The 54756-nt window shown below is 62.4% G+C and carries 57 protein-coding genes and 3 pseudogenes (2 of these 60 only partly in view); 33 read left to right on the forward strand and 27 right to left on the reverse strand.

Annotated elements, in window-relative coordinates; translation table 11 throughout:
- The 10 genes from tolB to folD form a co-directional block, all read left to right on the forward strand.
- On the forward strand, positions 1 to 1014 hold the 3' portion of the coding sequence (gene tolB, locus ACFQ3C_RS04900; protein WP_380789350.1) for a Tol-Pal system beta propeller repeat protein TolB. 309 nt of this gene lie to the left of the window's left edge; 1014 of the gene's 1323 nt are visible here — the last part of the coding sequence; its start codon lies beyond the left edge, outside the window; its stop codon occupies positions 1012 to 1014.
- Positions 1015 to 1117: 103 nt separating this feature from the next.
- Entirely contained in the window at positions 1118 to 1633 is a 516-nt protein-coding gene (gene pal / locus ACFQ3C_RS04905) for a peptidoglycan-associated lipoprotein Pal (protein ID WP_380789351.1), read from the forward strand.
- An 85-nt stretch (positions 1634 to 1718) separates the two neighbouring features.
- Positions 1719 to 2549, forward strand: a complete 831-nt coding sequence (gene ybgF / locus ACFQ3C_RS04910) for a tol-pal system protein YbgF (protein WP_380789809.1) — start codon at positions 1719 to 1721, stop codon at positions 2547 to 2549.
- Entirely contained in the window at positions 2540 to 3802 is a 1263-nt protein-coding gene (gene tilS / locus ACFQ3C_RS04915; protein ID WP_380789352.1) for a tRNA lysidine(34) synthetase TilS, read from the forward strand. Before ybgF ends, tilS begins: the two co-directional genes overlap by 10 nt.
- Positions 3803 to 3882: 80 nt before the next feature.
- Complete coding sequence (gene ftsH / locus ACFQ3C_RS04920) at positions 3883 to 5793, forward strand: ATP-dependent zinc metalloprotease FtsH (protein WP_380789353.1); 1911 nt, start codon at positions 3883 to 3885, stop codon at positions 5791 to 5793.
- A gap of 74 nt (positions 5794 to 5867) precedes the next feature.
- On the forward strand, positions 5868 to 6572 hold the full coding sequence (locus tag ACFQ3C_RS04925; protein WP_380789354.1) for a methyltransferase domain-containing protein: 705 nt from the start codon (positions 5868 to 5870) through the stop codon (positions 6570 to 6572).
- A 79-nt stretch (positions 6573 to 6651) separates the two neighbouring features.
- A complete protein-coding gene (locus ACFQ3C_RS04930) occupies positions 6652 to 7677 on the forward strand; it encodes a magnesium transporter CorA family protein (RefSeq protein WP_380789355.1) in 1026 nt (341 codons plus the stop codon).
- A gap of 64 nt (positions 7678 to 7741) precedes the next feature.
- Entirely contained in the window at positions 7742 to 8344 is a 603-nt protein-coding gene (locus ACFQ3C_RS04935) for an MOSC domain-containing protein (protein ID WP_380789356.1), read from the forward strand.
- A gap of 152 nt (positions 8345 to 8496) precedes the next feature.
- On the forward strand, positions 8497 to 10173 hold the full coding sequence (locus tag ACFQ3C_RS04940) for a formate--tetrahydrofolate ligase (RefSeq protein ID WP_380789357.1): 1677 nt from the start codon (positions 8497 to 8499) through the stop codon (positions 10171 to 10173).
- 64 nt (positions 10174 to 10237) lie between these two features.
- Positions 10238 to 11131 carry a bifunctional methylenetetrahydrofolate dehydrogenase/methenyltetrahydrofolate cyclohydrolase FolD gene (gene folD / locus ACFQ3C_RS04945; protein ID WP_380789358.1) on the forward strand — a complete coding sequence of 298 codons (894 nt, stop codon included), beginning with the start codon at positions 10238 to 10240 and terminating at the stop codon, positions 11129 to 11131.
- Positions 11132 to 11164: 33 nt separating this feature from the next.
- Here folD and ACFQ3C_RS04950 read toward each other — a convergent pair whose 3' ends face one another.
- From ACFQ3C_RS04950 to ACFQ3C_RS04965, 4 genes are all read right to left on the reverse strand, one after another.
- Complete coding sequence (locus ACFQ3C_RS04950) at positions 11165 to 11590, reverse strand: PaaI family thioesterase (RefSeq protein ID WP_380789360.1); 426 nt, start codon at positions 11588 to 11590, stop codon at positions 11165 to 11167.
- Between the two features lie 149 nt (positions 11591 to 11739).
- The gene (gene pdeM / locus ACFQ3C_RS04955; protein ID WP_380789362.1) at positions 11740 to 12402 is read right to left on the reverse strand and encodes a ligase-associated DNA damage response endonuclease PdeM; all 663 of its coding nucleotides are present in this window, start codon (positions 12400 to 12402) and stop codon (positions 11740 to 11742) included.
- A 40-nt stretch (positions 12403 to 12442) separates the two neighbouring features.
- On the reverse strand, positions 12443 to 14854 hold the full coding sequence (locus tag ACFQ3C_RS04960; protein ID WP_380789364.1) for a ligase-associated DNA damage response DEXH box helicase: 2412 nt from the start codon (positions 14852 to 14854) through the stop codon (positions 12443 to 12445).
- Positions 14855 to 15053: 199 nt separating this feature from the next.
- Positions 15054 to 15995: a DUF6792 domain-containing protein gene (locus tag ACFQ3C_RS04965; RefSeq protein WP_380789366.1), complete on the reverse strand. Its 942-nt coding sequence runs from the start codon at positions 15993 to 15995 to the stop codon at positions 15054 to 15056.
- 139 nt (positions 15996 to 16134) lie between these two features.
- Here ACFQ3C_RS04965 and ACFQ3C_RS04970 point away from each other — a divergent pair, with 139 nt between their 5' ends.
- On the forward strand, positions 16135 to 16341 hold the full coding sequence (locus tag ACFQ3C_RS04970; protein WP_380789368.1) for a hypothetical protein: 207 nt from the start codon (positions 16135 to 16137) through the stop codon (positions 16339 to 16341).
- Positions 16338 to 17738 (forward strand): MATE family efflux transporter, encoded by a 1401-nt coding sequence (locus ACFQ3C_RS04975; RefSeq protein WP_380789370.1) that lies wholly within the window; start codon positions 16338 to 16340, stop codon positions 17736 to 17738. The genes ACFQ3C_RS04970 and ACFQ3C_RS04975 overlap by 4 nt, the downstream gene beginning before the upstream one ends.
- Positions 17739 to 17762: 24 nt before the next feature.
- Here the strand turns inward: ACFQ3C_RS04975 and ACFQ3C_RS04980 are convergent, their stop codons facing one another.
- Both ACFQ3C_RS04980 and ACFQ3C_RS04985 read right to left on the reverse strand, forming a co-directional pair.
- Complete coding sequence (locus ACFQ3C_RS04980) at positions 17763 to 18167, reverse strand: hypothetical protein (RefSeq protein WP_380789372.1); 405 nt, start codon at positions 18165 to 18167, stop codon at positions 17763 to 17765.
- A 20-nt stretch (positions 18168 to 18187) separates the two neighbouring features.
- Positions 18188 to 19390, reverse strand: a complete 1203-nt coding sequence (locus tag ACFQ3C_RS04985; protein ID WP_380789374.1) for a pyridoxal phosphate-dependent aminotransferase — start codon at positions 19388 to 19390, stop codon at positions 18188 to 18190.
- Between the two features lie 89 nt (positions 19391 to 19479).
- On the opposite strand from ACFQ3C_RS04985, the gene ACFQ3C_RS04990 reads away from it, so the two are divergent.
- The 5 genes and pseudogenes from ACFQ3C_RS04990 (at position 19480) to ACFQ3C_RS05010 (ending at position 23196) form a co-directional block, all read left to right on the forward strand.
- Positions 19480 to 19911, forward strand: coding sequence for a helix-turn-helix domain-containing protein (locus ACFQ3C_RS04990; RefSeq protein ID WP_380789376.1), 432 nt, complete (start codon positions 19480 to 19482; stop codon positions 19909 to 19911).
- Between the two features lies 1 nt (position 19912).
- A complete protein-coding gene (locus tag ACFQ3C_RS04995) occupies positions 19913 to 20212 on the forward strand; it encodes a succinate dehydrogenase assembly factor 2 (RefSeq protein WP_380789378.1) in 300 nt (99 codons plus the stop codon).
- Between the two features lie 120 nt (positions 20213 to 20332).
- Positions 20333 to 20590: pseudogene (locus ACFQ3C_RS05000) on the forward strand (MarR family transcriptional regulator); the annotation flags it as partial.
- 773 nt (positions 20591 to 21363) lie between these two features.
- The gene (locus ACFQ3C_RS05005; protein ID WP_380789380.1) at positions 21364 to 22134 is read left to right on the forward strand and encodes a hypothetical protein; all 771 of its coding nucleotides are present in this window, start codon (positions 21364 to 21366) and stop codon (positions 22132 to 22134) included.
- A 9-nt stretch (positions 22135 to 22143) separates the two neighbouring features.
- Complete coding sequence (locus ACFQ3C_RS05010; protein ID WP_380789382.1) at positions 22144 to 23196, forward strand: hypothetical protein; 1053 nt, start codon at positions 22144 to 22146, stop codon at positions 23194 to 23196.
- 26 nt (positions 23197 to 23222) lie between these two features.
- Here ACFQ3C_RS05010 and ACFQ3C_RS05015 read toward each other — a convergent pair.
- Positions 23223 to 23663, reverse strand: a pseudogene (locus tag ACFQ3C_RS05015) (IS5 family transposase); the annotation flags it as partial.
- Positions 23664 to 23822: 159 nt separating this feature from the next.
- Positions 23823 to 23984, reverse strand: coding sequence for a transposase (locus tag ACFQ3C_RS05020; RefSeq protein ID WP_380789384.1), 162 nt, complete (start codon positions 23982 to 23984; stop codon positions 23823 to 23825).
- A gap of 224 nt (positions 23985 to 24208) precedes the next feature.
- On the opposite strand from ACFQ3C_RS05020, the gene ACFQ3C_RS05025 reads away from it, so the two are divergent.
- Positions 24209 to 24580 carry a PEGA domain-containing protein gene (locus tag ACFQ3C_RS05025; protein ID WP_380789386.1) on the forward strand — a complete coding sequence of 124 codons (372 nt, stop codon included), beginning with the start codon at positions 24209 to 24211 and terminating at the stop codon, positions 24578 to 24580.
- Positions 24581 to 24804: 224 nt separating this feature from the next.
- Here ACFQ3C_RS05025 and ACFQ3C_RS05030 read toward each other — a convergent pair whose 3' ends face one another.
- The 5 genes from ACFQ3C_RS05030 to ACFQ3C_RS05050 all read right to left on the reverse strand — a co-directional run bounded on the left by ACFQ3C_RS05030 (position 24805) and on the right by ACFQ3C_RS05050 (position 30491).
- A complete protein-coding gene (locus tag ACFQ3C_RS05030) occupies positions 24805 to 25125 on the reverse strand; it encodes a hypothetical protein (protein WP_380789387.1) in 321 nt (106 codons plus the stop codon).
- Positions 25126 to 25431: 306 nt separating this feature from the next.
- Complete coding sequence (locus tag ACFQ3C_RS05035) at positions 25432 to 26283, reverse strand: hypothetical protein (RefSeq protein ID WP_380789388.1); 852 nt, start codon at positions 26281 to 26283, stop codon at positions 25432 to 25434.
- 184 nt (positions 26284 to 26467) lie between these two features.
- A complete protein-coding gene (locus ACFQ3C_RS05040; protein ID WP_380789389.1) occupies positions 26468 to 27508 on the reverse strand; it encodes a hypothetical protein in 1041 nt (346 codons plus the stop codon).
- Between the two features lie 10 nt (positions 27509 to 27518).
- Entirely contained in the window at positions 27519 to 28100 is a 582-nt protein-coding gene (locus ACFQ3C_RS05045; RefSeq protein ID WP_380789390.1) for a hypothetical protein, read from the reverse strand.
- 852 nt (positions 28101 to 28952) lie between these two features.
- Positions 28953 to 30491 (reverse strand): recombinase family protein, encoded by a 1539-nt coding sequence (locus ACFQ3C_RS05050; RefSeq protein WP_380789391.1) that lies wholly within the window; start codon positions 30489 to 30491, stop codon positions 28953 to 28955.
- Between the two features lie 59 nt (positions 30492 to 30550).
- On the opposite strand from ACFQ3C_RS05050, the pseudogene ACFQ3C_RS05055 reads away from it, so the two are divergent.
- Positions 30551 to 30796, forward strand: a pseudogene (locus ACFQ3C_RS05055) (winged helix DNA-binding protein); the annotation flags it as partial.
- Between the two features lie 108 nt (positions 30797 to 30904).
- Here ACFQ3C_RS05055 and ACFQ3C_RS05060 read toward each other — a convergent pair.
- From ACFQ3C_RS05060 to ACFQ3C_RS05075, 4 genes are read right to left on the reverse strand one after another with little or no spacing between them, the layout of a single operon-like run.
- On the reverse strand, positions 30905 to 31642 hold the full coding sequence (locus tag ACFQ3C_RS05060; protein ID WP_380789392.1) for a DUF1194 domain-containing protein: 738 nt from the start codon (positions 31640 to 31642) through the stop codon (positions 30905 to 30907).
- A 15-nt stretch (positions 31643 to 31657) separates the two neighbouring features.
- Entirely contained in the window at positions 31658 to 32086 is a 429-nt protein-coding gene (locus tag ACFQ3C_RS05065) for a VOC family protein (RefSeq protein ID WP_380789393.1), read from the reverse strand.
- A 46-nt stretch (positions 32087 to 32132) separates the two neighbouring features.
- The gene (locus tag ACFQ3C_RS05070; protein WP_380789394.1) at positions 32133 to 33572 is read right to left on the reverse strand and encodes a surface lipoprotein assembly modifier; all 1440 of its coding nucleotides are present in this window, start codon (positions 33570 to 33572) and stop codon (positions 32133 to 32135) included.
- Positions 33562 to 34527 carry a thymidylate synthase gene (locus ACFQ3C_RS05075; RefSeq protein ID WP_380789395.1) on the reverse strand — a complete coding sequence of 322 codons (966 nt, stop codon included), beginning with the start codon at positions 34525 to 34527 and terminating at the stop codon, positions 33562 to 33564. Before ACFQ3C_RS05075 ends, ACFQ3C_RS05070 begins: the two co-directional genes overlap by 11 nt.
- A gap of 220 nt (positions 34528 to 34747) precedes the next feature.
- Here ACFQ3C_RS05075 and thyX point away from each other — a divergent pair, with 220 nt between their 5' ends.
- Together thyX and ACFQ3C_RS05085 are read left to right on the forward strand one after the other, a co-directional pair.
- Complete coding sequence (gene thyX / locus ACFQ3C_RS05080) at positions 34748 to 35653, forward strand: FAD-dependent thymidylate synthase (protein WP_380789396.1); 906 nt, start codon at positions 34748 to 34750, stop codon at positions 35651 to 35653.
- Between the two features lie 271 nt (positions 35654 to 35924).
- Positions 35925 to 36323 (forward strand): DUF2177 family protein, encoded by a 399-nt coding sequence (locus ACFQ3C_RS05085; protein WP_380789397.1) that lies wholly within the window; start codon positions 35925 to 35927, stop codon positions 36321 to 36323.
- A gap of 50 nt (positions 36324 to 36373) precedes the next feature.
- Here the strand turns inward: ACFQ3C_RS05085 and ACFQ3C_RS05090 are convergent, their stop codons facing one another.
- The gene (locus tag ACFQ3C_RS05090) at positions 36374 to 36580 is read right to left on the reverse strand and encodes a cold-shock protein (RefSeq protein ID WP_380789398.1); all 207 of its coding nucleotides are present in this window, start codon (positions 36578 to 36580) and stop codon (positions 36374 to 36376) included.
- Here ACFQ3C_RS05090 and ACFQ3C_RS05095 point away from each other — a divergent pair.
- From ACFQ3C_RS05095 to ACFQ3C_RS05105, 3 genes are read left to right on the forward strand one after another with little or no spacing between them, the layout of a single operon-like run.
- Positions 36579 to 36719, forward strand: coding sequence for a hypothetical protein (locus ACFQ3C_RS05095; protein WP_380789399.1), 141 nt, complete (start codon positions 36579 to 36581; stop codon positions 36717 to 36719). The two genes, ACFQ3C_RS05090 and ACFQ3C_RS05095, sit on opposite strands and share 2 nt — an antisense overlap.
- A gap of 28 nt (positions 36720 to 36747) precedes the next feature.
- On the forward strand, positions 36748 to 37065 hold the full coding sequence (locus tag ACFQ3C_RS05100; RefSeq protein ID WP_380789400.1) for an arsenate reductase family protein: 318 nt from the start codon (positions 36748 to 36750) through the stop codon (positions 37063 to 37065).
- 24 nt (positions 37066 to 37089) lie between these two features.
- The gene (locus tag ACFQ3C_RS05105) at positions 37090 to 37458 is read left to right on the forward strand and encodes a hypothetical protein (protein WP_380789401.1); all 369 of its coding nucleotides are present in this window, start codon (positions 37090 to 37092) and stop codon (positions 37456 to 37458) included.
- Here the strand turns inward: ACFQ3C_RS05105 and ACFQ3C_RS05110 are convergent, their stop codons facing one another.
- From ACFQ3C_RS05110 to thrS, 5 genes are all read right to left on the reverse strand, one after another.
- On the reverse strand, positions 37459 to 38001 hold the full coding sequence (locus ACFQ3C_RS05110) for a DoxX family protein (RefSeq protein ID WP_380789402.1): 543 nt from the start codon (positions 37999 to 38001) through the stop codon (positions 37459 to 37461). It abuts the gene before it with no gap.
- Between the two features lie 4 nt (positions 38002 to 38005).
- Positions 38006 to 38758, reverse strand: a complete 753-nt coding sequence (locus tag ACFQ3C_RS05115) for an HvfC/BufC family peptide modification chaperone (RefSeq protein ID WP_380789403.1) — start codon at positions 38756 to 38758, stop codon at positions 38006 to 38008.
- Positions 38755 to 39636, reverse strand: coding sequence for an MNIO family bufferin maturase (gene bufB / locus ACFQ3C_RS05120; RefSeq protein ID WP_380789404.1), 882 nt, complete (start codon positions 39634 to 39636; stop codon positions 38755 to 38757). Before bufB ends, ACFQ3C_RS05115 begins: the two co-directional genes overlap by 4 nt.
- A gap of 92 nt (positions 39637 to 39728) precedes the next feature.
- Positions 39729 to 40019, reverse strand: coding sequence for a BufA1 family periplasmic bufferin-type metallophore (locus tag ACFQ3C_RS05125; protein ID WP_380789405.1), 291 nt, complete (start codon positions 40017 to 40019; stop codon positions 39729 to 39731).
- A 217-nt stretch (positions 40020 to 40236) separates the two neighbouring features.
- Positions 40237 to 42183 (reverse strand): threonine--tRNA ligase, encoded by a 1947-nt coding sequence (gene thrS / locus ACFQ3C_RS05130; RefSeq protein WP_380789407.1) that lies wholly within the window; start codon positions 42181 to 42183, stop codon positions 40237 to 40239.
- A 184-nt stretch (positions 42184 to 42367) separates the two neighbouring features.
- Between thrS and ACFQ3C_RS05135 the strand changes: the two genes are divergently transcribed.
- The 5 genes from ACFQ3C_RS05135 to ACFQ3C_RS05155 all read left to right on the forward strand — a co-directional run bounded on the left by ACFQ3C_RS05135 (position 42368) and on the right by ACFQ3C_RS05155 (position 46138).
- Positions 42368 to 43120, forward strand: coding sequence for an alpha/beta hydrolase (locus tag ACFQ3C_RS05135; protein ID WP_380789408.1), 753 nt, complete (start codon positions 42368 to 42370; stop codon positions 43118 to 43120).
- 12 nt (positions 43121 to 43132) lie between these two features.
- A complete protein-coding gene (locus ACFQ3C_RS05140; protein ID WP_380789409.1) occupies positions 43133 to 43591 on the forward strand; it encodes a VOC family protein in 459 nt (152 codons plus the stop codon).
- 63 nt (positions 43592 to 43654) lie between these two features.
- Positions 43655 to 44365 carry an alpha/beta fold hydrolase gene (locus tag ACFQ3C_RS05145; protein WP_380789410.1) on the forward strand — a complete coding sequence of 237 codons (711 nt, stop codon included), beginning with the start codon at positions 43655 to 43657 and terminating at the stop codon, positions 44363 to 44365.
- A complete protein-coding gene (citF, locus tag ACFQ3C_RS05150) occupies positions 44362 to 45876 on the forward strand; it encodes a citrate lyase subunit alpha (protein ID WP_380789411.1) in 1515 nt (504 codons plus the stop codon). The genes ACFQ3C_RS05145 and citF overlap by 4 nt, the downstream gene beginning before the upstream one ends.
- Positions 45877 to 45883: 7 nt before the next feature.
- Positions 45884 to 46138, forward strand: coding sequence for a hypothetical protein (locus tag ACFQ3C_RS05155; RefSeq protein WP_380789412.1), 255 nt, complete (start codon positions 45884 to 45886; stop codon positions 46136 to 46138).
- A gap of 89 nt (positions 46139 to 46227) precedes the next feature.
- Here the strand turns inward: ACFQ3C_RS05155 and phaZ are convergent, their stop codons facing one another.
- Complete coding sequence (gene phaZ / locus ACFQ3C_RS05160; RefSeq protein WP_380789413.1) at positions 46228 to 47508, reverse strand: polyhydroxyalkanoate depolymerase; 1281 nt, start codon at positions 47506 to 47508, stop codon at positions 46228 to 46230.
- 109 nt (positions 47509 to 47617) lie between these two features.
- Here phaZ and ACFQ3C_RS05165 point away from each other — a divergent pair, with 109 nt between their 5' ends.
- The 4 genes from ACFQ3C_RS05165 to ACFQ3C_RS05180 all read left to right on the forward strand — a co-directional run bounded on the left by ACFQ3C_RS05165 (position 47618) and on the right by ACFQ3C_RS05180 (position 51673).
- Positions 47618 to 49411 carry a PHA/PHB synthase family protein gene (locus tag ACFQ3C_RS05165; protein WP_380789414.1) on the forward strand — a complete coding sequence of 598 codons (1794 nt, stop codon included), beginning with the start codon at positions 47618 to 47620 and terminating at the stop codon, positions 49409 to 49411.
- A 128-nt stretch (positions 49412 to 49539) separates the two neighbouring features.
- On the forward strand, positions 49540 to 49983 hold the full coding sequence (locus ACFQ3C_RS05170; RefSeq protein ID WP_380789415.1) for a phasin family protein: 444 nt from the start codon (positions 49540 to 49542) through the stop codon (positions 49981 to 49983).
- Between the two features lie 147 nt (positions 49984 to 50130).
- A complete protein-coding gene (gene phaR / locus ACFQ3C_RS05175; RefSeq protein ID WP_380789417.1) occupies positions 50131 to 50700 on the forward strand; it encodes a polyhydroxyalkanoate synthesis repressor PhaR in 570 nt (189 codons plus the stop codon).
- 7 nt (positions 50701 to 50707) lie between these two features.
- Positions 50708 to 51673 (forward strand): LysR family transcriptional regulator, encoded by a 966-nt coding sequence (locus ACFQ3C_RS05180; protein ID WP_380789418.1) that lies wholly within the window; start codon positions 50708 to 50710, stop codon positions 51671 to 51673.
- A gap of 166 nt (positions 51674 to 51839) precedes the next feature.
- On the opposite strand, the gene ACFQ3C_RS05185 is transcribed toward ACFQ3C_RS05180, so the two are convergent.
- The 3 genes from ACFQ3C_RS05185 to ACFQ3C_RS05195 form a co-directional block, all read right to left on the reverse strand.
- A complete protein-coding gene (locus tag ACFQ3C_RS05185) occupies positions 51840 to 53072 on the reverse strand; it encodes a DegT/DnrJ/EryC1/StrS family aminotransferase (protein ID WP_380789419.1) in 1233 nt (410 codons plus the stop codon).
- A 102-nt stretch (positions 53073 to 53174) separates the two neighbouring features.
- Positions 53175 to 54479, reverse strand: coding sequence for an NAD(P)/FAD-dependent oxidoreductase (locus ACFQ3C_RS05190; RefSeq protein WP_380789420.1), 1305 nt, complete (start codon positions 54477 to 54479; stop codon positions 53175 to 53177).
- A gap of 96 nt (positions 54480 to 54575) precedes the next feature.
- A protein-coding gene (locus ACFQ3C_RS05195) for a glutamine synthetase family protein (protein WP_380789421.1) crosses the window boundary here: on the reverse strand, positions 54576 to 54756 show its end. Its footprint extends 1178 nt past the window's final position; the window shows 181 of its 1359 coding nt (coding positions 1179-1359); the start codon falls outside the window, past its right edge; the stop codon is at positions 54576 to 54578.

The following is a 54756-nucleotide window of genomic DNA, read 5'->3' on the forward strand; positions in this document are numbered from 1 at the left end:
GCGCTGATCTCGGGGGCGGTCAGCGTGGGGGGCGACGGGTCCATCGCGGTCAAGTTCCGCCTTTACGATGTCTTTGCCGGGCAGGAACTGGGCGACGGGCTGCAATTCAACGGGACGCAAGCCGGCTGGCGGCGCATGGCCCACAAGGTGGCCGATGCGGTCTATAGCCGGATCACCGGCGAAGGCGGGTATTTCGACAGCCGCGTTGTCTATGTCGCCGAGACCGGCCCCAAGGACGACCGCCGCAAGCGTCTGGCGATCATGGATTACGATGGCGCCAATGTGCAATATCTGACCGACAGCGCATCCATCGTGCTGGCCCCGCGCTTTTCGCCCTCGGGCGACCGCATCCTGTTCACCAGCTACGAATCCGGTTTCCCGCGCATCTATGTGATGGATGTGGCATCGGTCGGGCGGCGCGCGCTGGCCACGCAGGACGGCACGATGAGCTTTGCGCCCCGCTTTGCCCCCGATGGCAACACGGTGGTCTATTCGCTGACCACGGGCGGCAATACCGACATCTACCGCATGGATATCAATTCGGGCGCGGCCACGCGCCTGACCTCGACCCCCTCGATCGAAACCGCGCCCAGCTTCAGCCCGGACGGCAGCCGGATCGTGTTTGAAAGCGACCGCAGCGGCACCCAGCAGCTTTACATCATGAGCGCGCAAGGCGGAGAGCCGCAGCGCATCAGCTTCGGACAGGGTCGTTACGGCACACCCGTCTGGTCGCCGCGCGGTGACCTGATCGCCTTTACCAAGCAGTCGAAAGGCCGCTTCCACATCGGCGTCATGCGGACCGACGGTTCCGAGGAACGGCTGCTGACCGCCTCGTTCCTCGACGAGGGGCCGACCTGGTCGCCCAATGGTCGGGTGATCATGTTCACCCGTGAGACGCAGGGCGAGGCAGGGTCCGCCTCGCTTTATTCGGTGGATATTTCGGGGCGTAATCTCAAGCAGATCAGGACCGAAGGCGGCGCATCGGATCCGGCCTGGTCACCGCTTCAAAGATAAGCCGGTCGCGCGGGCGTCGATTCCCTTGCCCGCGCGAATGTGTTAAGAACGAAAAAGACAGGTGGCAATCCTGATGACACACAACAAAAACGAGGCATCTCACATGGCACTTCTTTCGCGCGGCATCATCCTGGCATCGGTTCTCGCACTGGCCGCTTGCACCAATCCTGACCGTTTCGACAGCGCTGGCGGTGCCGGTGGCGCCGGCGGTATCGGTGGTATCGGCGCGCCGGGCAGCGCATCGGACCCGCGTTCGCCGCTCTATTTCCAGCAGACGATCGGTGATCGCGTGCTGTTCGCGGTCGACCAGTCCTCGATCACGCCTGAATTCCAGGCGGTTCTTGACGGGCAGGCACAATGGCTGATGACCAATACGGATTACGTCGCCATCATCGAAGGCCATGCCGACGAGCAGGGAACGCGGGAATACAACCTGGCCCTTGGCGCGCGCCGCGCCAATGCGGTGCAGGAATACCTGATTTCGCGCGGCGTCGCGCCCAGCCGCCTGCGGGTGATCAGCTATGGCAAGGAACGTCCGCTCGAACTGTGCAGCGTCGAATCCTGCTATTCCCAGAACCGCCGCGCCGTGACCGTCATCTCGGCCGGCCTGTCCGGCTGATCGGAGGGCATTCATGACGCTTTGCCGCGCATCACAGCCGGGTTTGGCCCGGGGGGCTGTTCTGGGGCATCTGCGCCTGCCGCTCATGGCTTTGGCCCTGGGCGCCAGCCTTGTCCTGCCGCAGGCCGCGCCCGCCCAGGACGCCCAGACATTGGCGGATATCCGGCAGGAAATGTCGGTTCTTTTCGTCGAGGTGCAGCGCCTGCGCCGTGAATTGTCCACGACAGGCGGGCCGGGGGTCACCATCCCCGGCGGCAGCGTTCTGGACCGTGTCGGCCTGATGGAAAGCGAATTGCAACGCCTGACCCGCAAGACCGAAGAGCTGGAATTCCGCATCAACGCGATCGTGTCTGACGGCACGACGCGCCTTGGCGATCTGGAATTCCGACTTTGCGAACTGGAACCGGCCTGCGACATCGGCAAACTGGGCCAGACCACGACGCTGGGCGGTGGTGCGGCACCCGCGACGACGGGGCAGATCGCCTCGCCGATCCAGCCGCCCCCCGCGCAGACAGCGCCCACGGCAGAGCTGGCCATCGGCGAGCGCGCTGATTTCGATCGCGCCGCGGCGGCGCTTGCATCCGGTGACTATCGCGGTGCCGCGGATCTCTTTGCGGCGTTCAATCAGACCTATCCGGGCGGACCACTCAGCGCCGAGGCCGATCTGAAACGCGGCCAGGCGCTGGCGCAGTTGGATGATGTGCGCGGTGCGGCCCGCGCCTATCTGTTGGCATTCACCACCGATCAGACCGGCCCGCAGGCGCCCGAGGCCCTGTTTCTTCTGGGCGAGGCGCTGGGTCGTCTGGGGCAGACACAGGAAGCCTGCACAACCTTGCAGGAGGTCGGATTGCGCTTTCCGCAATCGCCCAGCGTCGTTTCGGCACAAGAGGCCCGCGCGCGCCTGGGATGTCTTTGAACCCCAAGCCCGATGACAGTGCAGCGGCCGCGCAAGCGGCCGTTTCCACATCAATCGACCAGGCGGGCGATGGCGCTGTCGCCGTTGCCGTCTCGGGTGGCGGTGATTCCCTTGCCTTGCTGCATCTTGCCTGCCGCGCCCTGGCCGGAACGGGGCGGCCGCTGCGGGCGGTGACGGTCGATCACGGTCTGCGTGCGGAAAGCGCCGCCGAAGCCGCGCGCGTGTCCCGGTTGTGTCAGGCTCTGGGTGTTCCGCATGCCACGCTGGCTTGGGATGGCTGGACGGGGCGCGGCAACCTGCAGGCCCAGGCCCGCGCGGCGCGGTACCAGCTGATGGCCGACTGGGCGCTGGAGCAGGGTATCGGCATGGTGCTTCTGGGCCATACGCGCGATGATCAGGCCGAAACCTTCCTGATGCGGCTTGGCCGCACGGCCGGTGTCGATGGTCTGTCGGGCATGGTGGCGCGGTTTCAGCGCAACGGCGTGACCTGGTGCCGCCCGCTGCTGGAGTTCGACCGCGCCACGCTGCGCGCCTTTCTGCGCGACATCGGTGCGGACTGGATCGAGGATCCGTCAAATGACGACAGGCGCTTCGAGCGGGTGCGCGCGCGCGCCTCGCTTGAGGCTTTGGCCCCCCTTGGCATCGACGCGGCGATCCTGTCGCGCGTCATGCAGCAAATCAGCCAGGCGCGCGAGGCGCTGGACGCCTGTGCCGCCGCACTGGCGCGGGACCTGGTCCGGCAGGAACAGGGCGATCTGGTGCTGGATTGGGCCGGATTGGCGGCGCATCCGCTGGAACTGCGCCGCCGCGTTCTTGTGGCGGCGCTGATGTGGGTCGCCTCGGCCGCTTATCCGCCCCGGCGCGAGGATGTTCTGTCGCTTCTGTCAGATGGCGGTGCCGACGGGCAGCACACGGTTCTGGGATGCGTTCTGCGCCAGAAGGGGCACGCCCTGCGGATCTTTCGCGAATTCAACGCGGTGCGCGATCTGCGCGGCCCGACCGACAGGGTCTGGGACGGCCGATGGCGGCTGGACGGGCCGCATGATCCCGCTCTGTCGATTGCAGCATTGGGCGAGGCGGGCCTGCGGTTTTGCCCCGACTGGCGCGAGACAGGACACCTGCGCGCGGCGCTTCTGGCCTCGCCCGCGATCTGGCGCGGCGATACGCTTGTGGCCGCACCGCTGGCCGGATCGGGGCAGGGCTGGAGCGCGCGGATTGTCGCGGATTTTCACGACAGGGCGCTTTCGCATTGAAGTAAACCATTTGTTGCCTATTTTACCGCTATGGTTCGTAGCATATTGCATCGGGCCGCAAGATTTGTGGGAGACATGCCTTGGGCAACGCGCGAAACATCGCCTTCTGGGTCGTTCTGTTCCTTCTGATACTGGCCCTTTTCAACCTGTTCAGCGGATCCGGAAACACCCTTCAGAGCCAGACCATCGGCTATTCAGAATTTGTCCGGGCTGTTGAGAATGAACAGGTCAGCCGCGCGACGCTGGACGGCGAAAGCATTCGCTACCGCAGCACCGATGGCCGCGACTATGTCACGATCAAGCCCGAAGATGCACAGGTCACCGACCTGCTGATCGCGAACAACGTGCCGGTATCGGCCGAAAGTCAGCAGCAGTCCGGGTTCCAGACTTTCATCCTGTCGCTGTTGCCCTTCCTGCTGCTGATCGGTGTCTGGGTCTATTTCATGAACCGGATGCAGGGTGGCGGCAAAGGTGGCGCCATGGGTTTTGGCAAGTCCAAGGCCAAGCTGCTGACGGAAAAGCATGGGCGCGTGACCTTTGACGACGTGGCCGGCATCGACGAGGCGAAAGAAGAACTCGAAGAGATCGTTGAATTCCTGCGTAATCCGCAGAAATTCAGCCGCCTTGGTGGCAAGATCCCCAAGGGCGCGCTGCTGGTCGGGCCTCCGGGGACCGGCAAGACGCTGCTGGCGCGTGCCATCGCGGGCGAAGCGGGCGTGCCTTTCTTCACCATCTCGGGCTCTGACTTCGTGGAAATGTTCGTGGGTGTCGGCGCAAGCCGCGTCCGCGACATGTTCGAGCAGGCCAAGAAAAACGCACCCTGCATCGTTTTCATCGACGAGATCGACGCCGTGGGCCGCGCCCGTGGCGCAGGTTACGGTGGCGGCAATGACGAACGTGAACAGACCCTCAACCAGCTTCTGGTCGAGATGGACGGTTTCGAAGCGAATGAGGGCGTGATCATCCTGGCCGCCACCAACCGCCGCGACGTGCTTGACCCCGCGCTGCTGCGCCCCGGTCGTTTCGACCGTCAGGTGACTGTGCCCAACCCCGACATCAAGGGCCGTGAAAAGATCCTTGGCGTGCATGCCGCAAAGGTACCGTTGGGCCCTGATGCCGACATGCGGATCATCGCACGCGGCACGCCGGGCTTTTCGGGTGCGGATCTTGCGAACCTGGTGAACGAGGCCGCGCTGATGGCCGCCCGCGTGGGACGGCGATTCGTGACCATGGCCGATTTCGAGAATGCCAAGGACAAGGTCATGATGGGGGCCGAGCGCCGCTCGATGGTGCTGACGCCTGACCAGAAGGAAAAGACCGCCTATCACGAAGCGGGTCATGCCGTCGTGGGGCTGGCGCTGCCGAAATGCGATCCGGTCTACAAGGCCACGATCATTCCGCGCGGTGGTGCCCTTGGCATGGTCGTCTCGCTGCCCGAGATCGACCGCCTGAACTGGCACAAGGCAGAGTGCGAGGAAAAGCTGGCCATGACCATGGCGGGCAAGGCGGCCGAAATCCTCAAATACGGCGAGGAGAACGTGTCGAACGGTCCGGCGGGCGACATCCAGCAGGCCAGCGCGCTGGCCCGTGCGATGATCATGCGCTGGGGCATGTCCGACAAGGTCGGCAATATCGACTACGCCGAGGCACATGAAGGCTATTCGGGCAACACGGCCGGTTTCTCGGTCTCCGCGCACACCAAGGAGCTGATCGAGGAAGAGGTGAAACGCTTCATCCAGGAAGGCTATGAACGTGCGGTCCAGATCCTGACCGAACGCAAGAACGAATGGGAACGGCTGGCCCAGGGTTTGCTGGAATACGAGACCCTGACCGGCGAGGAGATCAAGCGCGTGATGCGTGGCGATCCGCCCAGTGCCAGCGATGACGAGGAAGATAAGTCCGACAAGGGCAACGCCGCCTCTGTCACGGCGATCCCCAAGACCAAGCCCAAGGCAAAGCCCGCCGGCGGTCTGGAGCCAGAGCCGACGTAATGGCCGCATCGCCGGATAATGACTGGAACCCCGGGACCTATAGCAGGTTCCGGGGTTTGCGCTTGCGCCCCGCGATGGATTTGCTGCGTGCCGTGCCGTCGCTTGCCGCGGGGCCGGTCGTTGATCTGGGCTGTGGCAACGGGGCCGCGGCCGTCGCGCTGGCGACATTTGGCAGGCCCTTGTCCGGTATCGACAGCTCGCCCGCCATGCTGGCCGAAGCGAAAGCCCTTGGCATCTATGACAGCCTGCACCAGGCGGATATCGGTCGTTGGGCGCCGGACGGCGCGCCACCCGCGCTGATCTTTTGCAACGCGGTGCTGCACTGGTTGCCGGATCACGCCACCCTGATCCCGCGGCTTGCGGCGATGCTGGCGCCTGGCGGCACCCTGGCCGTGCAGGTGCCACATCAGAACAACGCGCCGTCGCATCGCCTTTGGCTGTCGCTGGCCGAGGAACTGTTTCCCGGCCGGATCGACCCCGATCAAGGCCCCGGCGTGCTGCGCCCGGCCGAATATCACCGGCTGCTGTCCCCGCTGGGAGAGTTGAGCCTGTGGGAAACCGAGTATTACCAGCAGCTTGACGCTTGCGAAGACGGGCACCCGGTGCGCCGCTTTACCGAAACCACCTATGCCCGGCCGATCCTTGCCGCGCTGGATGAAGGCGAACAGGCGCGCCTGATTGCCGCCTATGAAGGCGTGATGGACAAGGTCTATCCCGCCGCACCGGATGGCACCGTTCTCTTTCCCTTCCGGCGCATGTTCTTTACCCTGACACGGTAAGGCGCAGGAGATCGCGCTGGCGAACGCCCGGCCCGCCGCATCGGGCAGGGTGGGCATATGCAGGGAACGGGATTGAACCATGCGACAGGATTACCTTGCCGATCCGGCCACGGACCGGCTGACCCCGGTCAGCACGCCTGCGCCGCAGGCGATCTGGACCGACCTTCTTGATCCGACAGCCGACGAGGAGGCCGCGCTTGAAGCGGAGCTTGGGCTTGATCTGCCCACCCGCGACGATATGCGTGGCATCGAGCCATCGGCGCGCATCTATTCCGAAAACGGGGTCCAGTTCCTGACCGCCAACGTGCTTGCCGGGGCCGATACGCCCGACCCGGTCATGGAGCCCGTGACCTTCGTTCTGACCCGGACCCGGGTGGTCACGATCCGCTATCATCGTCCCTATTCGCTGAGCAATGTGCCGCAACGGGCCGCTGGGATGCAGGCCGATTGCAGCACGCCCATCCGCATGCTGATGACCCTGATGGAGGTGATGGTCGATCGCGGCGGTGACATCCTCGAGGCGGAAAGCCGGAAACTTGACCTGCTCAGCCGGCAGATCTTCCAGCCAGCCGCCAAAGGTGCTGCCGCTCGGCGCAGCGTCGATCTGTCGGCGGTGATCGCGCAGATCGGCCGGCATGGCGAGCTGAATTCGCGGTTGCAGGACAGCCTTGTCACGATCGAGAGGATCGTGAACCACCTGGCCCAGATGCGGTTGTCCGCGCATAAGGACCAGAAAATCACGGAGGAAGGTCACGCAGCGCCCGCGCCGCAACAGCAGGCCCTTGGGCTGAACGGGCGCGACAAGCGTCTGCTGCGGGATATCCGGTCATTGATCGACTATGCCGAGGCGCAATCCGGCAGGGTGACCTTCATGCTGGATGCAACGCTTGGCCTTCTGAACATCCAGCAGAACGGGATCATCAAGATTTTTTCGGTCGCGGCGGTCGTGTTCCTGCCGCCGACCCTGATCGCGTCGATCTACGGGATGAATTTCGCCCGAATGCCCGAACTTGCAGCACCCTATGGCTATCCGCTGGCGCTGGGGGGCATGGTGTTGTCGGCGATCCTGCCCTATCTGTTCTTCAAGCGGAAAGGCTGGCTATAGCGCCGGGCCGCCTTCGTATCCTGTAGTTCTTTCAGACCCGTGACCGGAGAGGGGATCCATCGCCATGCCCGCATTGAAACCGACCGCCTTGCGTGCCCGCGTCATCTGGTTGGGCGTGGTCACTTCCGAGGATCGCAAGGCGCTGCTGGCCGAGCCGCGCGCCGCGCTGGACCTGACTTTCGAGGGGATCGCGGGATCCGTGCATGGCGGGCGTACGCGCGCTTCTTGCTCGCGGGTGACGGCGCAGCATCCCAGGGGTACGACCATCGGCAACGAACGGCAGCTGTCGATCCTGTCGGTCGAGGAAATGGCCGAGATTGCCGCGAAGATGGTGCTGGACAGCATTGATCCCGCGCGGCTGGGGGCCTCGATCGTGATCGAGGGGATCCCGGACCTGAGCCATCTGCCGCCCTCGTCGCGCCTGCAGGCGCCATCGGGCGCGACGCTGGTCGTGGATATGCAGAACCGGCCCTGCACCCTGCCTGCCCGCAGCCTTGAGACGGTGCATCCGGGGCAGGGCATGCGGTTCAAATCTGCGGCCGAAGGGCGGCGCGGCGTGACGGCCTGGGTGCAGCGCGAGGGTCGGATCGCCCTTGGCGATGATGTGCGGCTGCATGTGCCGGATCAGCGCGCCTGGGCCCATCTGGACGCCGCGCGCCGGGGCTGAGCCCCGCAGAGGCCCCGCAAAACGCATACGGCGGCATACAAGGCCGCAAGCCGCAATCCAAATGTCGGAAACACGACCTTTACGAGGGCCCGGCCCCTGTATAGCCAAGGAAGGAAGGGCCGGTCGGACCGGCCGGAGGAGGGAAGAAAGACATGACGTTCAGATCCGATATCGAGATCGCCCGCGACGCCCGCAAGCAACCCATTCAGGACATTGGCGCAAAGCTGGACATTCCATCGGCGCATCTGCTGCCCTATGGCCATGACAAGGCCAAGATCAGCCAGGACTTCATCTCATCCGTGCAGGATCGCCCCAATGGCAAGCTGATTCTGGTGACGGCGATCAACCCGACACCGGCGGGCGAGGGCAAGACCACGACAACCGTGGGGCTGGGCGACGGTCTGAACCGGATCGGCAAGAAAGCGGCCGTATGCATCCGCGAGGCCAGCCTTGGCCCCTGTTTCGGCATGAAGGGCGGGGCCGCGGGGGGCGGCTATGCCCAGGTCGTGCCGATGGAAGAGATGAACCTGCATTTCACCGGTGATTTCCACGCGATCACCTCGGCGCACAACCTGCTGTCGGCGATGATCGACAACCATATCTACTGGGGCAACGAGCTTGAGATCGACGAGCGCCGCATCGTCTGGCGCCGCGTCATGGACATGAACGACCGCGCGCTGCGCGATATCGTGGTCAGCCTGGGCGGTGTCGCCAACGGTTTCCCGCGTCAGACCGGTTTCGACATCACGGTGGCCTCCGAGGTGATGGCGATCCTGTGCCTGGCGACCGATCTGAACGATCTGGAGCGGCGGCTGGGCGATATCGTCGTGGCCTACACGCGCGAGCGCAAGCCGATCTTCGCCCGCGACATCAAGGCCGATGGCGCGATGACCGTGCTGCTCAAGGATGCGATGCAGCCGAACCTGGTGCAGACGCTGGAAAACAACCCCGCCTTCGTGCATGGCGGACCCTTCGCCAATATCGCCCATGGCTGCAACTCGGTCATTGCCACCACGACGGCGCTGAAACTGGCCGATTACGTGGTGACCGAGGCCGGTTTCGGCGCCGACCTTGGCGCCGAGAAGTTCATGAACATCAAGTGCCGCAAGGCCGGAATTGCCCCCGATGCGGTGGTGATCGTGGCGACCGTGCGCGCGATGAAGATGAACGGCGGCGTGGCCAAGGCCGATCTGGGCGCTGAAAACGTGGCCGCCGTGGCCGCAGGCTGTCCGAACCTGGGCCGTCATATCGGCAACGTGAAATCCTTCGGGGTGCCCGTGGTGGTCGCCATCAACCATTTTGCCGGCGATACCGAAGCCGAAGTGCAGGCCGTCAAGGACTACGTGGCCGAGCAGGGCGCCGAGGCGGTGCTGTGCAAGCATTGGGCCGACGGTGGTGCCGGCGCCGAGGATTTGGCGCGCAAGGTCGTGGCCCTGGCCGAAAGCGGCAAGGCGCAGTTCGCGCCGCTTTACCCCGACGACATGCCGCTGTTCGAGAAGATCCAGACCATTGCCAAGCGCATCTATCACGCGGATGAAGTCCTGGCCGACGCCAAGATCCGCGCGCAGCTGCGCGAATGGGAAGAAGCGGGTTACGGCCATCTGCCGGTCTGCATGGCCAAGACGCAATATTCCTTCACCACCGATCCGGGACGGCGCGGCGCGCCCGTGGGCCACTCGGTACCGGTGCGCGAGGTGCGCCTGAGCGCGGGCGCGGGTTTTGTCGTGGTCATCTGCGGTGAGATCATGACCATGCCGGGCCTGCCGCGCGTCCCCAGCGCCGAGGCGATCCGGCTGAACGACGCGGGCCAGATCGAGGGCCTGTTCTGAACACGCCGCCGGGGATGCCTCCGGCGGGGATATTTGCGGCAAGAAGACACGAGGAGTGCGGCGCATGACAGCCAGCATCATCGACGGCAAGGCATTCGCGGCAGGGCTGCGCGACACGGTGGCGGGGCATGTCGCCGCATTGGCGGCGGATCATGGTCTGGTGCCGGGACTGGCGGTGGTGCTGGTGGGCGAAGACCCGGCCAGCCAGGTCTATGTCCGGTCGAAAGGCAAGATGACCGTTGAGGTCGGCATGCGATCCTTCGAACATCGCCTGGCGGCGGATACCGATGAGGCGACGCTGCTGAAGGTGATTCATGATCTGAACAATGACCCGGAAGTGCATGGAATTCTTGTGCAATTGCCGCTGCCGGATCATCTGGACTCAGATCTTGTGATCAATGCGATCGACCCGGCCAAGGATGTGGACGGCTTTCACATTTCGAACGTCGGGTTGCTGGCGACGGGGCAGAAGGCGATGGTGCCCTGCACGCCGCTGGGATGCCTGCTGATGCTGCGCGCCCATCACGGCAACCTGTCGGGAATGGAGGCGGTTGTCATCGGCCGTTCCAACATCGTGGGCAAGCCGATGGCGCAATTGCTGCTGGGCGAAAGCTGCACGGTGACGATCGCGCATTCGCGCACCCGCGATCTGCCCGGCGTGGTGCGGCGCGCCGATATCGTGGTGGCCGCCGTGGGGCGGGCCCAGATGGTGCCGGGTGACTGGATCAAGCCGGGTGCGACCGTGATCGACGTGGGCATCAACCGCATCGACGCGGGCGAGGGCAAGACCCGTCTGGTGGGCGATGTCGATTTCGACAGCGCGGCCGCGGTGGCGGGTGCGATTACCCCGGTGCCGGGCGGGGTGGGGCCGATGACCATTGCCTGTCTGCTGGCCAATACCGTGACCGCCTGCTGCCGGGCCAATGGACTGCCGGAACCCGAAGGGCTGACGGTCTGACACGAACCGCGGCCGGCGCGGCTGTGCCGGCGGTCAGGCGAAACCGTCGACCGGCACCATCGTGCCCTGCAGGATCGCGATCAGCGTCAGCTTGTCCGCCTGTCTTGCGTGCACCTCGGCGCTGACGACCATCAGGCGGCGGCCCGGCTTGATCACCCGTCCGGTGGCGATCAGCAGATCACCCATGGCGGGCGCCAACAGGTTGATCTTGATCTCGGCAGTCAGCACGTCACGATCGGCGGGCATCAGGCTGAGCGCGGCATAGCCCGCGGCGCTGTCCCCCAGCGAAAAGGTCAACCCGGCATGGCCGAAGCCCTGCTGTTGGCGCAGGCCGGGCAGGATCGGGGCTTCGATACGGACCTCGCCGGGGGTGACCGAGGCAAGTCTTGCGCCAAGGGTCTGCATCATGGTCTGCGCGGCAAAGCTGCGCGCGATGCGGTCGGTGATCGTCTGGTCCATGGCTCTGTCCTTGTGCTGCGCGTGATCCGGTCGCGGATGCAATCCGGTATCGCACGGGTCCGATGGCTTGTTTTCCCGTGTTTATCTTCTGGCCGGGCCAAGAGACACTGCCAAATGACGGGCCCGCCCTGACGGCTGCAAGGCTGCGGTCAATGACGCATCGGGACCGGCAAGGCCCGCTGTCCGGTCAGTACCGCGATGGCATCGGGTTCCATCAGCCTATCAAGCACCCTGTCGGTGCTGCGTAACCCGCCTGTATAGGTGCCATAGGCGGGCAGGATCACGCGGCGTGTATCGATCAGGAAAGCCGGCCGGCTGAGGGTGCCGGCGCGTGTCCGCAGGCTGGTCTTGGGGTGGTAATGGCCCGAGATTTCGCCGCTTGCAGCCGGATCCGCGATGTGGCGGAAGAAAAGCGGCGGCAAGCGCACCTCGGAAAGGTGGGTTCCGCCCAGATCGACGGGACCCGGATCGTGATTGCCCTCGGCCCAGATCCAGCGCCGCCCGGCCTGCAACCGCGCGATCCACAGGCGCGCATCATCGGGCAGGCCGTCACCGGCGCGCAGATCGTCGAAACTGTCACCAAGGCAAACCACGGTGGTGGCGCGCGTTCCCTCGAGATCGGCTTGCATCCGGGTCAGCGTTTCCTGTGCCTCGTAGGGGGGCAGGGCCATGCCGCCGCGCCGCACGCGCCGCTCGGATTTGCCGAAATGCAGGTCGGATACGCAGAGCAGGGCTTGGGCAGGCCAGTAAAGCGCGCCCGAGGGCAGGGCATGCAGGGTCTCTCCGGCCAGGGTGAAGGCGTGATGGGTCATGCCTCGCGTGATGGCACCCGGCTGTGGCCAAGGCAAGACCCTAGCCCAGCCCTGCCTCGCGCATCAGCGCGTCCGCCGCTTCGGCCATAAGGCGTTCGCGCGCCATGCCGTCAACGGGCACGCGCCCCGCCTCAAGGAACAGGGGCGCCGCAAAAGGTGTCAGGCGGGTCAGCCGGATCAGGTCGATCCGGTCGCCCACGCGTTCCAGCATCTCGCGCACGCGGCCGAAATCGACAAGGCCGCGCATCGCCTCGGTGCGGGTGATCTTCAAAAGCAGGTGGTCGGGGTCGTATTTCACCAGCGTGTCATAGAGGATGTCGGATGAAAACGTGGCCTGCCGCCCGCTTTTGCGCTGCCCCGCGCTGACGCGGTCGATCAGCCCCGCGATGGTGGCCGAGGCGCGGAAGGTGCGTTTCATCACCGCGTTGCCCCTGAACCAGGCCTCCAGCCCATCTTCCAGCATTTGCGGGTCCAGCAGGGCGCGCGCGTCTGTCAGCGGCTGCAACCCCCAGATCAGCGTGGCGTAATCGGTGGCGACGAAGCCCAACGGATCAAGGCCCATCTCTTCCATCCGCTTGGTCAGCAGCAGGCCCAGCGTCTGCTGCGCGTTGCGGCCTGCGAAACCATAGACGCAGGCATGTTCGCGCCCGTCATGGGGAAAGCTTTCGATCAGCAGGCGTCCGGGTTCCGGCAGGCGGCTGACGCGGCGCTGCAAGGCCAGCCAGTCGGCCGTGTGCGCGGGCAGGTCCGGCCAGTCATCCTGTTGCAACATATGCAGGATACGGGTGCTGAGCTGGGTGGAGGTGGCGAATTTCGTCCCCATGAAAGTGGCGATTTTCGGCTTGCGGCCCGGATCGGGGCTGACCTCGACGGTCATCTCGCGCAGACCCTCGTAGCGCACGATCTGCCCCCCGATCAGGAAGGTGTCGCCGGGGGTGAGGGTGGCGGCAAAGGCCTCCTCGATCTCGCCCAGGGGCTTGCCGCCGCGATTGCGGCGGAAGCGCACCTTTAGCGTATCGGTGTCCTGGATCGTGCCGATATTCATGCGGATCTGGCGCGTGGCGCGCGGGTCGCGCAATTGCCACAGCCCGTCTGGCCGCTGCATCAGGCGCTGCCAGCGGTCATAGGCGCGCAGGGCATAGCCGCCCGTGGCGATGAAATCGAGGCAGGCGTCGAAATCCGCACGGGTCAGCGTGGCATAGGCGCCGGCGGTCGTCACCTCGGCGTAAAGCGCATCGGCGTCGAAGGGACCCGCGCAGGCGGCAATCAGGATCTGCTGGCAAAGCACATCCAGGGGGCCGGATCCGCGCGGCGCGCCATCCAGATCATGCGCGCGCACGGCCTCAAGCGCTGCCAGGCATTCGATCACCTCGAACCGGTTGGCGGGCACCAGCAGCGCCTTTGAGGGGGCGTTATAGCGGTGATTGGCCCGGCCGATGCGCTGCACCAGCCGTTTCACGTTCTTGGGCGCGCCGATCTGGATCACAAGGTCCACATCGCCCCAGTCGATACCCAGATCCAGGCTGCCGGTGCAGACGATGGCGCGCAGCTGGCCTGCGACCATCGCCGCCTCGACCCTTGCGCGCTGCTCGCGGTCAAGGCTGCCGTGATGGATGCCGATGGGCAGCGCATCCTCGTTCGCCAGCCACAGGTTGTGAAAGAAGATTTCGGCCTGCGCGCGGGTGTTGTGGAAGATCAGCGTGGTACGATGCGCCTTGACCTGATCCAGCACGGCAGGGATGGCATAGGCGGCCCCGCCGCCGGACCATGGGGGCGGCTGATCGGTGGTCAGCATCGCGATATCGGGATCGGGGCCGGGATCGGCGATCAGGATCGGGCAGGGATCGGGATGACGGGCGAGGAACCGCGCGATGGCGGCGGGGTCGTCCACCGTGGCCGAGAGGCCGACGCGGCGCAGGTCGGGGCGCAATTGCTGGATGCGGGCAAGGGCCAGCATCAGCTGATCGCCGCGCTTGCTTTCGGCCAGGGCGTGGATTTCATCAACCACGATGCGTTTCAGCCCGGCGAAGATCCGGGGGGCATCCTCGTAACTTGTCATCAGGGCCAGGCTTTCCGGTGTCGTCAGCAGGATATGGGGCGGGTCGGCGCGCTGGCGGCGCTTGACATGGGCCGAGGTGTCGCCGGTGCGATCCTCGATCCTGACGGGCAGGCCCATCTCGGCCACGGGGGTTTGCAGGTTGCGCTTGATATCGGCGGCCAGCGCCTTGAGCGGCGAGACATAGAGAGTGTGCAGACCCTCATGGCCGGAGGTGGCAAGATCGGCCAGCGTCGGCAGGAACCCCGCCAGCGTCTTGCCGCCCCCGGTAGGGGCGATCAGCAGCAGGGCGGGATCATTGCTGCGCGCCAGCATGTCCAGCTGATGCGGATGCGGCGCCCAGCCCTTGGCCTGGAACCAGTCGGTGATGATGGGGGGCAGGGCGGTCGCTGTCATGCCGCCAGAGGTAGGGCAAGCGAGGCCGCGCGGCTAGGGGGAGATGGGCCCGCAAGGGCGCCACCGGGCCTGTCCCTTGATGGGACATTTTGCAGGGTGAGGGATTTCAAGGGGTTACGGGTGCGTGTTGGGGCGATTTTAACGGGTTGTCCAAGCCTTCTGATGATCTTGAGCGCCCGTCCGACGTACTGGGGTGGCGTTATGACCGGTCGGGCTGGCTGATTTCGGTCTTGCGATACGCGGCGCAGAGCGGGCCGTCATAGACATGACGTTTGGCATAGTGCGCCGTGTAGCCATGGGCGTTGTCCTTGCGCCCGCTGTCGGCCAGGATTTTTGCCAGTCCGCAGGCGATGATGTCCATGGCATGACCGCCGATGCGGGATTTCTCCTGTAGCTGGATGCCGATGTCATAGCGGTTGAAGCGGGTTGTCGTGATCGCCGTGGCCGCGTTGCGGATCGGGTCAAGCGCCTCTCCCGTGTGGAAAAGGCGGTAGATCACGGGCCAGTTCTGCGTGATGTCGCCTTTCAGGGCCAGCCATGACCAGTTGGTCACGGGCGAGCTGTTGAAGGCATAGACCGTCTTGATCCGGTCAAAACGGTAGCCCGCCTGCTGGGCCAGACCGCCGCCCAGCGAATGCCCTGCCGCATGGATCGCAGTGCCCTTGTATTGCGGTTTTTCGAATTCCTTGAATACCTTTTCAAGCTCTTGCCGCGCGCGGCGATACTGAACCGGTTCGATCCCGGTCACGTTGGAAAGGTTCGCGCTCCAGTCCCGCAGGCTGGGGCCTTCGGTGCCGCGGAACACGATGATCGCCTCGTGCACCCTGTTGCCTGGGGTGGTGTAGAGGAAGGTTTCGTAGAAAACCCCGCTGGGATCGTCGAGGCAGAAATTGACGCCCGGGATATTCGCGGCGCGGGTCCATTTTCCATGGTCGGTGTCGGGCAGTTTCACCATGCCGGCGTGGTCTGCGGGGGCTTGGCAGGGCCTGTCGTTGACGGCCGGTTCCCGGTAATAGACCATTTCGGACAGCACGGCCATGAAGCCGAAACGGGCGGCAACCTCCTGGATGAATGGGTCCTGTCCGATCACCGGCGGGTTGATCTTGTCCTTGTGGGTCAGATAGGCGACCGGCGTGACCACGGCACCACAGGCGGCCAGCAGAGGGACACAGATCAGAAGGGCGAAAAGGGTTTTCCGGCAAAGTCTTTGGCGCAATGAAACACTCGTACACAGACATCAACATGAAGGCGGCGACCCCGGCAGGCTGACACGCAGGGCCATGCAGATCAAGATTTTTCCCGATGCGGTGGTGCTGCTGGCGGGCCGGGGATGCCTCCGGCGGGGATATTTGCGGCAAGAAGAAACGGACGGCGCGGTGACGGGGGAAGGGCGGGGCGGTTGGGGCGGCGGCGCGGATGCCATGGGCTGTCGTGCCGCGTGGTTCGTCTTGCGCCTGTCACCAAGCGGCGCTAGGGCCAATGCATGACTGACGCGCGCCCCGAGACCCTGACCCCGCAGCCCCTGACCCCGACCGGGCATATGCGCGCGATTGCCGTGCTGGGCCTTCCGCTGATCCTGAGCCATGTGGCGCAATTCTCGATCTCGCTGACCGATGCGCTGATGCTGGGCTGGTATGATGTGACGGCCCTGGCCGCGCAGGTTCTGGCGGGGATGGTGTTCTTCGTGCTGTTCCTCTTCGGATCGGGTTTTGCCTGGGCCGTGATGCCCATGGTGGCCGAGGCGGAATCGGCAGGCCAAAGCCCGCAGGTGCGCCGCGTCACCCGCATGGCCATGTGGCTGTCGATCCTGTTCGGCGCGCTATCGATGCCGCTGATGATCTGGTCCGAACCTGTCCTGCTGGCGCTGGGCCAGACCGAGGAGATCGCGCGCGAGGCCAGCCGCTATCTGATCGTGGCGGGCTGGGGCATTTTTCCGGCCCTGCTGGTGATGGTGCTGAAATCCTACCTGGCCGCGCTGGAGCGCACGCAGGTTGTTCTGTGGGTGACCATCGGGGCCGTGGTGGTCAATGTCATCGTCAATTACGCGCTGATCTTCGGCAATTGGGGCGCGCCCGAACTGGGGATCGTCGGGGCGGCCTGGGCCTCGGTCTCGGTGCATTTTGTGTCGCTGCTGTTGCTGGCCATCTATGCCGCTGTGGTCACGCGGGAACATGCGCTGTTCATCCGGTTCTGGCGCCCCGATTGGGAGGCCTTCGGGCAGGTGTTCCGGCTGGGCTGGCCCATCGGGATCACCACGCTGGCCGAGGTGGGGCTGTTCGCGGCCGCCTCCATCATGATGGGCTGGCTGGGTACGCTGCCGCTGGCGGCGCATGGGATCGCGCTGCAGATCGCGTCACTGGTGTTCATGATCCATCTGGGGCTTGGCAATGTCGCCACGGTTCGCGCGGGCCGCGCGCTGGGGGTGCAGGACTGGGGCGGGCTGCGGCTGGGCGCGCGGGTCGTGGTGATGCTGTCGCTGGGCCTTGCGGCGCTGACGGCGGTTCTGTTCGTGGTGATGCCCGAAGTCCTGATGGGCCTGTTCCTGTCGCCTGACGAGCCGGACCGCGCGACGGTCATCGCCATAGGTATCGTGCTGCTGGCGGCGGCGGCACTGTTCCAGCTGGCCGATGCGGCGCAGGTGATGGCCTTGAGCCTGCTGCGCGGCGTGCAGGACACGCGCGTGCCGATGATCATCGCCACGCTGTCCTATTGGGCGGTGGGGATGCCGGTGGCCTATGTGATGGGCTTTGTCTTCGGCTGGGGCGGTGTTGGCGTCTGGCTGGGGCTGGCCGTGGGGCTTGCGGGCGCCGGCCTGTTCATGATGCTGCGGTTCTGGGCCGTGATCCTGCCCAGACTGACGGCACAGACGCGAGCGGCAAGCTGAAGGCCGTCATCAGCGGGCGGGCGGTCAATTGTCCTTTGTCAGGCGGTCAGCCTTCTTGCGGACCAGAACGGTACGCAGATCATGCATCGCCAGAAGCAGCGTATCGGTGACCGCATCCAGCTGTTCTTCGGTGGCCCGCGTCTGGACCCATTGCGCCGTCAGGTTCAGGTGATCCACCGCGCGCAGGATATCATCCACCTCGCGCGCGGCCAGAAGCGCGGTGCGCCGCGTCATCCAGTCGGTGATGGCGGCCATGTCCGGATCGGACAGGCGGCGGTCGCCATGCGGCTTGACCTCGCCGTTGCGGATGTTGATCGTTGCGATCTGATCCATCTCGATCCGGCGCTGGCGGTTCTCTGTGTCCACGCGGTAGACCAGCGCGCCGTTGTCGCGAACGCGAAAGTAGTAATCGGGAAGCTCGCCTGCCATGTGGTCCCTTCCTTGTTCGCTCAGACCAGGGCCGCGCAGAACCTCTGGATGCGGGCGCAGGCCTCGGCCAGGGCTGCGTCGGAGGTAGCGTAGCTGATGCGGAAGTTCGGCGAAAGACCGAAGGCCGCCCCAAAGACCACGGCCACGCCGGTATCCTCCAGAAGTGCGCGGGCAAAGGTTTCGTCATCCGCGATCACGGTGCCCGCGGGCGTGCGCTTGCCGATCAGCCCGGCGATGGAGGGATAGACGTAGAAGGCGCCTTCGGGCACCGGGCAGGTGACCCCCTCGATCGCGTTCAGCGCCTTGACCACCAGATCGCGACGGCGCGCGAACATCGCGTTGTTGGGCGCGATGAAGTCATGGGTGCCGTTCAGCGCCTCGACAGCGGCCCATTGGCTGATGGTGCAGGGGTTCGATGTACTTTGCGACTGCACCTTGCGCATCGCGTCGATCAGCGGCTTGGGGCCTGCCGCATAGCCGATCCGCCAGCCGGTCATCGCATAGGCCTTGGAGACGCCATTCACGGTCAGGGTGCGGTCATAGAGGGCGGGTTCCACCTGCGCCGGGGTGCAGAAGGCGAAATCGTCATAGGCCAGGTGTTCATACATGTCGTCGGTCAGGACCCAGACATGCGGATGGCGCATCAGAACATCGGTGAGGGCCTTCAGCTCGTCCCAGCCATAGCCCGCGCCGGTCGGGTTGGAGGGCGAGTTGAACAGGAACCATTTGGTCGCGGGGCTGATCGCGGCCTCAAGCTGTTCGGGCGTGATCTTGAAGGCGTTGTCCAGCGTCGCCTCGATGAAGACGGGCGTGCCGCCCGCCAGCAGAACCATATCGGGATAGCTGACCCAATAGGGGGCGGGGATCACCACCTCGTCGCCGGGGTTCAGCGTGGCCATCAGCGCATTGTAGAGCACCTGCTTGCCGCCGGTGCCGACGCTGACCTGGTTGGGCGCGTAATCCAGCCCGTTGTCGCGCTTGAACTTGGCGCAGATCGCCTGCTTCAGCTCGGCGATGCCATCCACGGCGGTGTAGCGGGTCTTGCCGGCCTCGATCGCCCTGATGCCTGCCGCGCTGATATGGGCGGGCGTGTCGAAATCCGGCTCGCCCGCGCCAAGGCTGATGATGTCGCGGCCCTGTGCCTTCAATTCCATGGCCAGGTTGCTCACCGCGATGGTCGGTGACGGTTTCACGCGGTCAAGCGTCTTGGACAGGAACGACATGGGCTTGGGCCTCTGGTTTGAATTCGACAGGTCAATGTCTTAGGATGCACCCGGAAGCCGATCAAGCAGGATCGGCGGATTGGAGAGAAATGACACCCGAACAATCAGCACCCGAGCCGGCAGAGCAGCAAACCGACATCGAAGACGACTGGTACGGTCCCGATACCGCGACCTTTGGCGACCGTGTCGCCGCGGCGCGCGAAGCGGCCGGCATGAGCCAGAAACAGATGGCCCGCCGACTTGGCGTCAAGATCGGTACGGTGCGCGGCTGGGAGGATGACCTGTCCGAGCCGCGGGCCAACAAGCTGTCGATGATGGCGGGTCTGCTGAACGTGTCGATCGTCTGGTTGCTGACCGGTGAGGGCGATGGCGTCGCCGCCCCGGTTGACGAGAGCCCGATCGCGCCCGATATCAATGCGCTGCTGGTCGAGATTCGTGACCTGAAGACCCAGATCGGCGCTGCGGCTGACCGGCTGGGCCGGTTGGAAAAAAGCCTGCGGGCCAAGCTGAAGGGCGATTGAGATGCTGATCGAACAGGCCCCCGAGGGCGAAACGCGCGAGACACGGCTGCGCCGTCTTGCCATGCGGTCGATGCGGCGGGGTATCAAGGAAATGGATGTGATCCTGTCGCGCTTTGCCGAACTGCACCTGGGCGGTCTGGATGACGCGATGCTGGACAGCTACGATGCCCTGCTGCGCGAAAACGACCATGACCTGTATTACTGGGTCAGCGCCGTGTCGGAGCCGCCCGCGACCTATTCCCCCCTTGTGGCGCGCATCCGCGCGATGCTGGCCGAACAGGGTGGCGTCGTCCAGCGTTGAGGGGCATCCGCGCGTGATCCCCGATTTGCGCGGCTTTTTAGGGACTTCCGGACAGGCTTAACCTGTTATTGTGTTTTATGCTGCATGTTGCCCGACGCAAACAACCCGTCGGAGTAGCCCATGACCATGCACAAGACACTGGCCACCGGACAGCGATCCGGTTTCATGGGCGGATATCTCGAAGCGCTGTCGCTGGTCGAACGACTGCACCGCTTGCTGCTGGACGTCATCAAGGACGAGTTCGAACGCGTCGGCATGCTGGAAGTGAATCCCGTGCAGGCGCTGTTGCTGTTCAATATCGGCGACAACGAGGTGACGGCGGGCGAGTTGAAAACGCGCGGCTACTACCAGGGCAGCAATGTCAGCTACAACCTCAAGATGTTTGCAAAGTAATTCATAATAGGAGAGGACATAAGAATTAAGATCGGGGGACTGGCTGGCCCCTCTTCCTCTAACATCGAGGGCATGCCAACTGCAGGAGTGGATCATCCCGCCCAGAGGTCAGCGGTAGAGGGTCGATCTTGCCAGAGGTGGAGAGGGTTTGCAGCTCCCCACCTCCCTCTATTAATTTCCTGGCGGCGCTAGACCCCACACGGGGGGAGGACGGGAAGGATTGCGTTGGTATTACCTACTCGGATTTTTTTTTTAGCCCAAATCCGATTCCCCCAGCGAGACACCCGAAGCACACTCTGCGATCCACCTATGGTCCTGCACGTCCGTCCCTACCAGACCCCCCAGAGGCTCTCTCATGCCGCTGAAGTATTCGCAGATGCTCCCGAAAAGGCCAGCCTTGCGGCCTACGAGGCTGTTGAGAGCAGATGCCGCAGTGTCCTGCTTGCGGAAAGCGTTGGGTTCCTGTCGCGCAGTTGCCTCGGCACCCTCAACCTACATGACCGCCGCTAACCCCTTGGTATCATAAAGGCCGGCGAGATTTCGGTGTGCCACCCCAAAATGGTTCCGCTTCTTGGCCTTTGTTCCTTCGATCTTCGCGGCGGCGGTCAGATCAGCCAAATCATTCCGCAGTTGCGACAAAACTTTTTGGGAAGCGTTCGGGGTTTGGGTGCCAGCTCCAACACACGTTCGGCGATATTCCGCTTGTTTTTTATCCGTTGCTTGTTAGCTTTTCTACCAATGGACGAGGGGGAAGAATCATGAAATTTAAAGTAGCGTTGATGTTGCCCGTTCTGGGATTGCTTTCAGCATGCGGTGGCGGTTCAACCAGCGTTGTTCCGAGCGCTAGCTTCACAACCTTGAGGGCGTTCAGCGACGGTGCTGGTGTGGGGCGTGGTGTTGCTTCTGACGGCACAGAAACCGTATTCATCGCGCCTGATATTGCTGCTGTGGTTGCTGGTGCCAACCAAAGCTCTGGCAACGAAGTGGTTGATGTACAATTTAGCGATTTTTCGGTTGTACAAACACTACCAACCGCAGTCGTCAGAAGCGGGACTATCACAGTCGAAGGAGAGGTGGCAAACGTACTCATTATCGAAGACAACGGTGGCGAAGCTGGTCTAGTTTACCTTGAGTTTCCAGGCTACGCTGATGCTGTATTTGCAGTTGGCTCAGCATATGGAGCCGCGCCCGGTGGTGAATTCACCTACTCAGGGGCACATATAGTTTCAAACCGAATATTCGGTGGCGCAGAGGTTGGTGATTTCACATTGACAGCAAACTTCACCAACGGGACTTTCAGCTATAACGGAAGCACCACCAATACATCGCTGACAGGAAGTGGCGGAATTGATGTTGCCAACGGTAGGTTTGCCAGTGGCAGCTTGACATCAACTGTATCTGGATCAACAGCTACGGCATCAATGTATGGCCAGCTACATGGGGATACAGCTCAGTCCGTATCTGGCGTGTTCCATACGAACGAAGCCAACCCGACTTATGCAGGAGCATTTGTAGGTAGCAGGCCGTAAAGCATAAAAGTGAAAAATCTTCTAACAGCGGCGGTAGCGCTTGTATTAGCGCTGCTGCTTCCCTCGCCATCGAAAGCTTTTTGCCTAGACGCAGCGGCAGACAGCCGCTTGCAAGTCTATTGTCTTTCTAAAGTATTGTCAGGCACTGCAACAAACTTGCAATCTGCTCAAATGCTGGACTTTCGAATCAAGCAAGAGGGGTATGACAATGGAATTGGCTTGCCGGGCAATGTAAGGCCAATGAGTTTGATACCTTACATCGCCCCGATTTTGGAGTATAGCTCAGACATAAACGGAGGTAATCCAAATCGGCCTCTAGTTCTTGGGTCGCTGACTTTTTATGGCGATGAGGAGTTTTATCGAAAAAAAGGAATAATTGCTGGAATTGGAATTGGTAGCTCTGGGCGTATTATTTTTGGTCAGGGAAAGTACTTGAATCTTAACTTTGGCGTAAGTTATGCACATTCTCCCGAGCATGATATTGGTGTCAGCAGATTTCATGCCAATATATGCAGCAAAAATGACATAGGTAATAACTTTTATTTAGATGGCTGCTTTGCAGTAAGTGGTATTCACCGCGAGTTGACTAGTGAAACTACGGGTAGCGCTACAGTTAGTATCGCCAAATTGTTTTCTAAAGGCACCAACCGCTTCAATCAAGCAAGTTTTGGTGTCAGTCGTTTCTTTGACAAAGGATATGATCAAAATCAGATCCTGGTAAGGTTCGACACACTATATAGGTCTGGATTTTTCACAAGCTTCAATGCTTCAGTTGGGCCGACTGTTGCTGCTAATCTTGCAATGCGCCATAGTTTAAGTGCTACTGTCGGAACAACGTTTCTCAACAAGCCGATTAGAGCTACTGCTTCTTACACATATTCAGATGGCGGTAAGCTATTGGGCTTTTCGCGTGAGGATGCATTGAGGTTTTTCAGCATCACTTACGCAGTGCATCCGCGAGTAAGCCTTTCAATGGGTTATAGGGAAATAAGCAGTAGCATAGATTATTTCAGTGAGAGCGAAGCGATCTTTGGGGTGCAATTTAGCCCAATAAAATTTTAAGGTCAGGACTCATTCTTCCGTCATAGTCAGAACATGACGGTTGCTGCGAGGGCGACGGCGGAGAGGAAGGCCTTGGGGCACTTGTCGTAGTGCGTGGCAACCCTACGCCAGTCCTTCAGGCGTCCGAACACGATCTCGATCCTGTTGCGGCGTTTGTAGCGGCGCTTATCGTATTTGACAGGCTTGCCACGCGACTTCCGGCCCGAAATGCAGGGCTTTATCCCCTTGTCTTTCAACGCATCTCTGAACCAGTCAGCATCATAGCCGCGGTCGGCGAGCAGCCATTCTGCAGATGGCAAGCTGTACAGCAGGGTCGCGGCACCCGTGTAGTCGCTGACCTGGCCTGCGGTCATGAAGAAGCGGATCCGACGTCCATCGGCATCGGTAACGGCGTGCAGTTTGGTGTTCATGCCGCCCTTGGTCTGGCCAATCAGACGACCCCTCTGATCGCTTGGCCCCCTTCTTCGACCGCAGGCTGGTCGCCGTGCGGTGCGCCTTCAGATAGGTCGCGTCGATCATCACCGTCTTCGGAACGGCCGCCTCGGAGGCCAGCCCCTCCATCATCCGGGCAAAGACACCCCTGTCGCCCCATCGCTTCCAACGGTTGTAGAGGGTCTTGGGTGGACCTACTCCTTCGGCGCATCACGCCACCGCAAGCCATTGCGATTGATGAAGATGATGCCGCTCAAAACACGCCGGTCATCGACACGTGGCTTACCATGGCTCTTGGGAAAGAATGATTCCAGACGCGCCATCTGCACATCCGTCAGCCAGAAAAGGTTGCTCATTGATCGGTCTCCTTGCAGAGGATGAATCATGCCGCAAAAGTAAGATCAATGGGTACTGACCCTAGAGCGCACGCAATGGGTCAGAGATCGCCAAAGACGAAAAGGTTATCTATTGAAATAATGGCTTGCATTGAAATAAAAAATCAGATGAAATTTCCGTTGCTTGGCATTCCAGTTGGGGAGTGTCCGTAAATACAAGAAAGTAGGGAAGCTTGAAAGTCACTATGACTTTATTGAGCGCTGCAGCGCTAATTCTCAGTGGATGCGCGACTATTACGCGTGGTTCAGAAGATGTTCTCGTAGTAAACTCTCAGCCTCAAGGTGCACAGGTTCAACTGAGCAACGGAATGAGTTGTACTTCCACTCCATGCTCCTTCAAACTGCCACGACGTTCCAATCTGGAAATCGCTGTGAGTAAGAAGGGCTGCCGAGAAGTAAAAACAAATGTAACACATAAAACAGCTGACAGTGGTGCGGCTGGTGTGGCCGGTAACGTATTGGTCGGGGGAATCATTGGGCTGGCTGTCGATGCTTCCACAGGGGCATCGCAAGACCTTGTGCCTAATCCGGTCGAAGTTACTCTTCAGTGCCGTTAACTGGTATAAAAGAAAGCTAACTTCTTAGCTTACTCATGAGAGAAATGCGAATTACGTTAAAAAACGCACTGCATCATGAGTAAGCTATGAGATGGTACACATCAGTACAAAATCAGAAGGGCAAGACTACTAGCGAAATTTGCGGGCCTTCCCCTCGATTAACTTGTGCGCCAGTTTGAGAGGTGTATGAAAAGATGAATTTGTACTGTTTGCGGCGACGCTGGTTATGTCCAGTGTCCTTGCTCAATCGGGATGCCAGTGCTCTCGCACAGTTCCTTTAGTTTGCTATAGGTAAGTTTTTCCTCGCTATTGAAGGCTTCCTGGGCAAGTAGAGCGAGGAAAGCTTGCGCATGAGGCGTGGCAATGTTCATCCAGAACTCGTGATCCCAATCTCCCCAAAAAGCTTCCGCTTTTGGTCCCGCGTACACTCCTTCAATCCTTAAGCTGCCGTCTGGTTTGAAGGTCAGTGAAATCTCCACAATGTCAGGACCTTCAGCGCTCTCAATCCTTTGCGAATAAAGTGTGAATTGGTTTTCATTTGTCATAGAAATTCCCTTCCAAGGTGAGAAGTTTTTTTCCGAATCTTGCCAACATGAGTGATTGGCCTGCCGATATACATTGGTCGGCGTTATAGGCCACTTCTGATTTTGAGCTACCACCAGAAATTCCTTCTCCCAATTTCAAGGCTCTTTGGCTTGTGTCGCAAGGACAAACTCCGCGTCTTTTCACCAGCGACGCCTCGGAGTACCCCCATTAAAGTGGCCCACCAACTGGGATAGTATTACCCTCGCGGATGCGCTCCACTGTGTTCCGGCCCACGAAGGACAGTTCTTGATCATCGTCAAACATCCTCAATCCTCCTCTCCGATCAGGATCGGCGCACTCGGAATGTCTCTCCCCGGGACAGCCTTGAGTCCTCCCCGGGATGTCCTTGAGAGTGTCTCGTTGTCCCGGCTGACTTTCCCATTGACCCGTTCGCGCAGTTCCACCGCTGCAATCAGATCGATGTCTCGCCAGAACTTTGCTCCGAACTCTCGCTCAATCAGGTCAGTGATTAAGCGGCCTGTTTCTGTCTGAACCCCTGAGGTGATCTTCACCTTTCGCCGGGGTTCATCTTCGATCTGCCTGAACGAGATAAAGTGGAGCATCAATCGCCCGATGATCTTGCGAATGGCTCCATCGGTTTGCCTCTTGGTCATAGGAATGGTGTTTCCCAGGGACATCCAGGCGATAGCCCCAACGGCCGTTTCGATCTTGTCCCGATCCTCTTGCAGAAGCTTCGTCTGGATCGCTGAGGCCAAATATGCCTTGGCCAATGCCTTGCGGGTCCAGTTCTTCCGACGCCGCCACAGGGTGGTCTCATCGAAGTCATTCGCCTTGTCACTGCGGAGACTTTCGATACCCTGCATGACCCGATCCCAAGCCCGTTGATCCTCGGGTGTCTTGATGATCGCCCTGAGAACGAAGCGTCCGATCTTTGCGAAACGCTGGCGATCTTCCAGCAGCCTAAAGTTCAGTGGGATGGTCGGATGGCCGAACTTCATATTCGCCATCTGGTGCTTCTTGCAGTACGTTGAGAAGTCCTTGATTGCTTTCCCGCAGTCAGGCACTCGGCATACCCGCTTCTCTTCAATGCGCCTCTGGCCGATCTGCAATGCAGTCACGCGGGATCGCCAGAGAACCTTTCGGTTTCTGTCTTCCATGTTTTCTGTTCCTTGGATGTGTTTTTTGGTTTGTTTAGGTAAGTCTTAGATTTCGCAGGAAGCTTGGACCGCTGCGGGTTTTTGGGGTCTTCTCAAATCCCGCATCTGCGGGTTTTTTGCGGGTCCTGAGACACTCCCAGAACCCGCGCAGAACACCATCAGACCCTGCGGGTTTTCCCCGGGATCACTCGAAGTCCTCATCAAGTCCCGCTAGGTTATCCCCGGACAACGCATGCAGAGCCTGCTTCATGGACCCGAGGAAATCCGGGGACCATCCCGCCAATTCGAGGAACCGATTGCTGATTGCCAAGATCGCCTCACCCGTGATCTCAGCGCTGCGAGGATCAGAGAATGCCTCAGGGCCAAGCGCCCGTGTCAGCTTGATCACCGCTGCATCAATGGCCCTCTGGCGCTTCTCATTGGTGAACTCTTCGTCGAACTCCGAGACACCCTCAGCCATCCGCTGCGCCCGACCCCATGACAACTCCGAGATCGCAAAGACCCACTCCCGGTCTGGAAGGTTGTCTGGCTCAAAACCCGCACCTGCGGGATTCCTGCGGTCTACCCTGGGGACAGGATCAGGATCAGCAGCATCCAACTCAACCAGCTTCTTGAACGTGGCCTTCATCTGCTGGAGCAGTCGCTCACTGACATGCAGGTCCCGGCACCTCTGGGCCATGACGAACTTCCCACGGTCAACCCCGCCGAAGTGCAGGACCACCTGCTTCCACGCCCAGTTCACCCGGTCCTCCTTGCGAAGACTGAGTTTTGCCTTGGCGTTCTCTCTGGTCGAATGGACCTTCGCCTCAGCGATCTCCCCGGTGATCACAGTCACGGGCACCCTGATCTTCCTGAAGCCCTTCCGCTGGCGGTTCTCATGGTTGTACTTGCGGATCGCTATGAGGCGATGATGGCCATCCACAACAATGAACCGCCTCCCAGACCACCAAATGACAACAGGGTCCAGAACCTCAGCCCCACCCCGCTTGAGCGCATCAATGATCTCACGGGTGAGGTGAGCCTCTTCCCCGAGTTGCCCTTGGAGTGACCTCGGCTGGAACACCGCCGTCCGTACCTTCAGGATGTCATCGGGCGCGTACAGCACCCCCTCCAGGTTAACGATCCTCGACATGTCCGGCTCGGATGGCGATCCCTCCTGCATGTCCTGCTCAAGTTCGTCGTAGGCTTCCTGCATCGACTTCTTCGGGTTATCAAATTGTGTCATCAGGATACCCTCAATACTCGAACTCAACGCAGTTCTTGAGTTCCCTCAGGAGGTACTCAGTCCGAACAACCATCTTCATCTGCCCGTGGAGGGACTGCCGCTCCTCCTCAGTCGCAGGGCTTTTCATGTACTGCTCCCAAAGCTTACTGCAGGCATCCTTGTCACTCAGCACATGCTTCTCAATCGGACCCTGCAGGTACGGCTCAATCGTCGCACTCCGGTGCGCTTGCAGTCCGTGCAACGTCTTCGGGCAGTAGCGACCCATCATGTCCCGCGCGGTGTTCATGTGTGAACCCAAAGTGCTTTCCGCGATGACCAGCAGCGCCCCATGCAGTTCCACCGGGGTGTTCTGGAGCATCTCCCGAATGGGGGCATCCGCCTGATCCAGACCACCCGGTTCATTCATCGGGTCCCCCGCGTGTGGACGCAGGTGAAGCTCCATTGAAACCGGGTCCGTGGTCATCCGGTAGATCGCCATCGCCCTCAGGGCCTTCTCACGTCGATCCGTGGGTAGGCTGGCAAACCACTCCACGGTGGGCATTTCGTGGGTCGTTGCATTGGTGTTGTTCATGTTGTTCATGTTGTTGTCCATCTGTTTGGACTCCTTTGTTCTGGCCACGTGTCCACTATGGGTACCCGGGCGAGGTTGATTGATTTGGTTGAGTTGGTTGGTCTTGAACCCTGCAATTACAGGGTCTTTGCAGGTGCAACCGCTGGCGTTCACCCCGGCACACTCACAGTCCCCCCTGGGTTTCACCGGGAGAGTTCCTGCGGTCCACCTTGGTTTTCCTTTCGGTCGCGCAAGAATGTTTCGCCCCGATCTCACAGCGAGACAGGTTATGACACATTCAAGCTTTTTCATGTTTAGTGGAATTGGTTAGTATCCTGTGTCCGACAACAGGTCGAAACACAGGGACACCCGGAGAAACCTCAGCGATCTCTCAGGGTCCGCAAAGCCCCCGCTACTCATGGCAACGATCAGGTCTCTTTGGGGAAGTCAGGGGTAATTGCGATTGATGCTCTCCGTCACTCAGAGTGAACGGGAGGTCTTCTTCAGATAGTGGGCTGTAATTGTGATCAATGTCATCCGTCACTCAGAGGGAACGACTGCTATTGCTTATTAGTGGGGGGAAATTCACTGATCGTGCTATCCCCTTTTTTCATGAGGTTCCTAGAAGGATGTGCAGAAGTCAGTCTCAGGCCAAAACTGCACATCGTGTGCATTTTCCCTGTGTACCGAACCTGCACATATGACGGTATTAGGCATGTGCATTCTCAGGGTCATCCCAGCGTAACCCTGACTCCGTTCCTGAGTTCCACATGAATGACCAACACTCCCCCGCTTTCATGCTCAGGGAACATCCGACCCACCGTAGCCCTTTCGACGACCCTGCGTACCCACAGGTTCACCTCATGTGCCACAAGATCCCATCGATCCCTGAGTTCACCCAAACATCAACTCCTGATCCCCGAGGTATACCTTCACCTTGTTCCTCAGCTTCACCTCCAACATCACCTTCTTACCCACGCGGCCATCACCGCCTTCGGTACGCTGCTGCCTCTGTTCCCCACGAACCACGTTGACCCGTTCGACCAGCCGCCGCACCACCTGGTTCGCTTCCCAAGGTTCCATCCCGTCGAGGCTCTCGGGTATTTCCTGCAATGCCAACGCCTGACCCCTGTGGAGTTCTTTCAGTTCGCTCTGGGCTTCTTCCACGTCCGCCTGAGCGGCCAGTACGAGCCTTTCGGAGCCTGACCTATGGGCGAACTCAAGAGCTGTGAGGGCGGCTGTAAGGGCCTCCTCTGCATCGTTTAATTCGGGGGTTGTGTCGGTCTCATACGCGATCACGATCTCAGGCCAGCCTTCAAGAAACGGACGTTCGATCACCTCACGTTTCGCCACCCACCGTCGCGTAATGCCGTCAACGTAGGCATATGAGCCATCGCTTCCTTTGCGGCACACCGCACGGTTACCTCCAGCCTTCTCTGGGGACCAGATGACGCCGGTGAGGATGCCGTGAGTTTTCCTTTTGGGGGATGTGAGGGCCTTCGCTTCCTTGGTTTTGAAACGGTTCATATCCTGCAGTCGCATCATCACCCTGCGCTGCACATCTTCATCGACGATCCTTGGGAAGTACCCTTCGATCTGGTCGATCACAGTGCGGTCGTTCTTGGTTCCCTTGCCAATCTCGAGGATACCGTAGGGAGCCTTCGAGGATACCAGGCGGTAGATGTTGCCGCTGGCATAGGTCTTGCCTCTTGGGGTCTTGATGTCCCTGTCTCGGAAGCCTTTGGCGATGCTCCACACCGTTTCACCGTCTGCAAACCTTTGGAACAACTCGCGCATCACCTCGGCTTTTTCGTGAATGATCTCGAAGTGACCGTTGTCCAGCGGAGCGTTTACGCCGCCGACCAGCTTGAGCCATGACGGGATCGCTCTTGAACGTAGGCGCTTTCCTTCCTTCACCTTGGCGAGGTTTCGTTGCCAGCCATCCTTCACCCGCTTGGATTTCGTTAGGCTCTCCTCGTGGGCGCGGGAGAATGTCAAGATGATCATAATCGATGTCAGAGGGTCCTCGTCGAGGTCCTTGAGTGTGTACCTCTTCCCATCCTGTAGCGTGACTACGTCAACGCCTGCTTCGAGGATGTCTTCCAGTACCCTTGCGGCCTTCCGGTGGGACTGCCTTGAGATGCGGTCGAGGTTTTCCACAATCAGAACCGATCCTTGTGGGATCAATCGTTGCTCAGTGAGAGCCTTAAAGGTTGCCAGCTTCCCCACCGTGGTATTGTCACCCCGAAAGGCTGACACCGCCTCGTCGTTCAGGTTGAGAGACTTATCGAGGACATACCCGTTCTCATCGGCCCATCGCTGGGCTGCTTCCGTCTGACGTTCGAGGCTTGCGCCCTGGCGTTGCTTCTCCGAGGAGAAACGCACATACGAGAAGGCTAGGTGACGAGGGTCAGTGATGCCGTCAGCGGTCATTGAAGTCTTCCTAGATGGTTCTGAAGTACCCTCGTAAAATACCTACATTTTTTACATACATCAAGAAACTCGTGGAAATGGGCTATATGCACCACCAGCGCTGCGAGATAGACCGCCGGTCGGTCCGGGTTCGGCTGACACCCCGCGGGCGCGAGATCCGCGATGTGGTGGGCGGGCTCTTCGCGCGTCATGCCGAAGGTCTGGAAAGCCGTGGCGTGCTGGGGCCGGACGGGATCGATGACATCACCGGCGCGCTGCGCCGGGTGGAACGCTATTGGGCCGATCAGATCCGCTATATCTACTGATGCGCCCTGTGGCGCGGGCGGATGCCTCCGGCGGGGATATTTCTTGCAAGAAGAAACCGGGGCGCCGGCAAGAAACCGCAGGCGGCGTTGCCATGGGGGCTTGCCCCGTCAGCGCGACAATTGGCCGATCCGCACCTCGAGTTCGCGCAAGAGCTTGCGGCGCATCGCGCGTTCGAAATCCTCGAACCCTGCGGCCACTTCGACAAAACTGCCAGGTCCATTGATGACCACCTGCCGGAAATAATCGGCAAGACCCGTTTCGGCGCCTTCCGTGATCCCGTGATCCGTGCCGGCCTCCTGCACCTCGATGACCAAGGCGTTGACGGTGATCTGCGAGAAATCGAAAGCGTCATAGGCGGCGGTCGGGCCAAATCCGTCGTTGTTGACCCCGTCGCCCGAGATATCCAGAACCCGGGCATCGCAAACCGGACCCTGACCGAAAAGGTCATGGGCATATTGGATCGCGTGCCCGATGGCTGTTGAAAACTCGGCGTAGCTGCGGCGGCTCAAGGCGATCCTGTCCGCCACAGCGCCGATCGTCGCCGCGTCGCGCAACATCACCCAAGGCAGCACCATGTCCTGCTGGACCCGGCCGCTCCATTCGAACATGGCCAGGGCGACCGGGCGATCTGGCTGGGCGAGGATTGCATCGATCACCTCAGGGGCGCGCAGGGCTTGCGCCAGCCCGCCGCGTTGCAAGGCATCCTCCAGCGGATCGACCGAGGAGGAGATGTCCATCGCCAGCACCAGCGCCAGGCGGCACGCCTCTTGCGCCGCGGCGACACCCGCCCCCGCCACGGCAAGACCCGCAGCAAGGAGCGCGCGCCAGGCGAAGGAACCGGCCATCGCCCGCGCCTGCCGTTACCAGTGCCCGGTGTTAGGCATGCTGATCCAGGGTTCGGCCGGGGTCAGCGGCGCACCCTTCTGCAGGAACTCGATCGAGATGTTGTCAGGGCTGCGCACGAAGGCCATGCGCCCGTCACGCGGAGGGCGGTTGATCGTGACGCCGTTGTCCATCAGGTGCTGGCACATCGCGTGGATATCGTCCACCTCATAGGCCAGATGCCCGAAATGGCGGCTGTCCGAGGGCAGGCCATCGTCGCCATCCCAGTTGTAGGTCAGCTCGACCGGGCATTCCTCCTGCCCCGGGGGGGCCATGAACACCAGGCTGAAGCGGCCTGCCTCGTTGTCGTAATGGCGGGTCTTGACCAGCCCCAGCAGTTCGAAAAAGGCTTGTGTCTTTTCCAGGTCCTTCACCCGCACCATGGTGTGAAGATATCGGATCGTCATGTCATGTCCTTTCGATTGGCCGTCCCGTGCATCCCGCGGCAGAGTGTCAGAAGAGCGACCTGATGCCAAAGGAAACCGCCAGCTCACTGGCATCGAAACGGCTGAAGTTTGAACGCGTCTTCTGCGCCCTCAGCGTGAGGGTGGGCGCAAATCCGGCATAGTCAAGATCCTGAAACAGAATGTCGACACTGCCGAAGACCGTATCGTCCTGCCGCCCCCCCGGCACGACGATGAAACCCACGGCATAGTCGGGGTAAAGCGTCTCTGCCGCGCCCAGGGTGAAGCTGAGGCGCGCGGGACCGATCGGCCTGACCATGTCATAGCGCAGATAGGCGGTGCTGCGGGTGGATACCGCGTTGCGGCTGTCACTGTCGCTGTCCCGCAACGCCAGCGACAGGCTCAGGCGATCCCCGTTGGCGATCCTGTATCCCAGGGTCGCCTGAAGGCCCAGTGTCTCGATCGGTTGGTTGAACCCATCCTCGAAAACGCGCCGCTCTGCCTCGGCCCCCAGTGTCAGGGTGGCGCTGTCGGAAAGTTTCATCCCGCGTGTCAGGCCAAGGCGCAGATGCCGTTGATAGGGGTCGCCGCCATACCAGCTGCGCCCCGCGGCCAGTTCGGCCGCGACAAAGCCGGTGTCGGCATCCGCGCCGGTGCGCCGCACATGGCGCAGGCCGGTTTCGACCAGGGCGAAGGAAAAATCGTCATTCGACACATCCGCGCCGGGAAAGCTGTTGGCCAGCGCCAGCGCGCTGTCATCCAGCCAGACCCGGCTGCCATAGGCGCGCAGCAGGGCCTGGGTTTCGGCCCCCTTAATGGCGTGCAGCCTGTAGCCGACCCCAAGGTCCGCAGCACCCGTCACACCGGACAGCGCCTGCGACAGACCGTCCAGAAGGCCGATCACCGGCACGCCATCGATCAGCGCATAGGGGCTGTCACTGCCGTTGTTCACATTCGACGAGGGGGCGATGGATAGCCGCAAGCGCAGTTCCAGAGGGTCCATCGCCCTGACCTGGCGGAAATCCTGTGCAATCCGGGGGCGCATCGCCGGATTCGGGGCATGCAGCAGCGAACGGCGCAGCCAGAGCTGGGCGCGGGTGAATTGGGATGCATCGACCGACAGCCGCGCGGCCAGTTGTGCGGCTTCGAATTTCTGCACATCCGTGTCCGCGTACCGATAGGCGAGGGCTGCGGCCTGCCGCGCCTCTTGCGGCCTGTCTTGCTGGCGCAGGGCTTGCGCGATGATGAAATGCGCCAGCGGATCCTTGGCATTGGCCTGAAGCAAACCTTGGCCGATTTGCAGCGCCAGCGCAGGATTTCCCTGTTGCAGGGCGGTCGCGGCAAGCCCGCGGGCCTGGTCCAGGCTCATGCTGACCTCGGCGACCGGGGGGGCCGCGGGCGGGCTGGTCTGCGCCAGCGCAGGCGCGCCCGCCAGAAGCGACAGGATCAGCGCGCCGGCAAGGCCGCGCCGCCCCGGTTTAGTTGGCATTGGCGCAGAGCAGGGGATCCGACCCGGTTGCGCCGCACCGGCTGAGGACGAAGACACCTGTCTCGCGTTCGCCCTGATAACCCAGCGAATTGGACGGGCCATCGAATTCCGTCAGCGCGACCACGCCGCCAACCGCCGAGGCATCGGTGCCGCCGAAGATGCCGCCGTAATCGCCGATGTCCTGCTCTGGCACGCCGCGGTAGTTCACCGTATTCCCGTAGAATGTACCGTCCGTCGCGATGTTGCCAACCCGCAGCGCAAGATCGGGCAGGGGCTGGGTAAGCTGGATCAGCGATCTGTCGAAGATCGCGCCGTTGATCGTGTTATTGGCGAAGTCGACGTTCAGGAAGATCGTGCCTACAACCTGGGCGCTTTGGGCGGGCCGGGCGGCGGTGTCGACCGCCGGGTCGACCGGCAGCAACTGATCGCCGGGCGCGTTGATATTGGTTTGTCCCGCGTAGGTGCCGGCATAGGACACAAGCCCCGATGTCGGCTTGACGAAGGTGTTGCCGGGATCGTTGCGTTCGTAAAAGCCGCCACTGAAGAATGTGTTGAACTGCCCGCCGTCCGCAGCGGCCCCGGCCTGAACCGAATTTCCGACGTCGCTGCTGCGCGCCACCATGGCCGTCACATGCCGATCCAGCGGATCGTCCTGCAGCGTGTAGGCCTGGTATCCGGGGCGGTCCAGCGCGGGTGTCCGCGTGTAGGTCGCATCCAGCGTCCCGCTGCTCAGCGAGGTCAGCCGCAGCACAAGCGTTCCGGCATCGGCGTCATAGGTGGCCGATTGCAGGTTGTTGGCCAGCGCTGCGGGGATCGTGGCGAAGGGATCCGGCACCGGCGTTGCGGGCGTGTCCACGACCACGGGGGCGTCATCCGACAGGATCGGTGTGAATGGATTGCCGCTGCACCCGGCCAGAATCGCACTCGCCATGCACATGCCCAAAAGCTTATTCATGTCACCGTCCTCGAAAGTTCATAACGTGGCACGAAGAGTCCCGTGGCACAGGGGTAAAGTCAACGACCCACGTGGCGAAGTTGGAAAAAATTCCCGCCTTTCGCGGTCGAAAGGCCCGGTTCGGGGCTGCGACAACCACCTTACTATTGTGGTTTCCGTAGGTACCATCCTCAAGATATAGTTGGGGCCGACTCAGACACCCGGATCAAGGAGCCCCGACATGCCGCTTACACCAGACCAGCAGGCCGAGGTTGACGCACAGCGCGCGCAGGCGCAGCCGACCCTTCGCGCGGTATCGCCGGGGATGGAGAAACATCTCTATACCGCGATCCCGGTCCTGGATCACGGCTTTGTCCGCGTGATCGACTACATGGGCGATGATGCGGCCATCTGCCAGGCGGCGCGCGTCAGCTACGGCAAGGGCACCAAATCGGTACAGAATGACGAGGGGCTGATCCGCTACCTGATGCGGCACTGGCACTCGACCCCGTTCGAGATGTGCGAGGTCAAGCTGCACGTCAAGCTGCCCGTCTTCGTGGCGCGCCAATGGATCCGTCACCGGACGGCGAATGTGAATGAATATTCAGCCCGCTATTCGATCCTGGACCGCGAATTCTATATCCCCGCGCCCGAACATCTGGCCGCGCAATCGGTGGTCAACAACCAGGGTCGCGGCGCCGCGCTGGAGGGCGAGGAGGCCGCCCGCGTGCTGGAGATCCTCAAGACCGACGCGAACCGCGCCTATGACCATTACGAGGCGATGATTTCGCAGGAGGGGCAGTTGGGTCTGGCCCGCGAACTGGCGCGGATGAACCTGCCCGCGAATATCTATACCCAGTGGTACTGGAAGGTGGATCTGCACAACCTGCTGCATTTCCTGCGCCTGCGCGCGGACGCCCACGCGCAATACGAGATCCGCGTCTATGCCGATGCGATCTGCAACGTGGTCGCCGATTGGGTGCCCTTCGCCTACAAGGCCTTCGAGGATTATCGCATGGGTGGTGCCACGATAAGCGCCACCGCGCTGGATTGCGTGCGCCGGATGTTGAAGGGCGAAGAGGTGACGCAGGAGAATTCCGGCATGAGCAAGGGCGAATGGCGGGAGTTTATGGATACGTTGGGGTGAGGGGAAAGCCAGGCGGAACAAGGCGCGGTACGCGCCGCCGCGCGATCGCCGACCCGCCCCCTGATCTTGAAATGCGGCGGCGGCGATTTTGCGACCGTTGCGGCATGAACGCAGGCTCGATGATGTGGCGGGATAAACTGCCTCTCATATAGGCGAGTTCGCCGCCCCGCGTGTCGGTGACCGCGCGGCTTTGAGTGGTGTGGGCGCTGTCTTTCATCCAAAACGCAACCCGGGCCGTATCCCTTTCAACCAGAACGAAAGGCCGCCTGCTTTGCAACTCATCATTCTTTATGTCTCGACCGCCGCCGTCTTCCTGATCCTTGACGCGATCATGCTGACGCGCGTCCTCAAACCCCTGTTCGAGACGCATCTGGGCGATCTGCTGGCTGAACCGATCCGCATCGGGCCTGCGGCGGTGTTCTATCTTTTCTACGTGGGGGGCCTGCTTTATTTCGTGTCGCTACCCGCGTTGCGCGACGCCGCCCCCATGGCCGCGCTGATCGGGGGCGCGATCCTGGGCGCCATGGCTTACGGCACCTATGAGTTCACCAATTACGCGACGCTGCGCGACTGGCACTGGCAGATGGTCGCCGTGGACCTGACCTGGGGCGCGATCCTGACGGGTGTGTCGGCTTGGGCGGGGGTGATGATCACCCGCGCCTTCGCGTGATCTGCGCGCCGGACCTGCGGTCTGTGCTGGCGTGATGCCGTCTGACCCCGTTACAGAGGCTTGAGATCGGCCGCCATCTGGCGTCCGTCGCGGCCTTCCTGCAATTCGTAGGACAGCTTTTGATTGTCGGCGAGGCCGGTCAGGCCGGACCGCTCGACCGCTGAAATATGAACGAAAACGTCCTTGCCACCATCCTCCGGGGCGATGAACCCGTAGCCTTTGGTCGTATTGAACCACTTCACGGTGCCGTTGGGCATGTCCCGTGTCTCCTTCACGTATGATCGTTACCACGGCTCATTCGGCCGTGCTGCGCGGCGCGCATATGAAAAAGATTGCATGGCTTTTGCAAAAATCAAGAAAAACACCCGTGAACTTGCAGGGTTTCGCCGGTATTGAGGGGCCGATGACTGATTGCGAGGCAAGGATGACCCTTTACGGACTGAAGACCTGCGACACCTGCCGCAAGGCGATCAAGGCTTTGCCGGGTGTGGATTTCGTGGATGTACGCAGCCAGGGCGTGCCCGCCGATCTGCTGGCGCGCGCCCATGCAACATTTGGCGCAAGGCTGGTGAATACCGCCTCGACCACATGGCGCGGCCTGTCCGAGGATCAGCGCGCCCGCGATCCGCTGGCGCTGCTGGCGGATCATCCCGCGCTGATGAAGCGCCCGCTGATCGTCGCGGATGACGGCACGCTGTACCTGGGCTGGGGCAAGGATGTGCAGGCGGCCCTGCTGGGCTGACACTGCGGAAACGGAGGGCGACACATGCGCAACGCAGCCCTGATGCTGGGCATCATCGGCGGGATCATGGCCATGGTGGTCGGGTTTTTCAGCTATGGCTATACCGAGGCCGTCGCCCGCTATGGCGAGATCGAGGGCCTGTTCGAACAGGTCGCCAATATCGAGGTGATCCGCCTGGCGAGTTTCCTGTCGCCCCTGCTGGCGATTGCCGGCGGCGCGATGGCCAAGGTCCGCGCGCTGTGGGGCGGGGTCTTGCTGCTGCTGTCGGCGGGGGGCATGTATTATGCCTTCGGGTTCAACGTCTTCACGATGTTTCCCATCGGGTTCTGCCTGGTTGGCGGCCTGTTGGCCCTGGCCGCCGGAAAACCCGACGAGCCGAAGGCGCATTTCTGATCAGCGTGCCAGCAGACGGTCCAGCGACAGCGCGCCCGCGCCCCGGGCGACCAGCACCATCAGCAGCAGGACCCATAGCGCGCGCTGATCCATGATCGGGCTGTCGGGCGCGCGGTCGAACCATGCGCCCAGCGTTTCGGGATGCGCCAGCGCGCCATGGCCGATCAGGTCGGTCAGGGTCTGCACGATGATGAAACCGATCATGCCAAGTGCGGCAAGGCGCGTCATCAGGCCCAGCACGATCAAGAGCGGCAGGATGAATTCGGCCCATGTGCCGGCCAGAACCACCAGTTTGTACCACAGGCCGAACTGGCTGATGTCATAGCCAACGGCCTCCATCGCGCGGGGGAAGATCTGGGCATAGGCCCCGAGCGAGGGGGTGAAGAGGCCGGGCAGGCCATCGCCCAGCTTGGTCAGGCCAGAGGCCCAGAAATAGGCCAGAAGCACCCCGGCGAAGACCAGGCGCGCAAGGGTGGGCAGCAGCCAATCGGCCCGTGCGATGGGGGCAAAGGCACGGTCATGAAGATGGATCAGGGTGTTCATCGGATTACTCGCTGTTCAGGCCGGTCAGGGCATGGCCTGCGATCAGCAGGCCAAGGATTGCGGCGGGATCGAAAGTCTCGTCCTCGGCTAGGCCCGCATCATGCGCGGCGCCCAGAGGCAGGCCCTGCATCAGCGCGGCGACAAAGGCGGCGCCGCCCTTGGGCAGCGGTTGGGCGACCGGATCGAAACCCGGTCTTGTGATCAGCACATCCTGCGCGCCCGCCTGCGGCGTAGGGCTGCCGGGGATCATGTTGAAGGCCCAGATCGCATGGATCGGCCAGCGCGAGCGGATCAGCAGAACGGCGGGGGCAAGGGTGAAACGGATCCCTGGCAGATCATCGGGCGCGATGGCCCCCAGCAGCGCGGGATCAAGCGGGGCCGCATCGGCGGCGTGATAGGACTGCCGCAAGGCCAGTTCCAGCCGCGCCACATCGCCCAGATACCCAAGGTGCGACAGCGGCGCTGCGTTTTCCAGAAATGCCGGAAAACCTGCGCCGTAATGCATCATCAGCCGTGACCGTGGCGGGTTGTCCCGCACGAAGACGCGCGCGATGGCCGCGAAATACGCGGCGCCCAGCAGCTTTTCCACAGCGGGAAAGCCCTGGGTCAGCGCCTCGATCAGCGAGACGGTGACATTGTTGCGATAGACGTTGAAGCGGCGTCCGGCCGGGCGGCCCTGACCGTCCCGCAAGCCTTGCGGCACGGGGCGGTCCGGGTCCATCAGCGCGGGCAGGAAATCATCGACAAGACCGGTCATAGCGCGGCCTCGGGTGTTCGGGCGGGGTGCAGACGGGCAAGGGTCGCCGCGGCGCGCCGCGCTTCACCGGCCAGAACGGGCCAGTCGGGCACGTCATTGTCCCATTCCACCAGAACCGGGCGCGCGCCAGAGCGGGCCAGCACATGATCGAGAAGGGTCCAGACCGGATCGGCAATCGCGGCCCCGTGGCTGTCGATCAGCAGGGGCGCGCCGTGGTCATCGGCGTCCGTGTCATGGCCGCCCAGGTGGATTTCGCCCACGGCGTCCAGCGGGAAGGCATCCACATAGCCGCGCGGATCGAAGCCGAGGTTGGTGGCCGAGACGAAGACATTGTTCACATCCAGCAGCAGGCCACATCCGGTGCGCCGGGTCAGTTCGCGCAGAAAATCAGGCTCGGACCATGTGCTTTCCGCGAAGGCAAGGTAGCTGGAGGGGTTTTCCAGCAGCATCCGGCGGCCAAGGGAGTCCTGCACCTGGTCGATGTGATCGGCCACGCGGGCAAGCGTCGCATCGGTATAGGGCAGGGGCAGCAGATCGTTCAGAAAGGCGCTGTCATGGCTGGACCAGGCCAGATGTTCGGAAAAGCTGGCCGGTTGCAGCCAGTCGCACAGGTGTTTCAACCGGGCGAGGTGTTCGAGATCAAGCGCGCCTTCGCCCCCGATGGACAGCCCCACCCCATGCACCGATATGGGAAAGCGTTCGGACAGGTGGCGCAGCTGCGCGATCGGGCGACCACCGTCGCCCATGTAATTCTCGGCATGGATTTCCAGCCACTGCACCGGGCGGGCATCCGCGATGATCTCGCTGTAATGCTGGGCCTTGTAGCCGACGCCGGGGGCTGAGGGCAGGGGCCGTGTGTCGCGGGGGGCTGTGGTCATGGTGGATGCTCCGTGATTGGCAGGCGGCGCGGGGCGCTGTCGGATCAGGGATGGATCGAGGCAGACGACCGGCGCCTGCCTCGGTTTGGTGCTTATGCGGGCAGGTCGCGGTCCAGCGCTTCAAGCGAACCCATCCGGCCGCCTTCTTTTTCCATCGTGACGCAAGTGCCGGCGGGCACCATCTTCCAGGCGTTGCCCTGATAGTCGACCTTGGAGGTGCCGGCGCAGGTGGTGCCGGGACCGGCGGCGCAATCATTCTCGCCGGCCAGCGCCACGCCGAAGCATTTCTCGGTGGCCTGTGCCTGTGCGGTGGTGGAATGGGCGGCCAGAGCGGTGGCCATTGCACCTGCGATGGCGAGCGACTTGATCATGGTGGTGGACATTGGGTTAATCTCCCTTGGGGTTGAATTCGGCATCGCTTGTTGGCGATATCCAAGTGGTAGCCGCCGCGTATCGTCACGCGCCAATCACGAGGAAGTGTGTCACGCCCGCGTGAGAAATGCTTGGAAAAAAGGGTGCCGTGGGTGGTGATCGGCCCGGAATCGCCTGCTTTCCACGCTGGAGGGGGCAGTGTTCCGGGCCGGTTCCGGGCCTTGATTGTTACAACAGGTCGGGCGGTGTCGCTTCGGCCGAGAGGCTGTCCACAATCGCGTCAAGCGATGTAACGGATGTCGAATTCTCACCAAGCCTGCGGACGGAAACGGTGCCCTCCTCGACCTCTTTCATGCCGCAGGCCAGGATCACGGGCACCTTGCCGACGGAATGTTCACGGATCTTGTAGTTGATCTTTTCATTCCGCAGATCGGCCTCGGCCCTTATTCCACGGGCTTTCAGCGCATCCACGACCTTGAGGCAATAGTCATCCGCGTCCGACACGATGGCCGCCACGACCACCTGGCGCGGGGCCAGCCAGAAGGGCAGCTTGCCCGCGTGAGATTCGATCAGGATGCCGATGAAGCGTTCGAAACTGCCAAGGACCGCACGGTGCAGCATCACGGGGCGGTGCTTTGCGCCGTCCTGCCCGATGTAATTGGCGTCCAGCCGTTCGGGCAGGTTGGGATCCACCTGCAACGTGCCGCATTGCCAGTCGCGCCCGATCGCGTCGGTCAGCACGAACTCCAGCTTCGGCCCGTAGAAGGCGCCTTCGCCTTCCTGAATCTCGTAGTCATAGCCCGCCGCGCGGCAGGCATCGCCCAGGGCCTTTTCCACCCGGTCCCAGCTTGCGTCGCTGCCCACGCGTTTTTCGGGCCGGGTCGAGAGCTTGATGGTCCAGTTGTCAAAGCCCAGGTCGGCATAGATCCCGGCCAGGAAGTCGATGAACTTCTTGGTTTCGGCCTCGATCTGGTCATCGGTGCAGAAGATATGCGCGTCATCCTGCGTGAAGCCGCGCACGCGCATGATGCCGTGCAGCGCGCCCGAGGGCTCATAGCGGTTGCACGATCCGAATTCGGCCATCCGCAGTGGCAGATCGCGATAGGATTTCAGGCCCACGTTGAACACCTGCACATGGCAGGGGCAGTTCATGGGTTTCAGCGCGTTGACGGTCTTTTCGCGGGCGTGATCCTCGTCTACCTCAACGATGAACATGTTTTCCTGGTAGTTTTCCCAATGGCCCGAGGCTTCCCACAGCTTGCGGTTCACGACCTGTGGTGTGTTCACCTCGACATAGCCGCCGCGGCGCTGCTGGCGGCGCATGTAATCCTGCAGCGTGGTGTAGATGGTCCAGCCGTTGGGGTGCCAGAAGATCTGGCCGGGGGCCTCTTCCTGCATATGGAACAGCTCCATCTCGCGGCCCAGCTTGCGGTGGTCGCGTTTCGCGGCCTCCTCCAGCATGGTCAGATGCGCTTTCAACTCGTCGCGGTTCAGGAAGGCGGCGCCATAGATGCGTTGCAGCATGGGGCGGCTGCTGTCGCCGCGCCAATAGGCTCCGGCCACATGCATCAGCTTGAAGGCGTCGGCGGGCACCTGCCCGGTGTTTTGCAGATGCGGGCCACGGCACAGGTCCTGCCAATGGCCGTGCCAATACATCCGCAGCGGTTCGTCGCCGGGGATCGCATTGATCAGCTCGACCTTGTAGGGCTCGTTATTGGCCTCGTAGAAGGCGATGGCGCGGTCGCGGTCCCAGACCTCGGTGGTGACGGGATCACGCTTGTTGATGATCTCGCGCATCTTCTTTTCGATCACGGACAGATCTTCGGGCGTGAAGGGTTCCGCGCGGTCGAAATCGTAATACCAGCCGTTGTCGATCACCGGGCCGATGGTGACCTTGACTGTGGGCCAGATCTCCTGCACGGCGCGGGCCATGATATGGGCCAGGTCATGACGCACCAGTTCCAGCGCGGGCGCGCGGTCGGCCATGGTGTTGATGGCAATCTTCGCATCGCTTGTGATCGGCCATTGCAGATCCCAATGCTTGCCGTCCAGCGTGGCGCTGATGGCCTTTTTAGCCAGCGATTTCGAGATGTCGGCGGCAACATCGGCGGCGGTCACGCCCGCGTCATAGCTGCGCGCATTGCCATCGGGAAAGGTGAGAGAGATCTGTGCCATATCGGCCTCCTCGTCGGTTTGGCGCCCACGGAACGCCCGGTTGCGGGTTATATTGTGCTGGGCCTATGTGACGTTCGGCGTGGCCCAAGTCAAGCGGGCGGGCGCCTCTTTCGATGCGGGGTTTTCCCGGCCTGCGGGCTGGGGCAAGATCGGGACCAAGGCGCAAACAGCGAAGGGCAGGACCATGGCAGAGTATCTTGAAACCGAAACGGGGCGGCGCATCGCATATGCGCGCATCGCGGGCGCGGGGCCGGGTGTGGTGTTCCTTGGCGGGTTCCGCTCGGACATGACCGGCACCAAGGCGCAATACCTTGAGGCATGGGCGCGCGCGGAAGGCAGGGCCTTTCTGCGCTTCGACTATTCGGGGCATGGGCAATCCTCGGGCGATTTCGAAGCCGGAGCGATCGGCGACTGGGCAGCGGATGCGATGGCGGCCGTCACGGCATTGACCGAGGGGCCGCAGATCCTTGTCGGCTCGTCCATGGGGGGATGGATTTCGCTGCTGCTGGCGCGGGACATGCCGGGCAAGGTGGCGGGGCTTGTGACCATCGCGGCGGCGCCTGATTTCACCGAGGACAGCATGTGGCAGGGGTTTGATGCCGATCAGCGCGCGGTGCTGGACACCGTGGGCAAGATCGCGCTGCCATCGGAATATGGCGCGCCGCTGGTGATCACCCGGCGCCTGATCGAGGACGGCCGCGCCCATCTGGTGCTGCGCGACCCGCTGAGGCTGCCATTCCCCGTCAGAATGCTGCAGGGCACGGCGGATGCGGATGTGGATCAGGGCGTGGCGCTGCGCTTGCTGGAGCATGTGACCGGCGACAATATCCGCCTGACCCTGGTCAAGGGGGCGGATCACCGGTTTTCCGACCCTGCCTGTCTGGACCTGATCGCCGCCGCGATCGCCGAAGTGACCGCAGACGCGGCGCGGGCCTGAGGGGGCGGCGCGATGGAGCAGCGCATCAGCCTTGTCACGCTTGCGGTCACGGATATCGACCGCGCGGCCGCGTTTTACGAGGCGCTGGGCTGGACCCGCGCCGATAGCGCGCAGGGCATCCGCGTCTTTGACCTGCTGGGGCAGTCGCTGGCGCTGTATCCGCGCGCCGATCTGGCCCGTGACATGGGGCTGGCCGAAACCGATCTGGGCACGGGCGGCATGACATTGGCCTGCAATACGCGCACCAGGGCCGAGGTGGCGGCCGTGATGCGCCGCGCCGAGGCGGCGGGCGCGCGTATCCTGCGCCCGGCCCATGACGTGTTCTGGGGCGGGCATATCGGCTATTTCGCCGATCCCGATGGCCATGTCTGGGAGGTGGCGTTCAACCCGTTCTCGCCGCTGGCACCCGATGGCGCTTTCCGCTGGGCGGGCTATCCCGATGCCGGCGCCCAACCGCCCCAATCCGGTTGACGTCCGCAGGCGATCTGTCACTTTGGGCCCAGCAAAGCCCCTGACCGCAAGGCCGTGACCCTGATGCCCGATCCGCTTGTCCTGTTGCCCGGCATGATGTGCGATGCCCGTATTTTCGGACCCCAGATCACGGACCTGTCGCGCGATCATGCGGTGACCATCGCGCCCATCACGCAAGGCGAACGGATCGAGGAGATTGCCTCGGGGCTGCTGGATGTTCTGCCTGCGAAATTCGCGCTGGCCGGGCTGTCGATGGGCGGGATCGTGGCGATGGAACTGCTGCGCCGCGCGCCCGAACGGATCACCCGCATCGCGCTGATGGATACCAACCCGCTGGCCGAAACCCCGCAAAGTGCTGCCGCCTATGAGCCGATGATCATCGGCGCCCGCGCCGGGCGGCTGGACGAGGTGTTGCGCGGGTTCATGAAACCCGAATTCCTGGCCCCCGGTCCGCAGCGCCCGACCGTGTTGAACCAGCTTTTCGAGATGGGGCGCGATCTTGGACCCGAGGTCCTGATCCGTCAGGTGCGCGCGTTGCAGCGCCGCCGCGATCAGCAGCCGACCCTGCGGCGCTGCAAGGTGCCCACGCTGGTGCTGTGCGGCGCGCATGACACGCTGACCCCGCTCAAGCGCCATGCCTTCATGGCCGAGCTGATCCCCTATGCCAGGCTGGACGTGATCGAAGATGCAGGCCACCTGCCCACGCTGGAAGCACCCGAGGCGGTGACGGCGGCGCTGCGCGCCTGGCTGAAGCAACCCTTCGTGCTGCAATGACCCGCGATCTGCCCGATCATCTGCCCGGATATGGCCCCCTGCGCCCCTATGCCGAGGCTGCGGCCTGCCCAGACCTGCCCCTGATCCCGGAACGCGGCGATGCCGGTACGGCGGACAAACGCCTGCCCGATCTGGCCAGTGCCCTTCATGCGGCGGGGCTGCGCGAGGGAATGACGCTCTCGTTCCATCACCATCTTCGCAATGGCGATGGTGTGCTGAACGCGGCGCTGGATGCGGTGGCACAGGCCGGGATCGGTGACCTGACGCTGGCGCCCAGTTCGATCTTTGCCGCCCATGCGCCGTTGCTGGATCACATCGCGCGCGGCACTGTCACGGGGCTTCGCACCGCCTATATGGCGGGACCCGTGGCGCAGGCGGTCAGCCGGGGCGCGCTGGCGCGGCCGGTCGTGCTGCACACCCATGGGGGCCGCGCGCGCGATATCGAGACGGGGCGCCTGCGGGTCGATGTGGCCTTCATCGCGGCGGCCATGGCGGACCGGGCGGGCAACCTGACGGGGGCGCATGGGCCTTCGGCTTTCGGACCGTTGGGATATGGCCAGGTCGATGCCGCGCGGGCCCGCGTGACCGTGGCGGTGACCGATTGCCTGGTGAACGAATTGCCATGCGCGCCCGATATTCCGGCGGCGCAGGTCGATTATATCGTGGTGCTGGACCGGATCGGGGATGCGGCGCGGATCGTGTCGGGCACGACGCAGATCACCACCGATCCCAAGGGGCTGCGGATCGCCGCCATGGCGGGTGATCTGATCGCGGCCTCGGGGCTGATGCGACGCGGCATGAGCTTTCAGACCGGTGCGGGGGGCACCTCTCTGGCGGTGGCCGCGCGTCTGGGGCATCTGATGGCCGATGCGGGCGTGACGGCGGGCTTCGCCAGCGGCGGGATCACGGCGCCGATCGTCGCGCTGCACCGTGCCGGGCTGGTCGACCGGCTGTGGAACGTCCAGAGCTTCGATCTGGACGCGGTCGAGAGCTTCGCCAGCGACCCGCGCCATTGCGGCATGAGCGCCAGCCGCTATGCCAACCCCGCCCGAGACGATGCAATCGTCAATGCGCTGGACGTGATGATCCTGGGGGCAACCGAGGTCGGTTCCGATTTCGACGTGAACGTGACCACGGGCAGTGACGGCACGATCATGGGCGGGTCCGGCGGCCATGCGGATGCGGCGGCGGGGGCAAAACTGGCGATCGTCGTGACCCCGCTGGCAACGCGCGACTGGCCGCGCCTGGTGGATCAGGTCACCTGCCGCACCACGCCGGGCGCGCATGTCGATGCCGTGGTGACCGAAGCAGGTATCGCGATCAACCCGCGCCGCGCTGATCTGGCAGAGCGCGCGCGCCACGCTGGCCTGCCGGTGATGACGCTTGAGGCGATGCGCGCGCTGTGCCCGCCGCCCCCGGATGTGCCAGGCCCCGCGCCGGATGCGCCCGTTGTGGCGGTGTGCGAATATCGTGACGGATCAGTGATCGACCTGGTCCGGCAGCAGCGTTGAGCGGCCTATGACGGCGCGCAAACCCACCACGATCGAGAAGATCCGGCGCATGAACCAGCGCTTTCTGGTCCGTGTCCGGCGCAGGCTGCCGCCGGGTGTACGCCTGGTGCTGGGGCTTTTGCTGATCGCGGGCGGATTTCTGGGGTTCCTGCCGGTGCTTGGCTTCTGGATGATCCCGCTGGGCCTGGGTGTCGCGGCGCTGGATGTGCTGCCGCTGTGGCGCTGGCTGCGCGGACAGCAGCGGAACGGGCGGCCGAAATAGGGCGGGATGGTGCATTTGGACCCCGCGCGGGTCACACGAATGCAAAAGGCCGGGCGCATGGCCCGGCCTTGTCGCTTGATCCGTAACGCTTACTTCGCCGCTGCGTTCTTGTTCGCAGGTTTGACCTTCGGCATCGGGGCCGGGCTGTTCGCGTCAATGAAACGCAGCACCAGCGGGCGGATGTTGTTGCGCCAGCTTTTGCCCGCGAAGATGCCGTAATGGCCTGCGTCCGGCTCGACATGGCTGGCTTTCATGCTGTCGGGAAGGCCCGTGCACAGCTTCAGCGCCGCGATGCACTGACCCGGGGCCGAGATGTCATCCTTTGCGCCCTCGACCGTCTTCACGGCAACCGAGGTGATCTTGCCGATGTCCACGTGACGGCCATTCACCGTGAATTCGTTCTTGGCGATCTCGCAGTTCTTGAAGATCCGTTCCACGGTCGACAGGTAGAATTCGGCGGTCATGTCCATCACCGCCAGGTATTCGTCATAAAAGCGGTTATGGGCATCATGATCCGACGCTTCGCCGCGCGCGGTGCGGGCGATCTGATCCATGAAAGCCTTGGCATGACGGTCCCCGTTCATCGAGATGAAGGACGACAGTTGCAGAAGGCCCGGATAGACCTTGCGCCCCACGCCGGGATATTTGAAGCCGACGCGCTGGATCATGGTTTCCTGCAGCTGGCCCATCGTCACCCTTGCGCCGAAATCGGTCACATCGGTCGGCGTTGCGTCAGGGTCGATCGGCCCGCCGATCAGGGTCAGGCTGCGCGGTTGCGCCTTGGGGTCTTCCTCGGCCAGGTAGGCGGTGGCGGCCAGGGTCAGCGGTGCGGGCTGGCAGACCGCGATCACATGGGTGTCAGGCCCCATGTGGCGCATGAAATCGACCAGGTAGAGGGTGTAATCCTCGACGTCGAACTTGCCGGCGCTCACCGGGATGTCGCGCGCATTGTGCCAGTCGGTGATATAGACCTCGCAATCGACCAGAAGGCTTTTCACGGTCGATCGCAGCAAGGTCGCGTAATGGCCCGACATCGGCGCCACCAGCAGCACCTTGCGCGGGCTGGGCTTGCGGCCCGGGATGCGGAAATGGATCAGGTTGCCAAAGGGTTTTTCCACCACGGTTTCGATATGCACCAGATGGTCCTTGCCATCGGCGCAGGTGAAAGTGCGGATACCCCAGTCAGGTTTGGCGGTCATGCGCTTGAATGTGCGCTCCGTGACTTCGCCCCAGGCGGCCATCCACTGCAAAGCAGGGTTTGGCACCATGCTGAAAACCGGATAGGATGCCATGGACAGGGCGGAGGCACCCAGCCATTGGTTCGTATTTCGCATAGTTTCCATGAGGTCGTAAGCGGCCATGTAACGCATCAGCGTCTCCTTCGTGTCCTGTACGCAGGGTCGGTCATTATGCCGCTGGCCTCCCCGACAGGACGGCAATAATGCTGCGTAGCAGCGATGATACGAGGAATTTATGAACATGACAACCAAAGAGGCAACGACCCCCGAAAATTTGGAGCGGCTGAACGCCAATCTTGCCAAGGTCGAGGAATTGTCTCAGCGGCTGGTGTCCGCGTTGTCGAATCGCAAGGCGGCGAACCCCACGCTGAACGCACCCGACCAGGAGATGTTCGCCAAGGCGGCGACAACCTACTGGACCCGGATGATGCAGAACCCGGCCCATCTGTTCGAAACGCAGCTGGAATACTGGGGCCAGTCGGTCAAGCATTTCCTTGAGGCACAACAAGCGATTGCCGCCGGAAAGCTGCAGGCGCCCGAGGATCGTACCCCCGATGACCGGCGCTTTGCGAACCCGTTGTGGAAGACCCATCCCTATTTCAACTTCATCAAGCAGCAGTACATGATGAATGCCCAGGCCATCGAAAAGGCCGTGGCCGAAATCGACGACCTGTCACCGCGCGAAAAGAAGCGCCTGGAATACTTCTCGCGCCAGATCATCGACATGCTGGCGCCCACCAATTTCCTGTCCACCAACCCCGATGCGCTGGAACGCGCGGTCGAGACCGAGGGTGAGTCGCTGATCAGGGGCCTTGAGAATCTGGTCGCCGACATCGAGGCGAACAGCGGCGAGATGCTGGTCCGCCTGGCGGATGAAAGCGCCTTTCGCCTGGGCGAGAACATCGCCACCACGCCGGGGCAGGTGGTCTATCGCAACCGCATGATGGAGCTGATCCAGTTCTCGCCCGCGACCGAGCAGGTCCATGCGATCCCGCTGATCATCTTCCCGCCCTGGATCAACAAGTTCTACATCATGGATCTCAAGCCGGAGAACAGCCTGATCAAATGGATCACCGAGCAGGGTTTCACCCTGTTCGTGGTCAGCTGGGTCAACCCGGACGAAACCTATCGCGATGTGGGTCTGGACGACTACATAAAGGAGGGCTACCTGACCGCGATCCGCGAGGTGAAGGCGATCACCGGACAGAAACAGGTCAACACGGTGGGCTATTGCATTGCGGGCACCACGCTGTCGATGGTGCTGTCGCTGCTGAAGCAACGCGGCGATACCTCGATCAACTCAGCGACCTTCTTCACCGCCCTCACGGATTTTTCCGAACAGGGCGAATTCACCCCATTCCTGCAGGACGATTTCATTGACGGCATCGAAGCGGAAGTGACCGAGAATGGCGTGCTGCGATCCTTCATCATGGCGCGTACCTTTTCGTTCCTGCGCTCGAACGACCTGATTTACGGGCCCGCGATCAAAAGCTACATGCTGGGCGAGTCGCCGCCGGCCTTCGATCTGCTTTACTGGAATGGCGACGGCACCAATCTTCCGGCCCGGATGGTCATGGAATATCTGCGCTGGCTGTGCCAGCAGAACCGGTTTGCCGAGGGCGGGATCGACTTGCTGGACACCCGGCTGCACCTGTCCGAGGTCGAGGTGCCGGTCTGCCTGGTTGCTTGCGAAACCGACCACATCGCCGCCTGGAAAGACAGCTATCGCGGTGCACAGGGGATGGGATCGGATGACAAGACATTCATCCTGTCGCAGTCCGGGCATATCGCGGGCATCATCAACCCGCCGACCAAGAAGAAATACGGCCACTACACCAACCCGGATCTGGGCCTGCCCTCCGATGACTGGAAGGCTGCTGCCGATTTCCATGAGGGCAGCTGGTGGCCGCGCTGGGGCAAGTGGCTGGCGAAACGGTCCGGCAAGATGGTTGCCGCCAGGGAACCGGGTGATTCTTCACATCCCCCCCTGTGCCCGGCGCCGGGAACCTATGTGCTTCCGCCCTCAAAGGGCTGATCCGAAAGGTAAAAAAAGAATATGCTGCGCTGCGGCATAAAATCCTTGAAATGCCGCGCTGCAGCATGCATATTGGTGTCAGCTTGAAACGCCGGGGTGGGCCCGGAAAGCATAAAAGGATTACCGAGATGGCCAAGACGCAAGATTTCACCGCGATGATGAAAGACATGATGGGCGCATTCCCCGTGGATACCAAATCCATGGAAGACGCGTTCAAGACCCAGGCATCGCTGAACGAAAAGCTGGCCGGCCTGGCGCTGACCGCTGCTGAAAAGTCGACCGAAATTTCGACCAAATGGACCAAGGAAACCCTGTCCAAGATGATCGAGATGTCGAAAGCAAAGTCCGATCCGGCCGATTACGCCAAGGCAATGACCGATTTCGCCTCGACCCAGGCCGAAGCCGCAGCCGAGCACATGGCAGCCTTCGCCGAAGTCGCCAAGAAAATGCAGATGGACACCGTCGAGCTGCTGATGGCTGCTGGCAAGGACATGACCGAAGAAGCGACTGCCGCTGTGCAGAAAGCTGCAAAGGACGCCACCACCGTGGCGAAAAAAGCAGCAGCGAAGTAATCGCCGCATATAGGAAAAAAGCTGACGCATCCTCCTCCTCCTCCCTGGGATGCGACACGCTGGGGCGGGCCTTTGTGCCCGCCCTTTCTTTTTGTTCTGCACTCGCATAAGCTTTGCCGCAGTGCTGCATCAAGGGGAGGGTCGCCCGTGGCCGAAGACAAAAAACCGCTTCTCATCAAGCGTTATGCCAGTCGCCGTTTGTACAATACCGAAACCAGCGATTACGTCACGCTCGAGGATATCGCCGGTTTCATTCGCGAAGGCCGCGAGGTGCAGATCGTCGATCTGAAATCCGGCGATGACCTGACGCGGCAATATCTTCTGCAGATCATCGCGGAACATGAAAGCCGTGGCGAAACCATGTTGCCGGTCAACGTGCTGACGGATCTTGTCCGCAGCTACACAACGCAGGCCGGATCGGTGGTGCCGCAGTTCCTTGCCATGTCCTTCGACATGCTGCGCGACAGCCAGTCCAAGATGATGGAAAACATGGCCAAGGTCACCCCGATGGCCAAACTGCCCGGATTCGAGGCGATGCAGGCGCAACAGGAGGCGTTCCTCAAGGCGATGACCGGCGGCTTCAAAGGGGGCTGGCCCGGCACATCCGCCCCGGCGCGTGACGATGACGAGACCGACAAGAACGAAGAGGCCGGTCTGGACGAAATCAAGCGGCAGTTGCAGGATCTTCAGACGAAACTGTCGAAAATGGGCAAGTGAACCCATCATGGTGGACAGCCCCGGCCGGATAACCCTCTGGGGAATCGAGGTTTTCGTGGCGACGGCCGAAGAGGGAAGCATCTCTTCGGCCGCGCGTCGCCTGGGCGCCAGCGCCTCTGCGGTCAGCCAGCAATTGACCAATCTTGAAGGGGCGATCGGCGCCACCCTCCTGCAGCGCAACACCCGCCCGGTCACCCTGACCCAGGCCGGAGAACTGTTTCGCCGTCGCGCCGCGATCATCCTGAACGAGGCGTCATTGGCGCGGGCCGAACTGGCCATGGCCGATCTGTCGGCGCTGACCCGTTTCCGCCTTGGCATGATCGAGGATTTCGAGGCCGATGTGACCCCCCGCCTGCTGACCGATCTGGCCGCGGACATGAAAGGGTGCCAGTTCCTGCTGGAAACCGGGGCCAGCCATCATCTGCATGACCAGTTGGACGCGCGCGCGCTGGACGTGATCGTGGCAGCCGACATGGGGGCCGAGGCCGACTGGATGGAACTGCACCCCCTGCTGTCCGAGGGGTTTGTCGTGGCGACCGCGCGTGGCGCGCTCAAGCCGGATCGCGATATATTGCGGCAGCTCAAGACCCTGCCGCTGGTGCAATATACCACCCGGCACTACATGGGACGGCTGATCGCATCCCATCTGGCGCGCCAGAACCTGACACTGGCGCATCGGTTCGAACTGGACAGTTACCACGCCATTCTGGCCCTTGTGGCCCAGGGCGCGGGCTGGACCATCCTGACACCGCTGGCCCTGATGCGCGCGCGCCGCTTTGCCGACAGGCTTGACGTGTTCGAATTGCCCTTTGCCCCCTTGTCGCGCACCATCTCCCTGACCGCGCGCAAGGGCGTGTTGCAGGACATGCCAGCGCAGGTCACCGAACGGTTGAAGCCGCTGTTGCAGGACATCATCGTGACCCCCGCCATCCGGGCGCATCCCTTCATGGCCGCGCAGCTGCGCGTGCTCTGACTGTCGGGCGCCGCAATTTCGAACCGGAAAAGTCTGTCAACTTTTCCTGAAATTGTTTGGCAGGGTCGCAATCTCGAACCGGAAAAGTCTGTCAACTTTTCCTGAAATTGCTTGGCAGGGTCGCAATTTCGAACCGGAAAAGTCTGTCAACTTTTCCTGAAATTGCTCAGGTCCCGTAGACGCGCAGGTTGCCCATGACCTCTTGCGCGGCCCCGATCAGCGCATCGGCGATCACGTCCAGTTCGGGCAGTTGCAGCCGCGCGGGCAGGCGCGTGTCGCAGGCTTTCATCAGCATCGCGCGGGTCCGGGGCAGGTCGGGTGTTTCGCCCAGGAATTGCCAGTTCCAGAAGGCGCGCGCATTGTCGGCGCTCATCCCGAAGACCTGCACCTTGACGCCGCGCCGGGCGGCAGCCTCTGCAAAGGCGCGAATGTCGTCATCCGACATGCCGACCATGTTGAACTGGATGGAATCCGGCGCGCGCTCCTCGGGCGCCAGTTTCTCTGGCACATCGATCCAGGGCGAGCCGTTCAGCCTGGCCGCCACATGGTCATGATTGCGCCGCCCATCCGCCACCCGGCGCGCCATTTCACCCAGTTGCGGGCGGATGATCGCAGCGCTGAGGTTGTTCAGGCGCAGATTGTAAAGCGGCAGCCGGTTCTGCCAGCGCGCAAAGGCTGCATCCAGATCGGCCTGTGACCGCGCATCGCGGCTGCCGTGTTTCTTCCAGTTATGCTCGTAGGCGCCCGACATGATCACGGCACGCGCCACCAGATCGGCGTCATCGGTGATCAGGATGCCACCTTCGCCCGCGTTCAGCAGCTTGTAGCTCTGGAATGAGAAACAGCCGATCTTGCCGATGCTGCCGATGATGCGCCCATGCCAGGTGGTGCCCAGCGAATGGGCCGCATCCTCGACCACCGGAATGCCGCGCGCATCGCAAAGCGCCATGATCGCATCCATGTCGGATGTATGCCCGCGCATGTGGCTGATCATCACCGCCTGCACATCATCCAGCTTGGCTGCAAAATCCGCCATGTCGATGCGGTAATTCTCGCCAACCTCGCACAGCACCGGCACGCAATCGGCATGCACGATCGACGAGGGCACGGCGGCAAATGTGAAGGCCGGGATCAGCACGCGCGCCCCGCGTGGCAGGTCCAGCGCCTTGAGCGACAAGAACAGCGCCGCCGAACAGGACGATACCGCCAGCGCATAGCGCACACCCATCATCGCGGCGAATTCCTGCTCCAGCAAGGCCACGGGCGAGGCGTCGGCGGATGTGTAGCGGAACAGATCGCCCGATTGCAGCAGGCGCTCGATCTCGGCCCGTGCGGCGGCCGGGATCGGTTCGGCGTCATAGGTATTGGGCGGCAGGATGGCAGGGGTATCGAGCGACATGCGTTTCGGCTTTCCTGAATACACTTTTCAGGTTTTCTAAACCATTGCCGCGCGCGCTCAAGTTAAATTTGCAAGCCAGGGGCAAATCGGCGCCCCTCCGCCTTAAATGCCCAGCCGGTCGCGCAGGCTGTACCAGGTCATCGCCAGCACCAGCAGCGGATTGCGGAACGCGGGACCGCCCGGAAAAGCCGTGTTCGGAACGCGCGCCATGGTGTCGAACCCTTCGGCCTGCCCGGCAATGGCCTGCGCCATCAGATAGCCGGCATGGGTGGCGGTGCCGACCCCGTGCCCCGAATAACCCGAGGCGCTCAACACATTGGGTGCAACCCGCGCCAGATAGGGCATTCGCTTCATCGTGATCGCCAGCGTGCCGCCCCAGGCATAATCCAGCCCGACATCCGCCAGATGCGGGAAGATCTGGGTCATCGGCTGGCGCACCAGGGCCGCGATATCGGCGGGAAAGCGGTAGCCATAGGTTTCGCCGCCCCCGAACAGCAGACGCTTGTCGGCGCTCAGACGGAAGTAGTTGACCACGAACTTGCTGTCCGCAACAGCCACGTCACGGGTCAGCACGCGCGCGGCCTCTGCGCCCAGGGGTTCCGTCGCCACGATGAAATTGTTGATCGGCATCACCCGCGCCGCGACCTTGCGGTTCAGCCCGCCCAGGTATCCGTTGCAGGCAAGGATCAGGTGATCGGCCTCGACCCGTCCCTGTCCGGTCTGCACGACGACTTTCGTAGCGTCCTGGATGTGATGCACATGCGCGCCCTCGAAGATCCGCACACCGGCCGCCACCGCCGCGCGCGCAAGGCCAAGGGCGAAGTTCAGCGGATGCAGATGGCCCGCCCCCATATCCAGCACACCGCCCTTGTAGGCGGGCGAGGGGCAGAGCGCATGACAGGCATCGGCATCCAGCGCCTCGATCTGCCCATAGTCATAGTCATTTTGAAGCATCTCGGCATAGCGGTGCAGGTCCGCAACCTCGCGCCCGGAAAATCCGGTCCAGGCAATGCCCGGTTTCAGGTCGCAGTCGATTGCATGGCGCGCGATCAGCCCCTTGACCAGATCCTTGGCCTCCTCGCCAAGATCCCATAGTTTGCGCGCCTCGGCCTGTCCGACCATCGCTTCAAGACTTTTCTGATCCTGCCGCTGGCCCGAGCCAAGCTGCCCGCCATTGCGGCCCGACGCGCCGAACCCCACGCGATGCGCCTCCAGCAGCACCACATCAAATCCGCGCTCGGCCAGGTGCAGCGCCGCCGAAAGGCCGGTATAGCCGGCCCCGACCACGCAGACATCGGCGCGCGCGGTCCCCTTCAACGCGGGATGGCGCGGTGCGTCATGGGCGGTGGCGGCATACCAGCTTGGCGGGTATTCCCCCGCGCGGTCGTTGGAAAAAAGCAGGTTCATGGCGTCACTCCCTGTGTCATGAAGTGTCGTTTTCTTCTTGCGAGAAATATCCCGGGGGAGGCCGCAGGCCGGGGGCAGCGCCCCCAGCGCCCGCGATCACACGTTCAGCAGCAGATGCTCGCGCTCCCACGGGCTGATGACCTGCAGGAACTCCTCGTATTCGGTGCGTTTCACGATCGAATAGACGCGGGCGAATTCCGGGCCCAGCACCTCATGCAGCTCCTTGGCATCTTCGAACAGGTCCAGCGCATCGCCCATCACGCGGGGAATATCGCCC

The sequence above is a fragment of the Seohaeicola saemankumensis genome (assembly GCF_042678485.1).
Classification (GTDB): Bacteria; Pseudomonadota; Alphaproteobacteria; order Rhodobacterales; family Rhodobacteraceae; genus Seohaeicola; species Seohaeicola saemankumensis.

Excerpts from the sequence above, each read along its gene's own strand:
- pal (WP_380789351.1), top strand. The coding sequence starts at position 1,118 with ATGGCACTTCTTTCGCGCGGCATCATCCTGGCATCGGTTCTCGCACTG.
- ybgF (WP_380789809.1), top strand. The coding sequence starts at position 1,719 with ATGGCTTTGGCCCTGGGCGCCAGCCTTGTCCTGCCGCAGGCCGCGCCC.
- tilS (WP_380789352.1), top strand. The coding sequence starts at position 2,540 with ATGTCTTTGAACCCCAAGCCCGATGACAGTGCAGCGGCCGCGCAAGCG.
- ACFQ3C_RS04925 (WP_380789354.1), top strand. The coding sequence starts at position 5,868 with ATGGATTTGCTGCGTGCCGTGCCGTCGCTTGCCGCGGGGCCGGTCGTT.
- ACFQ3C_RS04930 (WP_380789355.1), top strand. The coding sequence starts at position 6,652 with ATGCGACAGGATTACCTTGCCGATCCGGCCACGGACCGGCTGACCCCG.
- ACFQ3C_RS04935 (WP_380789356.1), top strand. The coding sequence starts at position 7,742 with ATGCCCGCATTGAAACCGACCGCCTTGCGTGCCCGCGTCATCTGGTTG.
- ACFQ3C_RS04940 (WP_380789357.1), top strand. The coding sequence starts at position 8,497 with ATGACGTTCAGATCCGATATCGAGATCGCCCGCGACGCCCGCAAGCAA.
- folD (WP_380789358.1), top strand. The coding sequence starts at position 10,238 with ATGACAGCCAGCATCATCGACGGCAAGGCATTCGCGGCAGGGCTGCGC.
- ACFQ3C_RS04950 (WP_380789360.1), bottom strand. The coding sequence starts at position 11,590 with ATGGACCAGACGATCACCGACCGCATCGCGCGCAGCTTTGCCGCGCAG.
- pdeM (WP_380789362.1), bottom strand. The coding sequence starts at position 12,402 with ATGACCCATCACGCCTTCACCCTGGCCGGAGAGACCCTGCATGCCCTG.
- ACFQ3C_RS04960 (WP_380789364.1), bottom strand. The coding sequence starts at position 14,854 with ATGACAGCGACCGCCCTGCCCCCCATCATCACCGACTGGTTCCAGGCC.
- ACFQ3C_RS04970 (WP_380789368.1), top strand. The coding sequence starts at position 16,135 with ATGCAGATCAAGATTTTTCCCGATGCGGTGGTGCTGCTGGCGGGCCGG.
- ACFQ3C_RS04975 (WP_380789370.1), top strand. The coding sequence starts at position 16,338 with ATGACTGACGCGCGCCCCGAGACCCTGACCCCGCAGCCCCTGACCCCG.
- ACFQ3C_RS04980 (WP_380789372.1), bottom strand. The coding sequence starts at position 18,167 with ATGGCAGGCGAGCTTCCCGATTACTACTTTCGCGTTCGCGACAACGGC.
- ACFQ3C_RS04985 (WP_380789374.1), bottom strand. The coding sequence starts at position 19,390 with ATGTCGTTCCTGTCCAAGACGCTTGACCGCGTGAAACCGTCACCGACC.
- ACFQ3C_RS04990 (WP_380789376.1), top strand. The coding sequence starts at position 19,480 with ATGACACCCGAACAATCAGCACCCGAGCCGGCAGAGCAGCAAACCGAC.
- ACFQ3C_RS04995 (WP_380789378.1), top strand. The coding sequence starts at position 19,913 with ATGCTGATCGAACAGGCCCCCGAGGGCGAAACGCGCGAGACACGGCTG.
- ACFQ3C_RS05005 (WP_380789380.1), top strand. The coding sequence starts at position 21,364 with ATGAAATTTAAAGTAGCGTTGATGTTGCCCGTTCTGGGATTGCTTTCA.
- ACFQ3C_RS05020 (WP_380789384.1), bottom strand. The coding sequence starts at position 23,984 with ATGAGCAACCTTTTCTGGCTGACGGATGTGCAGATGGCGCGTCTGGAA.
- ACFQ3C_RS05025 (WP_380789386.1), top strand. The coding sequence starts at position 24,209 with ATGACTTTATTGAGCGCTGCAGCGCTAATTCTCAGTGGATGCGCGACT.
- ACFQ3C_RS05030 (WP_380789387.1), bottom strand. The coding sequence starts at position 25,125 with ATGACAAATGAAAACCAATTCACACTTTATTCGCAAAGGATTGAGAGC.
- ACFQ3C_RS05035 (WP_380789388.1), bottom strand. The coding sequence starts at position 26,283 with ATGGAAGACAGAAACCGAAAGGTTCTCTGGCGATCCCGCGTGACTGCA.
- ACFQ3C_RS05040 (WP_380789389.1), bottom strand. The coding sequence starts at position 27,508 with ATGACACAATTTGATAACCCGAAGAAGTCGATGCAGGAAGCCTACGAC.
- ACFQ3C_RS05045 (WP_380789390.1), bottom strand. The coding sequence starts at position 28,100 with ATGGACAACAACATGAACAACATGAACAACACCAATGCAACGACCCAC.
- ACFQ3C_RS05050 (WP_380789391.1), bottom strand. The coding sequence starts at position 30,491 with ATGACCGCTGACGGCATCACTGACCCTCGTCACCTAGCCTTCTCGTAT.
- ACFQ3C_RS05060 (WP_380789392.1), bottom strand. The coding sequence starts at position 31,642 with ATGGCCGGTTCCTTCGCCTGGCGCGCGCTCCTTGCTGCGGGTCTTGCC.
- ACFQ3C_RS05065 (WP_380789393.1), bottom strand. The coding sequence starts at position 32,086 with ATGACGATCCGATATCTTCACACCATGGTGCGGGTGAAGGACCTGGAA.
- ACFQ3C_RS05070 (WP_380789394.1), bottom strand. The coding sequence starts at position 33,572 with ATGCCAACTAAACCGGGGCGGCGCGGCCTTGCCGGCGCGCTGATCCTG.
- ACFQ3C_RS05075 (WP_380789395.1), bottom strand. The coding sequence starts at position 34,527 with ATGAATAAGCTTTTGGGCATGTGCATGGCGAGTGCGATTCTGGCCGGG.
- thyX (WP_380789396.1), top strand. The coding sequence starts at position 34,748 with ATGCCGCTTACACCAGACCAGCAGGCCGAGGTTGACGCACAGCGCGCG.
- ACFQ3C_RS05095 (WP_380789399.1), top strand. The coding sequence starts at position 36,579 with ATGTCCCGTGTCTCCTTCACGTATGATCGTTACCACGGCTCATTCGGC.
- ACFQ3C_RS05090 (WP_380789398.1), bottom strand. The coding sequence starts at position 36,580 with ATGCCCAACGGCACCGTGAAGTGGTTCAATACGACCAAAGGCTACGGG.
- ACFQ3C_RS05100 (WP_380789400.1), top strand. The coding sequence starts at position 36,748 with ATGACCCTTTACGGACTGAAGACCTGCGACACCTGCCGCAAGGCGATC.
- ACFQ3C_RS05105 (WP_380789401.1), top strand. The coding sequence starts at position 37,090 with ATGCGCAACGCAGCCCTGATGCTGGGCATCATCGGCGGGATCATGGCC.
- ACFQ3C_RS05110 (WP_380789402.1), bottom strand. The coding sequence starts at position 38,001 with ATGAACACCCTGATCCATCTTCATGACCGTGCCTTTGCCCCCATCGCA.
- ACFQ3C_RS05115 (WP_380789403.1), bottom strand. The coding sequence starts at position 38,758 with ATGACCGGTCTTGTCGATGATTTCCTGCCCGCGCTGATGGACCCGGAC.
- bufB (WP_380789404.1), bottom strand. The coding sequence starts at position 39,636 with ATGACCACAGCCCCCCGCGACACACGGCCCCTGCCCTCAGCCCCCGGC.
- ACFQ3C_RS05125 (WP_380789405.1), bottom strand. The coding sequence starts at position 40,019 with ATGTCCACCACCATGATCAAGTCGCTCGCCATCGCAGGTGCAATGGCC.
- thrS (WP_380789407.1), bottom strand. The coding sequence starts at position 42,183 with ATGGCACAGATCTCTCTCACCTTTCCCGATGGCAATGCGCGCAGCTAT.
- ACFQ3C_RS05135 (WP_380789408.1), top strand. The coding sequence starts at position 42,368 with ATGGCAGAGTATCTTGAAACCGAAACGGGGCGGCGCATCGCATATGCG.
- ACFQ3C_RS05140 (WP_380789409.1), top strand. The coding sequence starts at position 43,133 with ATGGAGCAGCGCATCAGCCTTGTCACGCTTGCGGTCACGGATATCGAC.
- ACFQ3C_RS05145 (WP_380789410.1), top strand. The coding sequence starts at position 43,655 with ATGCCCGATCCGCTTGTCCTGTTGCCCGGCATGATGTGCGATGCCCGT.
- citF (WP_380789411.1), top strand. The coding sequence starts at position 44,362 with ATGACCCGCGATCTGCCCGATCATCTGCCCGGATATGGCCCCCTGCGC.
- ACFQ3C_RS05155 (WP_380789412.1), top strand. The coding sequence starts at position 45,884 with ATGACGGCGCGCAAACCCACCACGATCGAGAAGATCCGGCGCATGAAC.
- phaZ (WP_380789413.1), bottom strand. The coding sequence starts at position 47,508 with ATGCGTTACATGGCCGCTTACGACCTCATGGAAACTATGCGAAATACG.
- ACFQ3C_RS05165 (WP_380789414.1), top strand. The coding sequence starts at position 47,618 with ATGACAACCAAAGAGGCAACGACCCCCGAAAATTTGGAGCGGCTGAAC.
- ACFQ3C_RS05170 (WP_380789415.1), top strand. The coding sequence starts at position 49,540 with ATGGCCAAGACGCAAGATTTCACCGCGATGATGAAAGACATGATGGGC.
- ACFQ3C_RS05180 (WP_380789418.1), top strand. The coding sequence starts at position 50,708 with ATGGTGGACAGCCCCGGCCGGATAACCCTCTGGGGAATCGAGGTTTTC.
- ACFQ3C_RS05185 (WP_380789419.1), bottom strand. The coding sequence starts at position 53,072 with ATGTCGCTCGATACCCCTGCCATCCTGCCGCCCAATACCTATGACGCC.
- ACFQ3C_RS05190 (WP_380789420.1), bottom strand. The coding sequence starts at position 54,479 with ATGAACCTGCTTTTTTCCAACGACCGCGCGGGGGAATACCCGCCAAGC.